The organism is Rahnella inusitata (assembly GCF_965118895.1).
Classification (GTDB): Bacteria; Pseudomonadota; Gammaproteobacteria; order Enterobacterales; family Enterobacteriaceae; genus Rahnella; species Rahnella inusitata_A.
Genome location: NZ_CBCPJJ010000025.1, coordinates 57,672 through 114,338, shown reverse-complemented (window position 1 = coordinate 114,338; position 56,667 = coordinate 57,672). Strand labels below are relative to the sequence as shown.

Here is a 56,667-nt window from a genome sequence, read left to right as displayed (position 1 = left end):
ACCTGATCGCGAACCCAGCTTTCCAGGAAAGGTTTTGCCGTGGTCCACAAATCCAGTTGCGGATACAGCTGACGCCCCAGACCTTCGACGTACAACAGCGTTTTTTGCAGTAATACCAGCTGAGGCTGGACTTCCATATTAAAGCGGCGCGCAGTATTAAACAGATTTAACAACACGTTACCGAAGGAAATCTCGGCCAGAGGCTTTTCAAAAATCGGTTCGCACACGGTCCGGATAGCAAATTCAAAATCTTCAACATTGGTATCGCGCGGAACCCAACCGGAGTCGACGTGCAGTTCAGCCACTTTACGATAATCGCGGTTGAAGAAAGCGATGAAATTTTCAGCCAGATAGCGCTTATCTTCTTTGTTCAGTGAACCAACTATGCCGCAATCGATGCCTATGTAGCAAGGATCTTCAGGCGTTTCGTAGCTGACGAAAATATTACCGGGGTGCATGTCGGCATGGAAGAAACTGTCGCGGAAAACCTGCGTGAAAAAGACCTGAACACCACGCTCAGCCAGCAGCTTCATGTTGGTGCCCTGCTTTTGCAGCGCTTCAACATCGGAAACCGGGATGCCGTAAATCCGTTCCATCACCATCAGGCGCTCGCTGCAGTAGTCCGGATACACTTCCGGCACATACAGCATCGGGCTGCCTTCAAAATTGCGACGCAACTGGATAGCATTTGCCGCTTCGCGCAGCAAATTCAGCTCATCAAGCAACGTTTTTTCATATTCACGAACCACTTCACGCGGGCGCAGACGGCGGCCATCAGGCAACAAGATCGGCACCCAACCGGCAAGGCGCGACATCAGACGGATATCAGCTTTGATGGTCGGTAAGATGTCAGGGCGGATCACCTTGAGTACTACAGGCTTACCGTTCTCTTTCAGAACCGCCGTATGCACCTGGGCGATAGAGGCGGAAGCCAGCGGCGTCTGGTCGAATTCATCAAACCAGTTTTCCAGCGGGCCACCCAAGGCGGTATCTATTTGCTGACGTGCCAGTGCGCCATCAAAAGGCGGAACGTGATCCTGAAGCAGGGCCAGTTGGTCGGCAATGTGTGGCGGGAAGAGATCGCGGCGCGTAGACATCATCTGCCCGAACTTTATCCATACCGGACCGAGTTCTTCCAGCGCGAGTCGCATGCGCTCACCCAACGGCTTTTCTTTATGACCATGTGGCAACCAGAAAAACAGATAACGGCCCATGCGCAATGGCAGCGTTAAACGGATTTTAGGGATTAGCTCGTCAAGGCCGTAGATAAGAAACATGCGGATAATCAGGTATAAACGTCGCATTTCCCTTGGCGTCACGGTTTGCCCTCCAGTTTTTCGAGGCGTTTATCAAGAGCATCCAGTTCCCGCACCAGTGCGGAGACTTCATCGCTAAACCACACCACCTCCAGCGGACCAGGAGCCATCTTCCACTCTTCGGTCAGCGTTTGCGCCACGTAGTTTTGCTGATGTTTCAGCCCTTTTTGCAAGAAACGGAAACCGCCCTGCACTGCCTGGCTTAACCCTTGGGCTGCGATATCGCCGACATAGGGTGCCAGCAATTCGGCTGGCTCCCACTCGGCCATATCCAGCAGCGCAACCAACTGCTGAACCACAGAAATATCGCCGTCGACCACCAGCTCACCGCTGCGCATGAGCGGTGATAACTTCTGACGATCGCGCAGCTTATGCAGAACGGAGAGTTTTGACGTAACGGTACAATCTGCCACGCCATCCCATTGTCCGAGGACATCAATTTTCTGCTCGCTGAAGACAAACGTCAGCGGAGCGCTCAGTTCCTGCAACTCGACGCGCAGAACTTTACCAGCCAGACGCGTACGCGCCGCCTTCATGCTGCGATCTCTGAAAAGCAGGTAATTAAGCGGCGTCTCGATGGCGGCAGTCAGTAGCGGCGTTAACAACATCGGCATACTCATATCAGAATTTGAAACCCCGATGCAGTGCAACGATGCCACCGGTCAGATTGTGATAAATCACATTCTCAAAACCGGCATCGCCCATCATGCCTTTCAGCGTTTCCTGATCCGGATGCATACGGATGGATTCAGCCAGATAGCGATAGCTTTCAGCATCTTGCGCAACCAGCTCGCCAATACGCGGCAAAATATGGAAGGAATAGGTATCGTACGCTTTGCTGAGCGGTTTCAACTGCGGCTTGGAGAACTCCAGCACCAGCAAACGGCCACCCGGCTTAAGCACACGGTACATAGAGCGCAGCGCTTTTTCTTTTTCAGTAACGTTACGCAGCCCGAAAGAAATAGTGATGCAGTCAAAGTAATTATCCGGGAAAGGCAGCGCTTCGGCGTTGGCCTGAACGTAGCTGACATTACCCACAATGCCGAGGTTCCGCAGTTTTTCACGCCCCATTTTCAGCATGGAGTCGTTGATATCCGCCAGAACGACTTCGCCAGTCTCGCCGACCAGTCTGGAGAATTTTGCGGTCAAATCACCGGTACCGCCAGCCAGATCCAGCACACGCTGACCACGGCGAACACCGCTGCAATCAATGGTGAAACGTTTCCAGATACGATGAATACCGAAAGACATCAGGTCATTCATCAGGTCATATTTTGCCGCCACGGAATGGAAGACATCTGCCACCATCCCCTGTTTGTCATCTTTAGCTACCGTGCGAAAACCAAAATGCGTAGTTTCCTGCGTCTGCTTTTCCATTTTATATGCCTGCTTTTTCAGTCAAACTCTTGGGGAGAAGTGTATCAGAACCCGTTAGAAAGCCCCATCACCGATGCTGATTCAACATGTTGCAAAGATTCATCGGTTGAATCATAAAATCTGTGAAAACAGGGTGCCGCTAGCCTATCGTCATCATTCGTTCGGGTTCAACGTCGGTTCTTCTTCCGCATCAGAGGTGTCGGGTAGAGATGCGGTATATTCAGGTTCGTTTTCCGCTTTTGCCATCTCGGCCAGAGATGGGCTGATCGGCCGTTTAACTTCAACGCCCAGCGCGCGGAAACTTTCTACCTGCCCAATGAGATTACCACGCCCTTGCGAGAGTTTATTCATTGCGGAACGATAACTTCCCTGCGCTTTATCCAGACTTTGACCCATCGACTCCATATCGTCGACGAACAGACGCAGTTTGTCATACAGGCGGGCGGCGCGATCGGCAATACGTTTGGCATTCTGACTCTGATGCTCATAGCGCCACAAGTTGCTGATGGTACGTAATGCGACCAGCAGAGTCGTCGGGCTGACCAGCATAATATTGTGACGGAGCGCTTCGCTGATCAATTCGGGTTCACGGTCGATGGCCAATAGAAAAGCAGGCTCAACGGGAATAAACATCAGCACATAATCGAGGCTGCGAAGACCCGGAAGCTGCTGATAATCTTTGCGCCCCAGCAAGCGAATATGCCCGCGCACCGACGCGATATGTTCGCTGAGCGCCAGCTCACGCTCGCTGTCGTCTTCACTGTTGAAGTAACGTTCGTAGGCCACCAGCGTCATTTTCGCGTCGATCACCACGTCTTTATTCTGCGGCAGACGTACCACCACGTCCGGCTGCATCCGGCTGTTACTGTCCACCTGAACGCTAACCTGCGTCTGGTATTCGTATCCCTCACGCAGACCGGAGGCTTCCAGCACACGGCTCAGCACCACCTCGCCCCAGTTTCCCTGCGTCTTATTATCACCTTTCAGCGCTTTGGTGAGGTTGACGGCTTCACGCGCCATTTCAACATTAAGCTGCTGCAGATTGCGGATCTCGTGCGCCAGCGTATGTCGCTCACGTGCCTCCTGCCCGAAGCTGTCCTGCACCTGACGACGGAAACCATCCAGTTGCTCGCGGAGCGGCAACAATAGTTTATCGAGGCTTTGTTTGTTCTGTTCGTCGGCGCGACGGCCGTTTTGTTCGAAGATCCGGTTCGCGAGATTTTCAAACTGGCTGCTCAGACGCTGTTCGCTGTTGATCAGCAGCCGCTGCTTATCTTCGGCGGCCATACGTGTTTCATCCAGACGGGTCGACACCTCGCGTAACTCGGCTTCCTGTGCGCTGTTGATTTCACGTTGCGCTCGCAGCTCCTGATTAAGCTGTTCACATTCGTTTTGCCAATGCGTCAGCAGTTGCAGTTTTTCCTGGCTGGCCGCCTGCATGCTGTGAAGCTTCCGTAACTCCAGTTCAGCTTCACGGATTTGCTGCAACGAGGCCTGCCGTTCGCCTTTCAGCGCGTCATTTTCGCCCTTCAGCTGCTCAAGAGATTGCTCAAGCAAACGGCGCTGAGTCTCGAACTCAGTCTGCTGTTGCTGCTGCCGTAAACTGGCCACCAGCCAGCCTACTAACAAGCCGATTAACCCCGCGCCAAGGGCCGTCAGAATGCTGATATCCACGCGTTTTCCTTCTTAAAGTCATCTGCGGTCACGGTAATAGCAGGCTGTATGGATGTCCAGTCTATTTTCTGTTGCATTAGGGCTTTGCGGGATGTCTTCCAAAAAGAAATTTCCCTGCGCTTTCCCCCTTGCGGCAGTCATTCACAGAGAGCAGGATTTAAAACCAGCGGCTGAGCCATTGAATGCCAAAGGCGCCGGGCGCCAGAATACCGAAGGCCCAGATCAGCGCGGAAGTGATATTGGCAATCTGGAAGTACTTTTGCGGCATACCACAGATACCCGCGACTAACGGGACGACAGCACGAAGCGGGCCAAAGAAGCGACCAATAAACGCGCCCGGCATGCCCCATTTATCAAAAAAAGCGTGACCACGTACAAGCATTTGCGGATGACGGGAGAACGGCCAGAAGTTGCCGACACGATCCTGATAATGGGAACCGACCCAGTACGACAGCCAGTCGCCCAGGAACGCACCGGCCGCTGCCGCTGCCCAAATGGGCCAGAAAGGGATACCGGTTTCGCCAATCAGCGCGCCGAGCCCGAGCAAAATAAAAGTCGCGGGAAGGAGCAGCGAAAGAAAGGCCAGTGATTCACCGAATGCCAGAAAGAAAACGATGGGCGCAGCCCACACCTGATGTGCGCGAATAAACGTGGTGGTGTAATCCAGAATCTCGTTAACAGTCAAAAATGCAGTTCCTTGTTTCATGGAATCGGAGGCGTAATGAAAGGGATTATTCCAGACTCACTACAAACCTGACCTTAACAGATCCTTTGAAATGGACAAAAAAATGGGCCGCCGGAGGCAGCCCATAGATGTGATGTGTTGTTCTGATTTTGTAAAAATTAAATCAGGCGGCGTGCGGCTTCGACGACAATCTTCACTGCATGGCTTTCGGTCTTTTTCATGGTTTCCGCGTTAGGAATTTCCTGCTGCGTGCGGTTCACAATGACACCGGCAACCATACCTGCACGCAGACCCTGACTTGCGCACATGGTCAGCAAGGTGGCAGATTCCATTTCGTAGTTCATCACGCCCATTTCCTGCCACTCTTTCATCGATTCTTTGAAACGACGAACAACACGGCCGGAGTAAGTATCATAACGCTCCTGACCCGGATAGAAGGTGTCGGAAGAGGCAGTTACGCCGATATGTGTTTGTGCGCCCACGGCTTCTGCCGCAGCGACCAGCGCTGTAGTACAGGCGAAATCGGCCACTGCCGGGAATTCCATCGGTGCAAAGTGCAGGCTAGCCCCGTCAAGGCGCACAGCTGCGGTCGTCACCAAAACGTCGCCAACGCTGATATGCGGCTGGATGGCACCCGTAGTACCAACGCGCAGGAAGGTGCGGATACCGAGCTGTGCCAGCTCCTCGACTGCGATAGACGTTGACGGGCCACCGATACCGGTTGAGCAGACGATCACAGATTTGCCGTCAAGCTCAGCGCGCCATGATGTAAATTCGCGGTGGGAAGCCAGGCGAACCGGGTTTTCCATCAGTTTGGCAATCTTCTCCACGCGCTCAGGGTCGCCGGGAACAATCGCCAGCGTCGCACCGTTTAAATCTTTTTTGGTCAGGCCAAGGTGGAAAACTTCAGGCTGAGACATAACAAACTCCTCTGTGTGTAAGGTCAATTATTGGCAGGAGGAACACCCGGCAACTGTACTGAACATTGTGACGCTATTTCGTGACGGTCGTCACTATGATGTAACAACAAGAACAACGCATACATTTAATTTGTGATTCTCATCACAAATTATGCCGCTAAAGAGGAAATTTTATACGTGATGCCTCCAGTAGAGACATAAAAAAGCAGACATTGCCCCGTGAGGGGCTCTGTCTGCATGGATATTTGCCGTAAATCAGGCGGGAACGGCGTCAGCTGCAGCGCTGCGTGACCAGATCCGGTGCTTCGCCAAATCTTTCAGGAATGCCTTCAGCAGCGCACCTTCGGCTTTTTCGCCTTCGATAATCCCCTCTTCTTTGACATCATCCTTCAGCCCCAGAAGTGATTTAAAGCGGCGCGCGTCTCCGCTCAGGCCGATAACTTTCAGATGTTTATAGGCTTCAAGAACGAAATGACGTGCATCCCCGCTCATCAGCAACGCATCGATATGTCCGTGCGGCACTATCACAGCATCAACGGTGATTGACGGCGAACCGGCAAACGTCGCGTCAATCGGTAACGTCGAGCCATCATCGGCGGTCACCGTCCCCAGATGGCTGGCCAGTAGTTTAGGATGAACGCCCGCAGCCTGAAGCGCCTGCAAGGTTTCCAGAACATCGGCCGCATGAACGCCGTCGCCCAGCAGCAGCGCAACCTGTCGCCCTTTAATCACCCCTTTACCGCTGGCATACAGGCTGAGCGACGGATCGCTGTCCAGACCATTCACCGGTTTTGGGGGTTTAATTTTCAGCGTGTCTGCTGAAAGCGTCACCCCGACGTTTTTCGCCACCTTCTGTGCCAGAGACTGATCGACACGTGCCAGCAAATCCACCACGCGCTCGCGGATATAAGGCCGGGCAACTTTGGATAATTCAAACGAGAACGCCCCGGCAATGTGATCCTGCTCGGTTGGCGTCTGACTCAGCCAGAACAGGCGGGGTTGCGCATAAAACTCAGCAAACGACTCGCTGCGCTGGCGTACTTTTGCCGCATCAATTCGCTCAGGATAACTTTCGAAACCGCCACCCGATGCGGCCGGAGGCGTTTCTCGCGGCCAGTTATTGTTGATAGAATTCGGCTCGTAGTTTGCCGGATTGGTATCTACATCCTGACGGTGCATACCGTCACGCTGGAAGTTATGGTATGGGCAGGTCGGTCGGTTAATCGGGATTTCGTGGAAATTCGGTCCGCCCAGACGGCTTATCTGCGTATCGGTGTAGGAGAAAAGTCGGCCCTGTAACAACGGATCGTTAGTGAAATCGATGCCCGGCACCACGTGCCCCGGATGGAACGCGACCTGTTCGGTTTCCGCAAAGTAGTTATCAGGGTTACGGTTAAGCACCATCTTGCCGATGAGCTGCACCGGCACCAGTTTTTCCGGGATCAGTTTGGTCGGGTCGAGCAAATCGAAATCAAATTTGAATTCGTCCTCTTCGGGGATCAACTGAACGCCCAGTTCATACTCCGGGTAATCGCCAGCTTCGATGGATTCCCACAGGTCACGGCGGTGAAAATCCGCATCTTTCCCGGCCAGTTTCTGCGCTTCATCCCACAACAGCGAGGCTTTACCCGCCAGCGGTTTCCAGTGAAAACGAACGAAGGTGGATTTTCCTTTGGCATTCACAAAGCGAAATGTGTGGATGCCGAAACCTTCCATCGTGCGGTAACTGCGCGGAATGCCACGGTCAGACATCGCCCAGAACACGTTATGCAAGGTTTCAGGTTGCAGGGAAACGTAATCCCAGAAGGAATCGTGCGCGCTGGCGCCCTGCGGAATTTCATTATGCGGTTCAGGTTTTACGGCATGCACAAAATCCGGGAACTTGTGAGCGTCCTGAATAAAGAAGACCGGCGTGTTGTTACCGACCAAATCGTAAATACCTTCATCGGTATAAAACTTGGTCGCCCAGCCGCGAATATCACGGACGGAATCCGCAGAACCTCGCGAACCCTGCACAGTAGAAAAGCGCACAAACACAGGAGTCTGCTTTTTCGGGTCAGAGAGGAAACTGGCTTTGGTGACAGATTTCATGCTGCGGTAAGGCTGAAAATAGCCGTGGGCCGCAGCACCTCGCGCATGAACGATACGTTCGGGAATACGCTCGTGGTCAAAATGGGTGATTTTCTCGCGCAGAATGAAATCTTCCAGCAGAGTCGGGCCACGGCTTCCGGCTTTCAGCGAGTTTTGATCATCAGAGATTTTCGTCCCCTGATTGGTGGTCAGCGGCTGTTTTTCACCATTTTTACGATGTCGCTCAAGCGCATCGAGCTTGGCGTTAGTATTCTGCGGACTTTTGGCACTGCCGGAGGCGGTTGGCTCTTTTCCGGGCGGCGTCGGTTGCGGCGAAGGCTGATAAGCGCGATCGGTGGGAGCTAAGTCTCCCAGGCCAGGTTGGGTGGATTTAATGCCCGTGGCGGGGGCGCGGCTTACCGGTAGTGACTCACTTTTCTTGGTTTTTTTTGAAGGTAATTTCGACATTGCACAAGACTCCTACTTAAGTTTCGGACGTTCCATGGGTCTTCCGTGACAGTTTTCCTGACTAACTTTTAACTATAGAACATCTCTTGCGCCTTGCTGTTGCCGCTTTCCGGCTATAGTTTTAATCCAAAGCGCAAATTTTCTGTATGGAGACTCCAATGAAAAATGATGAAATCCTCCCCCTGAAACAGGCTCCGACCAGCTTTGCACCGGCCGTGACGCCGGTTGCTGAAACGACAATCCACACGGATACCGACGGCCTGCACGCCGGACAGACCACCATCCCTTCGCAGGGAGAAGATCTGCCCGCCTATCTCGCCCGTCCGGAGCAATTCACCGGTAAATTACCTATCGTTCTGGTGGTGCAGGAGATTTTTGGCGTACACGAACACATTCAGGATGTTTGTCGCCGTCTGGCAAAGCAGGGCTATCTGGCGATCGCCCCCGAACTGTATTTCCGTCAAGGAGATCCGCGCGATTACAATGAAATCAGCGAGTTATTTGCTAATCTGGTCAGTAAAGTGCCGGATCAGCAGGTACTTTCCGATCTTGACCACGCGGCCCACTGGGCGTCGCAGCACGGCGGCGATATCTCAAAATTAGGCATTACGGGTTTCTGCTGGGGTGGGCGGATCACCTGGCTTTATGCGGCGCACAACCCGCAGCTGAAAGCCGGTGTGGCGTGGTATGGCAAACTGGTGGGCGATAAAACGCTGACCAGCCCGTCGAATCCAGTAGACCGCGCTGCCGCTCTTGATGCGCCAGTGCTTGGATTGTACGGCGGGCAGGACTCCAGCATTCCGCAGGAAACGATTGAAACCATGCGTCAGGCCATTCGCGCCGCCAATGCTGATGCGGAAATCGTGGTGTATCCCGAGGCCGGGCACGCATTTAACGCCGATTATCGCCCGAGCTATAACGCGGAAGCCGCAGCCGATGGCTGGAAACGGATGCTGGAATTCTTCGCGCACTACGGTGTGAAATAATCGCGTTAGCAGGCATCATTGGCTGAAACAGAAATGGCCCGACAGATTTCCCTGCCGGGCCATTTACCTGAAATACTTTCATCAAAATAAAATGAAGGATTACAGCGACAGCCGCCCGAACGCGCCCTGCCAGTCTTCTTCAAACTTTTCGACCGCAGCCTGAACCGCAGGCGCACTGATAAACTGCTCCGCCACATCCACCGGCAACGTGATCGACTGACATCCGGCCAGCAGGCACGCCAGCGCCTGACGCGGCGTTTTAAAGCTGGCGGCCAGCACTTTTGCGTGCGGGGCATGCAGCGTCAGTAATTGCTGCAACTCAGTGACCATCGCAATACCGTCTCCACCCTGAGCATCCAGCCTGTTCACATAGGGCGCGACATATTCCGCCCCCGCCAGTGCCGAAAGCAGCCCCTGCCCTGCGCCGTACACCGCAGTGCCCAGCGTCGGGATTTTGCGGGTGCGCAGAATTTTCATCGCTGCCAGCCCTTCGGCAGTGACCGGCACTTTGACGACCAGTCCCGGTACGCGGGAATGCAGCAGTTCCGCCTCTTCAACCATCTGATCAGCCTGGTTGGCCAAAACCTGTGCAAACAGTTTTCCTTCGCCGCCCAGCGCATCGCGCAGTGCCGGTAATACTTCCCATAATGAGGTACGTGCTTTCGCCACAATGCTCGGATTAGTGGTTACGCCCTGCAACGGTAAAATCCGCGAAAAACGTTTAACCTCGCCGATATCAGCAGTATCCAGATAGAGTTCCATACCATCTCCTGTCAGAGTTCAAGCTCTTGTTTCAGCAGCGCTTCAATTTGCACCGCCGTAGTTGACTGCATCAACGCATCGCGGAAACTGTCGTGCATAATCCGGCGCGCCAGCTTTGAGAAAATCCGCATGTGCTGGTCACCCGCGGCGTGTTTGTTAAGTGTCAGCATGATGACAAACTGCGCCTCTTCGTCACCCCATTGCACCGGCTCCTGTAACTTCGCCACGCTAATGGTTGATTGTTCGATGTGTTCAGATTTGGTATGTGGAATGGCGAAACCGAAGCCGAGACCGGTGGAAAACACTGCTTCGCGCGCCCAGACGTCCGCCGCGAGTTTGCGCGGATACCGGCAGCGCCCGGCGAGCATTAAGTTATCGACCATGCCTTTGATGACTTCTTCTTTGCTGCGCCAGTCGGTATTGAGCGCCACGCATTCTGCAGTGATCAGCGGCGCGTCGTTCACGTCCATACGGAACTGTGCCAGCAGGTGTTCAACTTCCAGCGACGTGCGGCACTGCATCGCGCGGTTTAGCAAAAGACGACATTCGCGGCTGTCGAGTTTCGACAGCCGCGCTTTGGTGACTGGAATCGACGGTGCGCTCATGCTGATTTCATCCAGCCCCAGCCCAACCAACAGCGGCAGCACCGAGCCCTTCGCACCCAGTTCACCACACAGCCCTATCCATTTACCGTGACGATGCACTTCACGCACGACATGATCGAGGCCGCGCAGGAACGCCGGATTCAGACTGTTGTAATGGCGGGTCACTTTAGCGTTGTCGCGGTCGACCGCCAGCAGATATTGCGTGAGATCGTTACTACCGATGCTAAAGAAATCAATCTCTTCGCAGCACTGATCGATGATGAACATCACCGACGGTACTTCCAGCATGATCCCCAACTGAATTTTTTCATCGAATGGGATCTGCTCGCTGCGCAGGGACTGTTTGGCTTCTGCCAGACGATCTTTGATCCATAAAATCTCTTCTATCGAGGAGATCATCGGGATCATGATTTTCAGTGTTCCGTGCGCCGATGCCCGCAGGATCGAACGCAGCTGAGTGTGGAACAGCGGTAAGAATTCCTGATAAATACGAACAGCGCGATAACCGAGGAAAGGATTATTCTCAGCGGGAATATTCAGATAATGAACTGGCTTATCTCCACCGATATCCATCGTCCGCACGATAATGGTTTTCCCTTTCGCCGCTTCCGTCGCCTGACAATATATGTTGTACAACTCGTCTTCCGAAGGGGCGCTGACGCGATCCATATACAGCATTTCTGTACGGAAGAGGCCGACCGCTTCGGCGCCGTTACTGAAAGCGGCACTGGCTTCGACTGAATGCGCAATGTTCGCCGCCACTTCCATCCGCACGCCGTCAGCGGTATAGCCTGGTTTGTCGAGATAAACACTCTGCTGCTGGCGCAATGCCTGATGGACGGCCTGCTCCTGACGATAATAACGCCGTACCGGCTCTGTCAGCGCGCAGGCTATCAACCCCAGATCACCATCGATCTGCACGTCCTGACGCAGATATACCTGCAAAGGCTGAGGGTCGACACCCACCAGCGTAGGAATATTGAACGATCGCGCGAGAATAACAGTATGGGACGTACTGCCGCCGCTGCCGAGCAGCAGGCCTTTCAGATACTTTTTATCCAGTTCAAGAAACTGGCTTGGGGTCAGTTCATCCGCCAGACAGATGCTGGTTTCAGTGAGGGTTTGCTGGGAAGCAAATCGCGCTTCGCCGTAGATATGCTGCAACAGCTGGAAACTGACATCACGAATATCCAGTTCCCGTTCACGCAGGTAAGCACTGGACGATTGTGCGAGTTGTGCACTGAAATGCGCGGCGGTTTCCACGATGCTCTGCGCACAGCTTTTTCCTTCCATCACATGGCTTAGCAACGCGTCGCGCAGGCTGTTATCGCGCAGCAAAGAACGATGCGCTTCAAGTACAGCGGTAATGGTGCCGCTGCCCTCCATCAGCTGTAATTCAATAGATTTTTCGAGCTGCGCCAGCCCACCGGAAAGCAAACTTTGTTCTTTATCCTTGCCTTGAGACGCAGGCAAATCGGTAAGTGCCGCCAGATTCACGTTGGAGAGATTAACCAGTTTGCCCAGCGCGCAGCCTTCACTGACGGAACGGGCGCGGTATATCACCGGGGAAAGATGCGCCAGGGATTCGGGGAGAGGCTCACGTTCTGCGGTCGCATTGTGTTCAGGAAGGGCTTCATCACAAAGCGGAAATTGATGCTCGATGAAATGTGCAAGCGCTGCCAGCGCAGCCACTTCGTCCGCACCTTCGACCGTCACATGGCATTCATCGCCAGGCAGAATATCTGCGCCAATCAGTGACAACACACTTTTACCGTCGGCAACGCGGTCAGTACGAGCGTTATGCCATTGAAACGTCGATTTAAACCCGTTGCATAACGATTCAATATGGCTCGCCGGACGGGCATGAACCCCATTAACCAGTACGCAGGTGAAGCTCAACTTCTTGGTCATTTCTGAATCCTCATCCCAGATGCCGGTGATAATTACCGACACTTGCAGAATAGGAGCTCCAGGCTCGCGGTGGCTACCAGACAAAAATGACAAACACTGGATAAATGTAATGCATACCGTTTTTTGCGAGACAGCTCACACTGTACAGGAGTCGACAAATCTCCCGTTATCACGGGTTATTTGAAGCTGCTCGCATTTTCGATCGAACATTACAAAAGTCCAGTAAAACACAAATCTGTCCACTATTAGCGCCACGACCCTCAGCCTATTGTTGTCGTCGATACCCTTTCAGTATCTGAGCTTTTTCCCGAAAAGAAGCCCTGATATTTGCGATCGTTACGCCCGACACCGGAAGCTCCAGGAGCTAATCATGAAAGACTTGCTCAATATTCTAAAAAATACCCGCCAGCACCTGATGACTGGCGTCTCACACATGATTCCTTTTGTGGTCGCGGGCGGCATTTTGCTGGCCATCTCTGTCATGCTTTACGGTAAAGGTGCCGTGCCGGATGCGTTAACCGATCCGAATTTGAAAAAGCTGTTTGATATCGGCGTTGCCGGTCTGACCCTGATGGTGCCTTTTTTGGCCGCCTACATCGGTTACTCCATCGCTGACCGCTCGGCGCTGGCCCCTGCGGCCATCGGTGCCTGGGTAGGTGCGTCCTTTGGCGCAGGCTTTTTTGGTGCGATCATCGCTGGTCTGCTCGGCGGCATTATCGTTTTCTATCTCAAAAAGATCCCGGTTCCTAAGATCCTTCGCTCTGTGATGCCGATCTTCGTGATCCCGATCGTCGGCACCTTGCTGACGGCGGGGATCATGATGTGGGGGCTCGGCGAACCCGTCGGGTTGCTGACCACTTCGCTTACCCACTGGCTGCAAGGGATGCAGCAAGGCAGCATTGTGGTACTCGCCATCATTATGGGTCTGATGCTGGCCTTCGACATGGGCGGGCCAGTCAATAAGGTTGCCTACGCATTTATGCTGATCTGCGTCGCGCAGGGCGTGTATACCGTCGTCGCCATTGCCGCCGTTGCCATCGCCACACCGCCGCTCGGTGTCGGTTTCGCCACGCTGATTGGCCGCAAGTTTTACTCCTCAGAAGAACGCGAAGCGGGGAAAGCGGCCATGTTAATGGGCTGCGTTGGCATCACTGAGGGCGCAATCCCTTTCGCCGCCGCTGATCCGCTGCGCGTTATTCCTTCCATCATGATCGGTTCTGCTTGTGCGGCGGTCACCGCCGCGTTGCTCGGCGCAGAATGCTATGCGGGCTGGGGCGGACTGATCGTACTGCCCGTCGTTCAGGGCAAATTTGCTTATATCGGCGCGCTGCTGGTTGGCATGATCGTCACTGCTCTGTGTCTCAATCTGCTGAAATATCTTGCCGCCAAAAAACAATCCACTAAAAACCACCAGGAATCTGATCTGGATTTGGACTTTGAAATTAACTGACACCAGGGAAAACACTATGACCAAGATTATTGCTGTCACCGCCTGCCCGTCCGGCGTTGCTCATACCTACATGGCCGCTGAAGCCATTGAACGTGCGGCCAACGCCAAAGGCTGGGAATGCAAAGTGGAAACACAGGGCTCAATCGGTCTGGAGAACGAGCTGACGGCAGAAGACGTGGCCGCCGCGGACATTGTGATTCTGACCAAAGATATCGGCATTAAATTCGAGGAACGCTTTAAAGGCAAAGTGACGGTGCGGGTTGGCATCAGTGATGCAGTCAAACGTGCCGACGCCATCATGGAAAAGATTGCCGTACACCTCAACAATACTGCAGTCACGGATTGAATTTAAGGAGAACAGGATGACTTCCCGCATCGAACGTCTGAAGGCCGCGCTTTTCGCCACCCCGCGTGAAATTTCGCTGGAACGCGCCCTGCTGTATACCGCAAGCCATCGAAAGACGGAAGGCGAACCGACGCTTCTTCGCCGCGCGAAGGCCACGGCATACATCCTGGATAACGTTGAGATTAGCCTCCGCGAAGACGAACTGATTGCCGGTAATCGCACGGTTAAGCCACGTGCGGGGATCGTCTCTCCTGAAATGGATCCCTACTGGCTGCTGAAAGAGCTGGATGCTTTCTCCACCCGTCCGCAGGATCGTTTCAACATTTCTGCCGAGGATAAACAGATTTACCGCGAGCAACTCTTCCCTTACTGGGAATCGCGTTCAATGAAAGATTTCATCAACAGCCAGATGCCGGAAGAGGTTACCGCCGCCACCAAAACGCAGATTTTCAGCATTAATCAGACCGACAAAGGCCAGGGGCACATTATTATTGATTATCCGCGCCTGCTGTACACTGGTCTTGATGGTCTGGTGGCTGAACTCCAACAGCATATTTTACAGCACCCGGATAATCCGTTTTATCAGGCTGCATTACTCCTCTTGCAGGCGGCACAGCGGCATATTCTTCGCTACGCCGCACTGGTGACGCTGATGGCGGACGAGTGCAAAGACCCGCAAAGAAAGCAGGAACTGGAAAGAATCGCCGGTATTTCGCTGCATATCTCAGCACGTGCGCCACAGGATTTCTATCAGGCCTGCCAGTTGTTCTGGTACATGAACATTATTTTGCAGTACGAATCCAACGCCAGTTCGCTCTCACTCGGGCGCTTCGATCAGTATATGTTGCCGTTCTACCAGTATTCCCTGTCTCACGGGGAATCGCCGGCGTTCCTTAAAGAACTGCTGGAAAGCCTGTGGGTGAAATGCAACGACATCGTTCTGCTGCGCTCTGCCTCCAGCGCCCGCTATTTCGCCGGCTTCCCGACCGGTTATACCATCTTGCTTGGTGGCCTTACCGAAGCCGCGCGCAGCGCCGTAAACGTGCTTTCATTTCTGTGTCTGGATGCCTACCAGAGCATCTGCCTGCCACAGCCCAATCTCGGCGTAAGGGTAAATGAACTCATTGACCGCCCATTCCTGCTGAAAACAGCCGAAACCATCCGTCTCGGCACCGGCATACCGCAAATTTTCAATGATGAAGTGGTGGTACCCGCGTTTCTAAACCGTGGTGTACGGCTGGAAGACGCTCGGGATTATGCCGTTGTCGGCTGTGTGGAACTGTCGATTCCGGGGAAAACTTACGGCCTGCACGATATAGCGATGTTTAACCTCCTGAAAGTCATGGAATTAACACTGCATGAAAACGAAGGTAATACCGCGATCACATACCCGGACCTGGTGGAAAAGATCCGCCAGAAAATCAGCCACTACGTCAAACTGATGGCGCAGGGCAGCAACATCTGCGACATCGGCCACCGCGACTGGGCACCCGTTCCGCTGCTCTCTTCATTTATTGACGGCTGTCTGGAGAGCGGTAATGACATCACCGCAGGCGGTGCACGCTACAACTTCTCCGGCGTTCAGGGAATTGGCATCGCCAACCTCAGCGATTCCCTGCATGCGCTGAAAGGCATGGTGTTCGATCAACAGCGCCTGACATTTGATGAGTTACTGGCATCGCTGAAAGAAAATTTTGCCAGCGAAGAAGGTCGTGCCATTCGTGCCCGCCTGATTAACCGCTTCGAGAAATACGGTAACGATGTCGATGAAGTTGATTTGATCAGCGCCGATTTGCTGCGTTATTACTGCAAAGAGGTCGAACAATACCGTAACCCGCGAGGTGGACAGTTCACGCCGGGCTCGTACACCGTGTCGGCACACGTGCCGTTAGGTGCGGTTGTAGGCGCAACGCCGGATGGTCGCTTTGCCGGTGAACAGCTGGCCGACGGCGGTCTTTCACCAATGCTCGGGCAGGATCACCAAGGACCCACAGCCGTACTGAAATCGGTCAGCAAACTCGATAACACGCTGCTTTCCAATGGTACGCTGCTGAATGTGAAATTCACGCCGTCGACGCTGGAAGGTCAGCAAGGGCTGAACAAACTGGCAGATTTCCTCGGTGCGTTTACCCGTCTGAAATTGCAGCATGTGCAATTCAACGTGGTCAATGCAGAGCAACTGCGCGAAGCGCAAAAGCGTCCGCAGGATTTCGCGGGGCTGGTCGTCAGGGTAGCTGGCTACAGCGCATTCTTCGTCGAGCTGTCAAAGGAGATTCAGGATGACATTATCGGTCGAACCGCGCACCAGCTCTGAGCTGCGCATCCCCGTCGTCGTGAAAACGATCGTTGCAGATAACACCCTGCGTGGACGCATCTTCAACATTCAGCGGTTTTCGCTCAATGATGGCCAGGGTATCCGTACCCTGGTTTTCTTTAAAGGATGCCCGCACCGCTGCCCGTGGTGCGCCAACCCCGAGTCCATGTCGCCGCGCATACAGACCATCAAACGGCAGACGAAATGCCTGAACTGCCGGACATGCCTGCAAGATCCGGATGAATGCCCCAGCGGTGCGATGGAATACATCGGCGAAGACATTACGCTGCCAGAACTGATGAAACGTCTGCTTAAGGACGAAGTGTTTTTCCGCTCCTCTGGCGGTGGCGTCACGCTTTCGGGGGGTGAAGTTCTGATGCAACATGCTTTTGCCAGCGCGTTATTGCAGGAGCTACAGGCTCTGGGCATTCATACGGCTATCGAAACGGCAGGCGATGCCCCGCGGGATCACTTGCTTGCGTTGACAGAACGTTGCGATCAGGTTTTGTATGATTTCAAAATAATGGATCCGTCGCTGGCGCGTTCCATTCTCAACATGAATCAGCCACGTGTGCTGGAGAATTTCAGTGAACTTGCCGGGCGCGGCGTGAAACTGCTGCCCCGTTTACCACTGATCCCCGGTTACACCCTGATGCCCGAAAACATGCAACAGATCCTGGATTTCCTTAAACCCTTCCACTTAAATGAAATCCATCTGTTACCCTTCCACAAGTACGGTGAAGCCAAGTATCCGCTACTGGGGAAAACCTACTCCATGCACAAAACGCCGGTGCCGGATGCACAAACCCTTGCGCCTTATCGTGCGCTGGCGGAAAGCTACGGATATCGGGTCACTCTGGGTGGTTAGCGGGTTAAACATCGGATCAATGATTTCCGACAAAGGGGAATAGCAATGTCATTGAAATTGGTCGCCGTCACGGCGTGCATCAGCGGTGTGGCACATACGTATATGGCGGCAGAGCGTCTGGAAAAACTCAGTGCGCAGGAAAAATGGCAGGTAAAAGTGGAAACGCAGGGGGCTCTGGGTATCGAAAATTCGCTGTCAGAAAGCGATATTGCGCAAGCCGATATTGTCCTGCTAGTCACCGAGATCCAGCTTGAAAACCGCGAGCGCTTTGCCCACAGTCGCTGCGTTCAGACGGGTATGCATACGTTTTTGCGCACGCCGGAAAAAGTCATGGCTGCCGTCAAAAAAATCGCCACCTCGCCGCAGGGCACGCAGATCGTTTTACCCTAGTTATGGCTGTGCTTGTTCCAACTGGCTGCGGTATTGCCGCCGATACTCCGAAGGTGAACGCTCCGTGTTTTTCTTAAACTGCCGGCAAAAGTAGTTGCTGTCGACAAATCCGCAAGCATGAGCGACTTCCTTCACCTTCATGTCGTAGCCTTTTAGCAGATTTTTTGCCTGCTCCAGCCGCACATAATTCAGATATTCGTTTAGCCCGACTCCGCCGCTTTTCTGGAACAGATGTGACAGATAATTTGGTGAGATATAAAACGCTTTGGCGACGGAATCGCGGGTCAGCGGTTCGCGGTAATGTTCTTCGATGTGCTGGCGGATCGCCGTGAACAGCGCCTGACTGCGCGACGCGGTCTGAACCGAAGAGCTGAACAGATCCAACGCATGGCTCAGCAACCCTTTTACCAAAAACTTTGCCGTTTGCTGATCGCTTCGGTGCCACGCCAGTTCATTCAACGCCTGTAACATAAACGCGCCGACGCGAGGTCCACGCCTGCCAATATTGCCCTTTTCGCTCCCATCAAACCCTGTACCATCCCAGTGAAGCAGGCTGAATCCAAGCTGTTGCTTGCCAAACAGAATACTCAACGTGCGCACTGGCTTTTGCCACTGCGGGCTGTTCCAGCCTTTGGCCGGAACGAACAATGCATCGCCCGCCAGCATTCGCGTCGTCTGACTTTTGCCCTGCTCGTCTTCCCATTCCATCATCTGCTCGCCGTCCAGAATCAGCTCCAGACGCGGAAAATCCACCTGATATGCCAGCGAAGGCACCGGATGCTGAGCACCGGCAAAATACACATGGCGGATGCCTGCGAAGTCCTCAAGTATTGGAGACAGAACAGAAAAAAGGGGATGGGTCATGGTTGGCTACCTGTCAGCAGAATCTGGCTATGATAACTAACCTCGGCTGAAGGCAGAAAGGGAACTCGCAGATTTGCGAGGAACGATGGGAAAATGGCTCACCGGCCCGCGCTGATGCCGGGAACGATGAGCCAGAAAGATGTTTATGCCTGCGGAGGCTGGCCGTTAGATGCGCTCAGGCCACCGTCCACCGGCAGATTCACGCCGGTGACAAATCGCGCGTCGTGGCTGGCAAGGAACGCGATGACATCCGCAATTTCTTCCGGCTCTGCGCCGCGACCGAGCGGGATGCGTTCGGAGAATTTATCCAGCAGCGGCTGATTGTCTTTAATCCCCGCCGCCATCTCAGTGAAAGTCAGAGACGGGCAAACCGCATTAACGCGCACGCCGTCTTTGCCGTGATCCATCGCGATTGAGCGGGTAAAGTTGGTCACGCCGCCTTTGGCTGCGTTGTAAAAGCTCATTCCCCAGTCGCCACCCATACCGGATACCGAAGAAATATTGACGATGTTGCCTTTGCTTTTAATCAGCGCTGGCATGAAGAAGCGGGTGCAGTAGAAAACGCCGCTCAGGTCGATCGCCATGATTTTCTGCCAGTCATCGAGGCTAGCTTCAGTGACTTTACCCTGCACCACCACGCCCGCACCATTGACCAGCACATCGACGCGGCCAAATTTATCTTCGATCACTGCCGCCATGCGCTCGACGTCCTGCGCCGAAGATACATCCGCCAGATGAATATAATATTGCGTGCTGCTCAACGTGCTGGCGACCTTCTCGAGCTTTTCTTTGGTTCGCCCGACCAGCACCACAATCGCGCCCTCTTTGGCAAAACGCCGGGCAGACGCTGCGCCCATACCTGAACCCGCGCCGGTAACGACAACCACTTTATCTGTAAATCGGTTCATGTTTTCTCCCTGTCTTAATGAATTACAATTTGTATTAAGCCTAGTGGACAAAACCGGGGTTTGGAGATAACGGCCTGTCAAAACCTCCTCAATCACGCTTCAGCCGCCGTATGCCGCGGGCTGAAAGAGTCGTAACAAAGTACGAATGACCGATAAAAAAAAGAGCTTCGGGTATACAGCCCCGAAGCCCAACGTGTCGGCTATTCACCGGCACACTTCCACCAACGTACTTTTTACTCACTTCCGGTCAGATTTTCTCCGCACGAAGACGCTTAGCCGCTTTCACCATATTTTCCAGAGACTCGCGGGTTTCCGGCCAGCCACGGGTTTTCAGGCCACAGTCCGGGTTCACCCACAGGCGCTCTGCCGGGATACTGTCCGCCGCTTTACGCAGCAGGTTTTCGATCCACGCCACACTTGGCACGTTAGGCGAGTGAATGTCGTAAACGCCGGGTCCGATTTCGTTCGGATAATCGAATTCTTTGAAGGTTTCGATCAGATCCATATCAGAACGCGAAGTTTCGATAGTGATTACATCGGCATCGAGCGCAGCAATCGAATCCATGATGTCGTTGAATTCGCAATAACACATGTGGGTGTGGATCTGAGTGTCATCTTTCGCAATGGCGGCATTCAGTTTGAACGCGTCTACGGCCCAGCGCAGATAAGCATTCCACTCAGACTTGCGCAGCGGCAGGCCTTCACGCAGGGCAGGTTCGTCAATCTGGATGATGCCGATACCGGCTTTTTCCAGATCTTCCACTTCGTCGCGCAGCGCCAGACCAATTTGCTTAGCAATGGTTTCACGGCTGACGTCCTCACGCGGGAAGGACCAGCAAAGGATGGTGATCGGGCCGGTGAGCATGCCTTTGACCGGTTTTTCGGTCAGCGATTGTGCGTACTTCGCCCATTCGACGGTGATCGCTTCCGGACGGCTGACGTCGCCGATGATGACCGGCGGTTTCACGCAGCGGGAACCGTAGCTCTGTACCCAGCCATTTTGCGTGAACACAAAGCCGTCAAGATGCTCGCCGAAGTACTCGACCATGTCGTTACGTTCCGCTTCGCCGTGAACCAGTACGTCAATGCCCAGACGCTCCTGCTCTTTGATGGCTTGCTTGATATGTTCGCTGATGCCGGTGCGGTATTTAGCGTTATCCAGACGGCCTTGTTTGAACTCCAGACGCAGGCCACGGATTTCCGTGGTTTGTGGGAATGACCCTATGGTAGTGGTCGGCCATGCAGGCAGATTGAAACGGGCCCGCTGCGCTTTGGCGCGCTCGGTGTAAACGTTTGGACGCTCGATATCGGTGGCCGTAATAGCCGCAACGCGTTTACCAACGGCGGCATTGTTCACGCGGGTCGATTCACGACGGGCGCGAATTGGCGCGCTATATTCTGCCAGTTTGTGCTGTGCTTCTGCGGTCGGGTTATTCAACGCAGACGTCAGCAGTGCAAGCTCCACACATTTTTGCAGGGCAAATGCGAACCAGCTTTTCACTTCATCATCCAGACGGCTTTCAACGCTTAAGTCGATCGGGCTGTGAAGCAATGAACAGGAGCTGCCGATCCAGACGTTGCGGCCTTCAACCAGCGGCTTCAGACGGTCGAACCAGGTGCTCAGATCTGCACGCCAGACGTTACGGCCGTTGATCACGCCCAGAGAAATCAGCCAGTCTTTTGGCAGTGCGTTGATGACCGTTTGCAGATCATCGTGACCGGCGACCGCATCAATATGCAGGCCTTGTACCGGCAGTTGGCGGACAGTGTCGAGGTTGTGCCCGACGCTGTCGAAATAGGTGGTCAGCAGCAGTTTGGTTTTGCCCTGCAACTGCTCATACGCAGGTTTGTAGGCATCAAGCCATTCCTGCGGCAGTTCAAGTACCAGCGCCGGTTCATCAATCTGCACCCACTCGATGTCGCGTTTTGCCAGTTCGGCCAGTACTTGCTGGTAAACCGGCAAAATATCGTTAATCAGCGAAAGACGGTCGAACTGCTCGCCTTTCACTTTACCGAGCCACAGGTATGTCAGCGGGCCGAGCAGAACCGGTTTCACTTTGTGGCCGAGCGCCAGCGCTTCGTCCACCTCTTCCAGCAGTTGCGCCCAGGTCAGTTTGAACTGCTGACCTTTCACGAACTCTGGCACCATGTAGTGATAGTTGGTGTTAAACCATTTGGTCATTTCCGCAGCGGCAGCCGGTTTACCGGTCGGTGCACGGCCACGGCCAAGTCGAAATAAGGTATCGAGATCCACAGACCCATCGGCATTCTGGTGACGTGCAGGCACGTTACCCAGCAGCAGGCTGGTGGTCAGTACGTGATCGTACCAGGCAAAATCGCCAACAGGCAGCAGATCAACCCCCGCTTCGGCCTGTTGTTTCCAGTGACGGGCGCGCAGTTCGCGGCCGGTTGCCAGCAGTTCTTCCTGAGTGGAATTACCTGCCCAGTAGCTTTCTTGAGCTTTTTTAAGTTCACGACGCAGACCAACGCGTGGAAAACCCAGTGTGTGATTCAGTATCGTCATCTTTTTAATTCCTGTTTAGCCGTCCAGATGTTTACACATCCATAATCCGCAGGTACTGTATATTGCACAAGCGCAAATTATTCATGTCACAGTGAAGGACTCTCATGATCGAACTGAAACACCTGCGAACGTTGCAAGCACTGCGCAACACCGGGTCACTGGCCGCTGCCGCCTCGCAGCTTCATCAGACACAATCGGCCCTGTCTCACCAGTTCAGTGACCTCGAGCAACGGCTGGGTTTCAGATTATTTGTGCGCAAAAGCCAGCCGCTGCGGTTTACGCCGCAGGGCGAAATCATGCTCAATCTGGCAGAGCAGGTGCTGCCACAAATCCAGCAGGCGTTGCAGGCATGTAATGAACCGCATCAGACCTCACTGCGTATCGCCATCGAATGCCACAGTTGTATTCAGTGGCTGACGCCCGCGCTGGACAACTTCCATCAGAACTGGCCGCAGGTGATGATGGATTTCAAATCCGGCGTGACGTTTGACCCGCAACCGGCGCTGCAACAGGGCGAACTGGACCTCGTATTGACGTCCGATATCCTGCCGCGCAGCGGTTTGCACTATTCGCCGATGTTTGATTTCGAAGTCCGTCTGGTGCTGGCCCCGGATCATCCGCTGGCGACCCAGGCCGTCATCACGCCGGAAGATCTGAGCAGTGAAACGCTGATGATTTATCCGGTGCAGCGCCAGCGTCTGGATATCTGGCGGCATTTCCTGCAACCGGCAGGCGTCAGCCCGTCGCTGAAAAGCGTAGATAACACGTTGTTATTGATTCAGATGGTGTCGGCGAGAATGGGAATTGCGGCGCTGCCACACTGGGTGGTGGAGAGTTTTGAGCGCCAGGGTCTGGTGGTGACAAAAACCCTGGGCGATGGCTTATGGAGCCGGCTGTACGCCGCCGTACGTGATGGCGAGCAGCGTCAGCCGGTCACAGAAGCATTTATTCGTTCGGCGCGGCAGCACGCGTGCGATCATCTGCCGTTTGTTCGCGACGCGGCACGACCCAACGCCGGTGCACCCACAGTGAGGACATAATCACCGCCGCGCCCAGAATAAAGCTCGGCCAGTGCGGCTGCTGTTGCCAGATCGCCAGATTCACCAGCAGCCCGGCCGGGACGTGAAAATTGTTCATAATCCCCAGCGTTCCCGCATCCACCTGCGTTGCGCCGTAGTTCCACATGAAGTAGCCCAATCCCGACGCGCCAACGCCTAACCATACCAGAATGCCCCATTGCAGCTCCGTGGTAGGCAATTTTTGCGGATTACCCCACAGGAACCACGCCACTACGGCGCACATTAGCGCACCGATGTAGAACCAGGAAAAGGCCGTGTGCTGCGGCACCGGGCGGGTTTCCATCAGACGTTTGTAGCCCACCTGTCCGATGGCAAAACAAATATTCGCCGCCTGCACCAGCAACAGCCCGATGATGAAATGCTCGCTGATGTGGTCATAACGAATAATCGCCGCACCCGCCACCGCCAGCAGCGCGCTGAGTGCATAGCCAATGCGGATTTTACGGCCGCTGATCAGGTCATAAATCAGCGTCACGTACAGCGGCGTCATCACGGTAAACAGCAGGAATTCCGGCACTGACAGATACAGATAGGCCTCGAAGCTGATGAGATACATGATGCCAAGCTGCATCGCACCGACCGCCATGTACAGCAGGATGGTGGTAAAGGCATAGCCCTTCCAGCGCAGAAACGGCAGGAAAACCAGCGCCGCCAGCCCCAAACGGACCAATACGGCGAAGACGCTGTCGACCTGTCCGGCGAGATAAACGCCGATCAGGCTGAAGGAAAAGGCCCATAAAATGGTGGTGATAATAAGTAAAGGCACGGCAGTTGAGCCCTGTGTGAAAGAGGAAGTTTGAAAGATGGACGATTGTAGCCCAATGAGAAACACCGCGGGATGTGAAGGTGGTTTACATCTGGTTAATTATAGAACAAACGAGAGCCGCGCCACGCTTTGAGGGAAACGTGCCCTCAAATGCCGCGCTGGTGGGTGTGATGGCATACACTTAACGGATGACTGGAAATGGAGAATGAACCGATGAAACGCTTATATGGAATAATCGCCGCACTGCCACTGCTGTTGGCCGTTCACGCTGCCGGTGCCGTCGAGAAAGTGCCGAATCCGAACGACCCGCTGCTGACCAATCCGTCGCAACAGCGCATGCAGCAACAGCAGCAGAACAACCAGCAAATGCAGAAACGTCAGCAGGAGCAGGATCTGCGCAGCAATCAGCAACAACAGCAACTCAAACTGCGTTCGCAAATCCAGAGCAATCAGCAACGGTTGCAGATCCAGCAGAATAACCAGACGCTGAATCAGAAATTGAATCAATAACAGAATTGATGAGTAAGTATCTTAGTTATTCATCAAAATAATAATTCGTTTCCGCAGAGAAAAAACTCCCTGCGGTTTTTTAGTCCCATTATATGACCTGTATCCCGATTTTATTTCTGCCGATCAATGAAAATAATTGACTCCAAAACTCTTAAGGATAGCTTCAGATGTCAAATGGAAGAACGACGACATTCTATAACAACCCCTTCTCTGGTTTCCCAAACTCAGCCACGTCATTCCTACCCTTAGAAATTAATCGGCCCGGCAGTGATTATCGGGAAGTGTTAATTAAAAACGTCAGTGAAAACCTTCATTATATTATGTTTCTTACTCAGGAAGAGGCTTATGCCATTCTGAAAGAATTGGCTCCGGTTGGGAAATATGATGTCTCAGAACGTAACCTTGACAGGTTGGGACTCGGTGCCACTTATGCTGGGAATACGAAAGATGGCATAACCACATCAAAAATCATTTGGAAACTCAAAGGACTCGGTGTTGCAGCTAAAATCTATCGTGCCAGAAATGGTGAACAATCGTTGGGGAAGAGATAGCCAACTTCTTTATAAGAAAATATGAAAAAAAAATCCAATCAAGATATTTACCTGACCACAGAACAAAGACTGAGTTGCCTCTTGGTTTTTGCTCTTGGGATTTGGCTATGCTGCTTATTGCCTTCTATGATCGAAGATCAAATTATTTATAATTTATCGTACCCGAATATTATTTCATTCGACAGGCTTTCGATTTTTATTATAGGAGGAGCAGCGACTTTTCTCATGTTGGCAACTTGTACACCTTACATAATTTTGAAAGGGGTTATGCCATATAATCCAGGAAAACGTATCATTATAGGATCGTGTTACATCAGTATTGCAGGAATAATTATTGCAATAATATTCCAGTATACTTTTATAACCTCTTTAACTACTAAGGGATATGGGCATTGCTTTCCTACAGATCTTCATGGCCCGACACTCTATGTCAAAGATGCCAATGAATGTGTAAAAAGAAACCTGCCGATAATGGTCAGACCGAGAGATCAGCCGAAAGAAGATACGCCAGCGACGGTATACGAAGACCCTTTTCATAAGTGGAATTAAAAACACCAAAACTAAATACATATGGGCGCTGTTACAGCACCCATGTTTGATTATTCAAAATCCGGCCCGATCACATCAATCTTATCCGTACAGATGCAATCCACGCCCCAGCGCAGGAGTTCGCGGGCGCGCTCGGGGTTATTCACCGTGTATACCAGAATATGCAGGCCAGCGGCTTTGATCGCGTTTACACGCGCTTCACTCAGCAGTTTGTGATTGAGGTGCAAAGACACACATTCCAGTTCGTCGGTCAGCGCATTCCAGTTTTCGTGCCATTCGTCGATGAGTAATCCGCGCGGCAGTTCAGGGGCGGCTTTTTTGGCGGCGACCAGCGCGTCGAATTCGAAAGAGGAGAGCAGCGGTGGAACACTCTGATCTTTCCACAGCTCACGGGCAGCGAGCGCGATGTCAGTGCCGGTTTTTTCATTCAGGCCAGTGGTCGGTTTAATTTCAATGTTTACCATCATGTGATGGCGCGCACAGCGTTCGGCGACCTGCGCCAGCAGCGGCAATTTCTCGCCTTTAAACGCGGCGCTGTACCAGTCACCGGCGTCGAGCTGCTGAAGTTTCTCCCAGGGCTGCTCACCCGCCACGCCCCAACCATTACTGGTGCGGTTGAGGGTATCGTCGTGCAGCAGGAATATTTCTCCGCCCTGCGCCAGTTTGGCGTCAAATTCGATCATCGTATGACCGTATTTCGCGCCCACATCGATGGCGGCCAGCGTGTTTTCCGGTGCCAGAGCACCGCCGCCACGGTGCGCCACAATACGAGGGTAAGGCCAGGCTTTCATGTTCATTCCATCCGTAATCCGCTGTGAGTATCGAAAAAGTGTAACGCTTTCGTTGGGAAAACCAAGCGTAACAGCGAACCCGCCGTCGGAAACACTTCATGCGATAAGCGCACCACAACGCCGCTGCCCGCCAGCTTGCCGTGCGCGAGATTGTCCGCGCCCAGTAACTCCAGCGTATTGAGCACCATCGGAATACCGTTTTGCGTATCTTCTGTCAGCTGAATATGTTCAGGGCGGATACCGATTGTCAGTTCACGACCGCCCCATTCCGGGCGCGGGACTGGCAGCGGCAATTCGAATCCGTCTTCCATCACCAGCGACGTGCCGTCAGTGGTCAGTTGGCCGGGCAACAGGTTCATCGCCGGTGAGCCGATAAAGCTGGCAACGAACAGGCTGGCCGGGCGGCGATAGACTTCCGAGGGCGTGCCGATTTGCTCGGCGATGCCTTTGTTCATCACGATCACCCGCTCCGCCAGCGTCATGGCTTCGACCTGATCGTGCGTCACGTACAAGCTGGTGGTGCGCAGGCGGCGGTGCAGTTGTTGCAGCTCAAGGCGCATCTGTACGCGCAACTTAGCATCAAGGTTAGACAGCGGTTCGTCGAACAGGAACACCGCCGGTTCACGCACGATGGCACGCCCCATCGCAACACGCTGACGCTGGCCGCCGGAAAGTTCGCGTGGTTTGCGTTTCAGCAGCGGGCCGAGTTCAAGAATGCGCGCGGCTTCTTCAACGCGGGCAAGGATCTGTGCTTTGCCGAAACCGCGAATTTTCAGGCCATAGGCCATGTTGTCGAACACAGTCATGTGCGGATACAGCGCGTAGTTCTGGAACACCATTGCGATGCCGCGATCTTTCGGTTCCAGCTCAGTGACACGCTGGTCGTTAATGTAGATATCGCCGGATGTCGTGCGCTCCAGACCGGCCACCATACGCAGCAGAGTGGATTTCCCGCAGCCGGAAGGCCCGACCATCACGATGAACTCCCCGTCAGCAACGTCCAGATCGATACTCTGGATAATCTGGTTTTTGCCGTCGTAAGACTTGGTCACTGCCTGTAATTTCAAATTTGCCATTTCGGTTTACTTCTCACTGTCTACCAGACCGCGCACAAACCAGCGCTGCATCAGGAGCACCACCGCCAGCGGTGGCAATAATGTCAGGATCATGGCCGCCATCACCTGATTCCATTGTGTCGAGCCGTCGCCTGAGGAGATCATGCTTTTAATCCCCGCCACCGCCGTGCCCATCGAGGCATCGCTGGTGATCAAAATCGGCCACAGATACTGGTTCCAGCCGTAAATAAAGGTGATAACGAACAGCGCCGCGAGGTTAGTTTTCGACAGCGGCAGTACGATGTCCCAGAAAAAGCGCATCGCGCCCGCGCCGTCGATACGCGCCGCTTCCAGCAGTTCATCCGGCAGGGTCATGAAGAACTGGCGGAACAGAAACGTCGCGGTGGCTGACGCCATCAGCGGCAGCGTCAGGCCGGTGTAGCTGTCGAGCATATGCAGATTAGCGATCACCTGTACTGTCGGGAAAATACGCACTTCCACCGGTAACATCAGCGTCATAAAAATCAGCCAGAAGAACAGGTTACGCAGCGGAAAGCGGAAATAGACGATCGCGAATGCCGAGAGCATTGAGACAGAGATTTTTCCGACGGTGATGACGATTGCCATGATGAAGCTGTTAATCAGCAGGCGTCCGAATGCCGGACTGTTATTGCCGACGCCCTGCGTCCAGATGGCGCTGATGTTTTCCCATAAATGCGTACCGGGAATGAGCGTCATCGGCACTTCAAAAATCTGTTTGTTATCCAGAGACGCTGCGACAAACGCGACGTACAGCGGGAAGAGGATCACCAGCACGCCGAGCAGCAGCATGATGTGGCTGAAAATATCCAGCCCTCTGCGGTTTTCAATCATTGATAACGCACCTTACGCTCGACGAAGCGGAACTGAATGAACGTCAGGCCAATCACCAGCATCATCAAAATGACGGACTGCGCGGCGGAGCTGGAGAGATCCAGACCGGAGAAACCTTCGCGGTACACTTTGTAGATAAGCGTGGTCGTCGCCTGTATCGGGCCACCGCCGGTCGCGGCGTCGATCACCGGGAAGGTATCGAAGAAGGCGTAAACCAGATTCACCACCAGCAGGAAGAAGCTGACCGGCGAAATCAGCGGCAGCACCAGATTGAAGAAGCGTCGCACCGGGCCAGCACCATCAATAGCGGCGGCCTCTACCAGCGATTTAGGAATTGACTGCAACGCGGCGAGGAAGAACAGGAAGTTGTAGCTGACCTGCTTCCAGACCGACGCCAGCACCACCAGGAACATTGCCTGTCCGCTGTTTTGCGCGTGGTTCCAGTTGTAGCCGATCGAAGCCAGGAAATGCGATATCAGGCCGAGGCCGGGGCTGAATAAAAACATCCATAAAACGGCAGCCACTGCCGGTGCAACGGCATACGGCAGGATCATCAGCGTCTGATAAATGCGGCTGCCGCGAATGACGTGATCGACCAGCGCGGCGAAAAACAGCGACACTGCCAGCCCGATAAACGCCACCATAAAGCTGAATTTCAACGTGGTATAAAAGGATTCGAGATAGTACGGATCCGCAAACAGCTGCGTGAAGTTAGCCATGCCGGCAAACTGGCTGGATAACCCGAACGGATCCAGCGTCTGCACCGAATACCACAGCGCCTGACCCGCAGGCCACAGGAAAAATATCGCGGTGATCAGCAGCTGCGGTAAAACCAGTGCGTAAGGCAACCAGCTGCAACCAAAACCGGGACGGTGTGAACTCATGATGGTTTACTCGTTGATACGATTACAAAAGACAGGCTACTCCGGGTGAGGCGTAGCGAGCGAAGCCAGACTGGGTGCGGACAGCGCACAGCTCCCGGAGTGGACACATAGTCCATGAGGAGAGCGAGCACTGCCCAATCCCAGGCTGGCAAAGCGCAGTAGCCGACTTACTTCGTCGAAGCTTCGAAGCGACGTAACAGTAAATCCCCGCGCTGTACCGCAGTATCCAAAGCTTCTTTGGCAGACTTCTTACCGCTCCACACGCTTTCCAGTTCTTCATCCACAATGGTACGAATTTGCGGCATGTTGCCCAGGCGCAGACCTTTGGTGAACGCTAACGGTGGCTTGTTCAGCATCTGGCGGGTCGCGACATCAGAACCTGGGTTCTTCTCGTAGAAGCCTTCTTTTTTGGTCAGCTCATACGCGGCGGTGGTCACAGGCAGATAGCCGGTTTTCTGGTGCCATTCGGCGGCGATTTCCGGTGTGGTCAGGTATTGCAGGAATTCGGCGACGCCTTTGTAAGTGTCTTTGTCTTTACCGTTCATCACCCACAGGCTCGCGCCGCCGATGATGGCATTTTGTGGCGCGCCCTTCACATCCGCGTCATAAGGCATCATGCCTACGCCGTAGTTGAATTTGGAGTACTGACGGATATCCGCCAGTGAGCCGGAAGACGCGGTGGTCATGGCGCAATCACCGTTATAGAACTTGGCGGTGGACTCGTCTTTACGACCAAAATAGGTGAAGTCACCTTTTTTGTTCATGTCTTCGAGCATCTGAATATGTTTGATTTGTTCTGGTTTGTTGAATTCCAGAACCGCATCGGTGCCGTCAAAACCGTTGTTTTTAGAGGCGATCGGCAAACCATGCCAGGCGCTGAAGTTCTCAATCTGGATCCAACCCTGCCAGCCGCTGGCGTAACCGCACTTCATGCCCGCTTCACGCAGTTTCTCGGTGTAAGCAGCCATGTCCTGCCAGGTTTTTGGTGGCTGATCCGGATTCAGACCGGCTTTCTTGAAGGCATCTTTGTTGTAATACAGCACCGGCGTGGAGCTGTTGAAAGGCTGGGACAGCAGACGGCCTTTGGAATCGGAGTAATAACCGGACACTGTCGGCACGAACTGCGACACGTCCTGCTTAAGGCCGGCGTCGCTGAACACTTCATACACCGGCTTGATGGCTTTACTCGCCATCATGGTCGCGGTGCCTACTTCATAAACCTGCAAGATGGCAGGTGCGTTACCGGTGCGGTATGCGGCGATACCGGCGGCCAGGCTTTCATCGTATTTGCCTTTGTAGACCGGCACGATTTTGACATCAGGGTGCGCCTGGTTAAAACGGTCGGCCAGCGAGTTCACTTCTTTACCGAGTTCGCCATCCATAGAATGCCAGAACGGAATTTCTGTAACCGCCATCGCCTGGGTGCTGAACGCGAATGCCAGTGCGATGCAAAGTGTCGTTTTTGTAACAGCGTGCTTAAGCATGCTTGTCTCCTGAAGAGGGCTGGTGTGATGTCAGTTGGTGTAAGGATTTTCTGATTCGGGAGCTAACATGACACGGCTAAATGACAGAAAAATAACCGTTAAATGACATTGATGTGACAGGAGCGTTAACTGGAAGTGACGGATAGATGGCAAAAAAAAAGCGCACCGGATATGCGGTGCGCCTGAGAGACGAGAATGCGGGGGATTACAGCGCGCGTTTCAGGCGGGCAACGGCCTCGTGCATTTGCTCTTCGGTTGCTGTGGCGAACGACAGACGGAAGGTGGAGTGATCAGGGTTGTCGGCATAGAAGAATTCGCCCGGCACAAACACAACGCCCTGCTCCAGCGTCTTTTTCATCCACTCGGCACAGTTACGCGGCTCGCGGAATCGCGCCCAGAGGAACATCCCGCCTTTCGGATATTCAAAGGTCAGCACGTCGCCCAGTTCACGTTCCAACAATTCAGCCATGACTTCACATTTCTTTTTGTACGCAGCGCGGATGGTTTCAATTTGCGCAGGCAGCCGCCCCAGGCCGAGATAGCATTCGGCAATCGACTGCGACAGCGCACTGGCGTGCAAATCCGCCGCCTGTTTGATGATCGCCACTTTGTGCAGCAGCCAGTCAGGCATGATCACCCAGCCCAGACGCAGGCCCGGAGCCAGAATCTTGGAGAACGTTGAGGTATAGATGATGTTTTCAGCGTGGCCGTATAGCGCTTTGGACAGTGCAAACAGCGTCGGCTGGCGTTCGTCGGTGAAACGCAGTTCACCGTACGGATCATCTTCCACAATCAGAAATTCATGTTTTTTCGCCAGTTGTACCAGCTGTTCGCGACGCGCACGGCTGAGGGTCACGCCGCTCGGGTTGCCAAACGTCGGCACCAGATACACGCCTTTGATTTTTCGGGTTTTCAGCAATTCAGCCAGTTCATCGACAATCATGCCGTCGCCGTCAGAACCCACAGAAAGAATTTGCGCTTCGGCCAGTTCCAGCGTTTGCAACGCCGCCAGATAAGTCGGGCGTTCCACCACGAAAATATCATCGGGATTTACGACCGCGCGCATCACCAGATCCAGCGCCTGCTGAGAACCGGCGGTAACCACGATATCGTCCGCACTGGCCACCACACCGCGCTCGGCGCAAAGCTCAGCAATACGCTCACGCAGCGTATGACTGCCTTCCGTCAGGCCGTACTGGAACGCGTGCTCAGGCTGTTCAGTGATTGCCATCTGCGTCGCTTCACGCAGGCCATCGAAATCGAAGAGCGCTGAAGAAGGAATACCACCCGCCAGTGAAATAACGCCTTCCATTTTGCTGTGTTTCAGCAGTTCCCGGATGGCCGAACTTTTAAGCCTGACCATACGGGCGGCGAGTAAACCTTCTGTGTTCATGAAATGTTCCTGATGATGTGCCAAGTTATAAGAATGTAAGAGTTGTTAATTTATCGACAAAATAAAAACCGCAAAGCGCCAGCCGTGCGGTTTTGAGATATTACAGCAAATATTTACGATTTCAGCCGCCGTTACGCGCCGAGATACGCCGCACGCACGGCTTCGTTGGCCAGCAGCGCCGCGCCGGTGTCTTCCAGCACCACATGACCGTTCTCCAGCACATAACCGCGATCGGCGAGTTTCAGCGCCTGATTGGCGTTTTGCTCAACCAGGAAGATGGTCATCCCCTCTTCGCGCAACTGCTGGATGGTGTCGAAAATCTGCTGGATGATGATCGGCGCAAGCCCGAGCGAAGGTTCATCGAGCAGCAGCAGACGCGGCTGGCTCATCAGCGCACGGCCAATCGCCAGCATCTGTTGTTCGCCGCCGGACATGGTGCCCGAACGCTGTACCCGACGCTCTTTCAGGCGCGGGAACAGCTCGAACACGCGCTCCAGACGCGAGTGGAACTGATCGCGGGTGGCGAAGAAGCCGCCCATCGCCAGATTTTCTTCCACCGTCATGCGCGAGAACACACGACGGCCTTCCGGCACAATCGCAATATCGCCGCGCATAATTTTGGCAGTCTGCCACTGCGTGATGTCCTGTCCTTCGAAAATAATCGAGCCGTGCGACGCGCGTGGTTCGCCACATAAACTGCCGAGCAGCGTGGTTTTCCCCGCGCCGTTCGCACCGATCAGCGTGACGATTTCGCCTTTATTAATGCTCAGGCTGACTTCATGCAGCGCCTGAATTTTGCCGTAATGGGCGGATACCTGATTGAATGACAACATCGTGTTCTGCCCCTTACCCTTCGCCAAGATACGCACGGATCACATCCGGATTGTTACGAATTTCAGCCGGCGTGCCCTGCGCCAGCGGCGTTCCCTGATTCACCACGTAGATGCGGTCGGAAATGCCCATCACCAGTTTCATATCATGCTCAATCAGCAACACCGACACGCTGTGCTGGTTACGCAGTTCGGCGATAAGCTGGTTCAGCTCTTCGGTTTCGCGCGGATTCAGACCCGCAGCAGGCTCATCGAGCATCAGAATTTCCGGACGCGTCACCATGCAGCGAACGATCTCCAGACGACGCTGCTGACCGTACGCCAGATTGCCCGCCTGACGGTTCGCCAGCTCAAGTAAACCGACGCGCTCCAGCCAGTCGGCGGCGCGATCCAGTGCGTCAGCTTCGGCACGGCGAAAGCCCGGCGTCTTGAACAGACCCGCCAGCACGCCGCTTTTCAGGTGTTGATGCTGGGCGACCAGCAGGTTTTCGATCACCGTCATTTCGCGGAACAGCCGCACATGCTGGAACGTTCTGACGACGCCCATACGGGCAATTTTCTGCCCCGGTAATCCTTCAAGATGCTGTTCGCGCAGCTTGATGGTCCCGCCGCTCGGTTTGTAAAAACCGGTCAGGCAGTTGAACACCGTGGTTTTACCCGCACCGTTCGGGCCGATAAGTGACACAATTTCGCCCTGATTAAGGTTCAGCGCGACGTTATTGACCGCCAGCAGGCCGCCAAAACGCATCGTCAGACCTTCAACGGCTAACAGAGGTTGCGTGCTCATGCCTGTTCCCCCTGATCGGCGATTTGTTTTTTAGACAGCTTCAGTTTGAGCTGCGGGCGCTTCATCGGCAGTAAACCTTGCGGACGCCAGATCATCATCAGCACCATTAAGGCACCGAGCAATAACATGCTGTATTCGTTGAGATCGCGCATCAGCTCCCGGGACACCACCAGCAGGATCGCCGCCAGGATGACCGCAAACTGTGAGCCCATCCCGCCGAGCACCACGATAGCCAGCACGAAAGCGGACTCCGCAAAGGTGAAGGATTCCGGGCTGACGAAGCCCTGACGCGCAGCGAACAACGTACCGGCGAAACCGGCAAACGCGGCACTGATGGTGAACGCGGTCAGTTTGATGCGCGTCGGATTCAGGCCAAGAGAGCGGCAGGCGATTTCATCTTCACGCAGCGCTTCCCATGCACGCCCGAGCGGCATCCGCAGCAAACGGTTGATGATGAACAGCGTGGCGACCACCAGCAGCAGTGCGACCATGTACAGGAAGATAATGCGGTCACTCGGGTCATAGGCGACGCCGAAGAAGTTGCTGAAGGTATCCCAGCCGCCGTCGCGCGGTGTCCGGCTGAACTCCAGCCCGAACAGCGTCGGTTTGGGGATCTGGCTGATTCCGTTCGGCCCGCCGGTCAGCTCGGTATTATTGAGCAGCAAAATACGCACGATTTCACCGAAGCCGAGCGTCACGATTGCCAGATAATCACCCCGTAATCGCAGCACCGGGAATCCAAGCAGGAATCCAAACGCCGCCGAAACCAGACCGGCCAGCGGTAACGCCTCCCAGAAACCAATGCCGTAATAGTGATTGAGCAACGCGTAGGTGTAGGCGCCGATGGCGTAAAAGCCGCCGTAACCGAGCACCAGCAGACCGGACAAGCCCACGACGACGTTCAGACCGAGGCCCAGCATGATGTAGATGAGCGTCAGCGTGGCGATGTCCACCGTGCCGCGTGAGACGATAAACGGCCACGCGACGGCGGCGATGATCAATACCAGCGCCAGCAGTTTTTGTTTCGGCGTCGAGCCGTCAAAACTCGGCAGAACCCAGCCAGGCCCGGAAACTTTCTTCAGACCACTGCTCACCATCGGGCGGAACAGCTGGAAAACAAAGACAATCGCACAACCGATGGCGATCCACGTCCAGCGCACTTCACCCGCGCCGTTCACTACCAGTTTGGTGCCATCAAGACTAAGTTGCAGCCCCATGATGAACGCCGCCAGAATCAGCAGGACAAACGCGGAGACCAGCGCATTTAAGAGATTCAGGCGCTTCATACTTTCTCCACCTCCGGACGGCCCAGAATACCGGTCGGCAGCACCAACAACACGACGATCAGCAGTGCAAAGGAAACGACGTCTTTGTATTCAGTACTCAGATAGGCGGAGGTCAGCGCTTCGGCCACGCCCAGAATCAGGCCGCCGATCATTGCGCCCGGAATGCTGCCGATGCCACCAAGCACCGCCGCGGTGAAGGCCTTCATCCCGGCCATAAAGCCGATGTACGGGTTAATCACACCATAGAACTGACCAAGCAGCACGCCCGCCACCGCCGCCATCAGAGCGCCAATAACAAACGTCAGGGAGATCACGCGGTCGGTGCTGATACCCAGCAGACTGGCCATTTTGAGGTCTTCTGCACAGGCGCGGCAGGCACGCCCCATGCGCGAATAGCGAATGAACAGCGTCAGTGCCAGCATGGCGATAAAGGTCACAACCCAGATGATCAGCTGCATGGTGCTGATGGTCGCCGCGAAGCCGTTGGTTTCGCCGATCGTCCACTGGCCGGTGACCAGGCTCGGTAAAGCGAGATCGCGCGAGCCCTGCGTCAGGCTGACGTAGTTTTGTAAGAAGATGGACATCCCGATGGCGGAAATCAGTGCAATAAGACGTTTGGAGTTACGCACCGGCTTGTAGGCCACGCGTTCAATGCTCCAGCCGTAGGCACTGGAAATCACAATCGCCGCGATAAATCCGGCACCGATCAGCAACCAGCTGGCATCGATACCCATCATCATCAGGGCGGCAATCACGATAAAGGAGACATAGCTGCCGATCATATACACCTCGCCGTGGGCGAAGTTGATCATGCCGATAATGCCGTAAACCATGGTGTAACCGATGGCGATCAGCGCATAAGTACTGCCCAACGTTACGCCGTTGAACATCTGCTGAGTGAAATAGAGGAACTGCTCTGACATACCCTATCCTTATAAATCAAGGGTTTGATAACTTGTGCTACTCCTCCCCCCTGCGAAGGGGGAGGTTGGGAGGGGGTTTGGCAAACAACACAGTTGCCATTAATACCCCACCCCAGCCCTCCCCTTCGCAGGGGAGGGAGCGGAAGACCACTTTGGTGCAGTTTTATTTGATAGGGGTAGACGTGCCGTCTTTATGCCATTCGAAAATACCGAATTCGAATCCTTTCAGATCGCCCTTTTCATCCCAGCTCAGCGGACCCATAACGGTATCGACAGAAGCTGATTTGAGGTTTTTAGCAATGTCTGCCGGTTCCATGCTGCCACTGCGTTCCATACCGGTGGTCAGCGCCTGCAATGCGGCGTAGGTCGTCCAGACGAACGGACCGGTTGGATCCAGTTTCTTGGCTTTCAGGGAATCAACGATTGGCTGGTTGGCCGGCACCTGGTCATAACGTTTTGGCAGGGTAACGAACATCCCTTCAGACGCATCACCGGCGATGTTAGACAGTGAGGAGTTGCCCACGCCTTCCGGCCCCATGAATTTGGCGTTCAGACCGGCCTGTTTAGACTGGCGCAGGATCTGTCCCATTTCCGGGTAGTAGCCGCCAAAATACACGAAGTCGACGTTGTCTTTCTTCAGACGCGCTACCAGCGTAGAGAAATCTTTATCGCCTGCGGTCACACCTTCAAACAGCACGACATTACCGCCGCCTTTCTTCAGCGCGTCCTGTACGGAGCGTGCCAGACCTTCGCCGTACTGTTGTTTATCATGCACAACGGCAATACGTTTTGGCTTAATGGTGTCGAGGATATATTTCGCCGCCGTCGGGCCCTGATCGGAATCCAGACCGGTGGTACGCATCACCATTTTGTAACCACGGGTGGTCAAATCTGCGTTGGTCGCGGCTGGTGTAATCATCAGCACGCCTTCATCTTCATAGATATCGGAAGCGGGCTGAGTGGAAGAAGAACACAGATGGCCGATCACGTAACGGATACCGTCGTTGATCACTTTGTTAGCCACGGCGACAGCTTGTTTCGGGTCACACGCATCGTCGTATTCGACGCCAACCAGTTTGTCGCCTTTCACGCCGCCTTTGGCGTTGATGTCGGCGATCGCTTGTTTCGCGCCAGTAAATTCCATATCGCCATACTGGGCAACCGGCCCTGACATCGCACCGACGATGGCCACTTTAATGTCTTTTGCAAACGCAGCCTGGCTCATTGCCAATGCAATACACCCTGCCAGCCAGATCTTACCCTTTGTTACTTTCATCCGATTACCCCGTTGATGTGTGTTGTGGTTTGCTCTTTCTTTGCCTGTTCAAAACATCATCACTTAAGAAATTTAGTATAAGTAATAACGAGTTACCGGCTTATTTCGTCTCATTTTCAAATAAGACTTTATAATTCATATCATTAAACAGGAATTTTCTTCTGCAAATCAAATAGCACAATCAGAAATATGAGGTGTAAACAGAATTTTATCTGGGCGAATACGCGGTTCCTTTTCAAACAATCAGTGGTTAACGCTGGCATTATTGATTAAAGCCAACATTTATCGCTTATACAGGGATCTCAAAAAAAGTTTTCGACTTGATACTGTACAAAAAAAGTTACGCACCGTTTTTAGTGGATTCCGCTACACTGGCTTTCCCATTTTCTGACCTGTCCGCCTCATGAAATTAACGATCCAAAGACTCACTTCACTCAGCGCACAAGACCTGATCGATCTGGCCAAAATCTGGCCTGAGCAAACCGAAAGCGACTGGCAAACCTGCCTGAAGCCGGACCGTGCACTATTCGCCGCCGTCTTCAACGAACGTATTCTGGGCGCAGTGAAAATCCGGTTAAACGGCACACACGCCGAACTCAGTGACCTGCTTGTGCGTGAAGTGACACGCCGTCGCGGAGTTGGGTTGTATTTGATAGAAGATTTGCAGGCACAGCTGCAGCAGGTGAAATGCTGGGAGATGCAGGCGGAACCGGAAAAAGTACTGGATGCGTTTATGCGGGCGTGCGGGTTTGTGCGCCAAGGGAATGTCTGGAAGAAATAACGTCTGGATTTCAGGTACAAAAAAAGCGACCCGAAGGTCGCTTTTTTTAAATCTGAAACGCACTTATCAGGCTTCGATCGCCACGCGCAATTTCTTCATCGCGTTCTTTTCCAGCTGACGAACACGTTCTGCGGAAACGCCGTACTTGTCGGCCAGCTCCTGCAGAGTGGACTTGTTATCGTCATCCAGCCAGCGAGCACGAATGATATCCTGACTACGTTCGTCCAGACCTTCCATCGCGGAAGAGAGTTTGTCTGTCGCGTCACGATCCCAGTTATCTTCTTCGATGCTTTCTGCGAAGTCAGAACTCTTATCTTGCAGATACAGCATCGGCGCCATCGCCGCGCCGTCGCGTGGTTCGTCATCCGGTGTTGGATCGAACGTCATGTCCTGTGCGGCCATGCGCGATTCCATTTCCAGCACATCTTTGCTGGTCACACCCAGTTCGCGGGCAACGTGCTCCACTTCGTCGTGGCTGAACCAGCCCAGACGCTGTTTGTTTTTACGCAGGTTAAAGAACAACTTACGTTGTGCTTTGGTTGTCGCAACTTTCACGATACGCCAGTTACGCAGCACGTATTCGTGAATTTCTGCTTTGATCCAGTGCACCGCAAAGGACACCAAACGCACACCGACTTCCGGATTAAAACGGCGAACCGCTTTCATCAGGCCGATGTTACCTTCCTGGATAAGGTCTGCCTGTGGCAAACCATAACCTGAATAGTTGCGGGCAATGTGAGCAACAAAGCGCAGGTGAGACAGGATCAGGTGTTTAGCCGCTTCCAGGTCACCGTCGTAATGCAGCCGTTCAGCCAGTGCCCGTTCTTCCTCTGCGGTGAGCATAGGATAGGCATTGGCCGCCCGAACATAGGCTTCCAGGCTACCTTGGGGTACTAATGCTAAAGTGCGCATTTCTTTGGTCATTCAAGCCTCTCATGTATGACGTAATGCAGGTTTTATACCACGTTGCTGCGGGATGATACCGCCTCGTTGCCGGTCTGCTTTTAACGAACAGTGACCACAACAAAACAACGCCGAGCCCTTCATATTCGCTGCTCTTCGACCACGAATTTTACATAAAGTTCAGGGACAGATTCAACAGTCTGACGACTTTAAGTGACAGACTGACTATCGGATAGTGAATTTGTGCCATTGCGGGGAAAGTAGGAAAAAGACGGCATGGAATGTATAAAGCGGCTCTCCCCCTGCGACACGATCCTTGAGCAGCAGGGGAAGATTATAGCAAATAATTACTACTGTGGTGTAAATCGCCGTAAATGTTGCACCGTCGCCAGCCAGGCGGCGATCCAGCCGATCATCGCGGAAACCAGCAACAGCAGCAGGCTTTCGTCCCAGCCCAGACCGTGCAGGTCAAAGGTCGTACCGAAGACCTGCGCGACCTGCGTCACCACGCTCTCAAGGCGCAGCACCAGTACTTCGGAGAGTACCAGCGACAGCAATGCACCGGTGAACCCGAGCATCGCGCCTCCATTGAGGAATGGCCGCAAAATGAAACCGTCGGTCGCGCCTATCAGCTTCATGACGTTGATGGTGTCGCGGCGGCTGAAAATGCTCAGACGTACACTGTTACCAATGACAAGGAACACAGCGATCACCATCAGGATGCCGATCATCGCAGCTATCTGCCCCACCAGACCGGTTAGCGCCGCAAGACGGGCAAACCAACTGTCGTCCATACGCACTTCATCCACGCCCTGCACAGCCGCCACACGGTCACGCAGGGTGTTCAGTGTGGCGGAGTCCTGGAAATTCATTTTCGGCGTGATGATGGCCACCGCAGGCAACGGATTTTGCTCAAGCATATCCATCGCGCCGCCAAAGCCAGACCAGTTGCGGAACTCGCCCATCGCTTCCTCGCGGGAGAGGTAGTTGACTTTATCCACGCCCGCTTCGGTTTTAAGGGTTTTCACCACATTTTCGGCCGCGTTGTCATCCAGTGCTTTGTCGAGATATACCGTCAGCTGTGGCGTCGGATACCATTGTTCGGCCGCCGTACTGACGTTTTTCCATACCAGATAACACACGCTCGGCAAGGTCAGGGAAATCGCAATCACCATCACCGTGAGCAGCGTCGCCAGCGGCTGTCGCAGCATATCCGCCAGCGCGTTCATCCACGCATAGCGCCATTGTTCACGCCAGCCACCCTGCAACGCTTTACTCTTCGCTGCGCGGGCGCTTTTTGCGGTTTTCGTCGGGTTTGGACTGTTCGCCATTAGTACACTCCTCCCGACATCCGACCCTGACTCAACGTCAGCGTACGGTAATTACGACGGGCAATCAGACCCACGTCATGCGTCGCCATCAGCACGGTGACGCCAACCCGGTTAAATTCTTCGAACAGACGCAAGATGCCTTCTGACAGTTCACCGTCGAGGTTACCGGTCGGTTCATCCGCCAGCAGTACCGCAGGCTTGTTCACCACCGCGCGGGCGATGCCTACACGTTGTTGCTCACCACCGGACAGCTGGATCGGCAGGTTTTTGGCTTTATCCAATAACCCGACTTTATCCAGCGCGGCCGATACGCGGCGACGAATATCTTCAGTACTGGCACCGGCGATAATCAGTGGCATCGCCACGTTGTCGTAGACGGTGCGATCCATCAGCAGATGGTGATCCTGGAAGATCATACCTATCTGCCGGCGCAGGAACGGCACTTCACTGGATTTCAGGCGGCTGATGTCGTGGCCGCCAAACAAAATCTGCCCGGCGCTCGGACGCTCAATGCCGCAAATCAGCTTCAGCAGGGTACTTTTACCCGCACCAGAGTGACCGGTCAGAAACGCCATTTCTGCTTGCTGGATGTGAAAATTGACGCCCTGAAGCGCCTGTCGTCCGCCCAGATAAGCTTTACTGACCTGTTCAAAGCGAATCATCCGTATTAATCCTCTCGGGCAAAAAGTGCCTCAATAAAATCGTCTGCCTTAAACGGCCTTAAATCTTCGATACCTTCGCCGACCCCGATATAACGAATCGGAATGCTGAACTGATCGGCGATGGCGAATATCACGCCGCCTTTTGCGGTGCCGTCCAGTTTAGTCAACGTAATGCCGGTTAGCCCGACCGCTTCGTTAAACAATTTGGCCTGACTGACCGCATTCTGGCCTGTGCTGGCGTCAAGCGTCAGCATAACCTCATGCGGCGCGTCTTCGTCGAGTTTCTTCATCACGCGGACGATCTTCTTCAACTCTTCCATCAAATGCGCTTTGTTTTGCAGACGTCCCGCTGTATCGGCGATTAACACGTCGATGTTGCGGGCTTTGGCCGCCTGAATCGCATCGAAAATCACGGAAGCTGAATCCGCGCCGGTATGCTGTGCAATCACCGGGATCTTGTTGCGCTGACCCCAGACCTGCAATTGTTCCACCGCCGCCGCACGGAACGTATCGCCCGCCGCCAGCATCACCGATTTGCCCTGCGCTTCAAACTGACGCGCCATTTTACCGATGGTGGTGGTTTTACCGACGCCGTTCACGCCTACCATCAGGATGACATACGGGGTTTTTCCGCTGACATCCAGTGGCTGGTCGACTTTTGACAGAATTTCGGACATTTCTTCCTTCAGTTTGCCGTAAAGCGCATCGGCGTCTTTCAGCTGCTTGCGGGAAGCGTGTTCAGTAAGGGAAGTGATGATTTTGCGCGTGGTTTCGACACCAACGTCGGCGATCAGTAGCTGTTCTTCTAACTCTTCGAACAGATCGTCGTCGATTTTCTTACCACGGAACAGGCCGACAAAACCCGAGCCAAGATTCTGCCTGGTTTTCACCAGGCTGCGTTTCAGACGGGCAAAGAAACCTTCTTTGGTCGGGCGTTCCTGCTCGGTTTCCCCGGCAGGCAGCACAACGATAGGATCCAGCGAGACCGGCAGCGGCTCATCTTCAACGACGACATTATCATCGACCGCTTCAAGGGAATCTTCGCGGGCGTCTTCGGCAATTTCAGCCGCTGACTCAACGAATTCGTCTTCAACGATCTGCTCTTCCAAAACGACCGGTTCATCAACGACCGGCGCATCAACAATGATGGGTTCTTCGATTTCTGCTTCGATGACGACAGGTTCTGCAACCGCAGACTCTTCAATTACCTGCTGCGCAGCCACCTGTTCGGTGATGTGCACAATTTCTTCTGCCAGTTCCTCAGCGGCCTCTAAACGTGCAGGCTCCTCAACATCAGGTTCCGGTTCTTTCAGAGGTTCAGGCTCGATAACCGGCTCAGGTTCGGTGACCGGTTCCGCCTCTACAGGAACGCCGGGTTCTTCGATAACCGGCACTTCTTCGCGCGTTTCTTCTTTCTGCTGCTCTTCTTCCTGACGGCCACGGCCGAACCAGGAGAAGAAACCGCGTTTTTTATCTTTTGCCATTTTACAACTTCACTCCTCGCCGCTAATGATTGGCGAACGGATTATTAATAGGGTTATAGTCGGGCAGTCTATCACTTTCCCCTTCCGGCAACACGCCCGCGTGTTGAATTCCGCTGGTTTTTCAATCGCCCATGTGAAACATTTGCCCATTGCCCGCACACCGGTAGAATAGCCCTCCAAACGATATGCAACGAAGCCCGATGGCTTCGGATTACACAAGCGAACTATGGCAAAGAAACCCAACACTCCCGCCGCAGGCCAAATCCGAATTATTGGCGGACTCTGGCGCGGACGCAAACTTCCGGTTCCACACAGTCCGGGGCTGCGCCCGACTACCGATCGCGTGCGCGAAACGCTGTTTAACTGGCTTGCGCCGGTGTTACAGGGCGCCCATTGTCTGGACTGTTTTGCAGGCAGCGGCGCGCTGGGTCTGGAAGCATTGTCACGCTATGCCGCCAGCGCTACCCTGCTGGAGTTTGAACGCCCGGTTGCGCAACAGCTAGAGAAAAACCTGGCGCTGCTAAACGCCAAAGATGCGAAAGTATTCAACGTTAATACATTGAACTGGCTGGCAAAAGCCGGAACTGCCTTTGACGTGGTTTTCCTCGATCCGCCTTTTCGCAAAGGTATTCTGCAAGATACACTGAATTTGCTGGAGCAAAATCAGTGGCTGGCCGATGAGGCCTGGATTTACGTCGAAACAGAAGCCGAACACGACACGCTTGACGTGCCCGCCAGCTGGCGGTTACACCGTGAGAAAGTCGCCGGACAAGTTGCTTATCGTCTTTACCATCGCGATGTGACGCCTGAAACCGGCTCACCTGAACAGGAGCAGTAAGATGTTGATCAATATTGGTCGGTTGTTGATGTTGTGTATTTGGGGGTTTCTGGCGTTTAACCTGATTCACCCATTCCCGAAACCGATCAAATATTTTCTGGATGTGGCGATTGTGTTCATGTTCTTCATGCACGGTTTGCAGGTTATGTTGCTTAAAGCCACCCAGGGAAAAGAAAAAGATACGATTGGCCCGTGGCTGCAAACGCGCATTTTTCTGTTTGGCGTGTTTGAACTGATGGCATGGCAGAAGAAACAACCCCCACTGCCCACCAAAAAGTAATCTCTGTTTTTACGGCGCGTCCTGCGCCGTAAAAGCCACAAAACGGCTGCCCTTCACGCTCAATGCCCCCTTCTGGCCTTTCGCCAGTTGGTGATACGCCGCTTCATCCAGCACGAGTTTCAGCTCCGCACCGCCGTTTTGCGGTTTGAAATAGCCTTCATATTTTTTATCTTCGACCGGGATCTGCTCCCGCTGGCGCGAACGCCGGTTGGGCGACAGATACTCACGCTTGGCCGTCACTTCCACCTGCACTGTGCGAAGTGGCGCGGCATCGTTATCGGCGTTGGTTCGCCGCTGCTGGAAATACTGGCGGGTGGCGAAAATCGCGATGACCACGATAAACGCAATAAAAATCATCGGAGGTTTAGTCATTGTTTGTCTGTGTTCGCAGAAGATGAAGGCGATAATGAATCAGCCTAATTTAGCATGTGGGAATTCGCCACACAGCCTGAAACAGGGATTTCTGATTGTCGAAGGCAGCGCCAGTCTCCTACACTGGGATCAAATACAGGAAAACAGGATGCGTTTTCCTGCACGCAGATACTGGTATGGGTTTGATGTTCTGTTTTGAAATATAAAAGGATAAACAATGAGTTGGCCATTCCTCGCAGTATTTTTCTCTGGCTGGTTGTTCGTTGATGCCAGCTACCGCGGCCTGCGCTGGCAGCGCTGGGTCTTCAAACCTGTCACCTTATTACTGCTGCTCTTACTCGCCTGGCAGGCACCGACGCTCAATGTGTACAGCTATCTGATCCTGTTGGGTCTGGCGGCGACACTGGTGGCCGATGGCCTTCTGCTGTTGCCGGAAGAGCGGTTTATGTACGCCCTTGGCGCGTTCTTCCTTTCGCATCTGCTGTATACGCTCAGTTTCGCCAGCCAGATGACGATCACCTTTTTCTGGCCGCTACCGCTGGCGTTACTGGTCATTGGCGCACTGCTGCTGGCGGTTATTTGGTCAAGGCTGGCCGAGCTTAAATGGGCAGTAACCACTTACATCGCGATGACACTGCTGATGGTCTGGCTGGCGGGAGAACAGTATTTTGCGCGCAGCACCGACATGGCCTTTTCGCTGTTCTGCGGTACCGTGCTGCTTCTGCTGGGCAATATTTTCTGGTTGCTCAGCCGCTACCGATTCAAGTTCCGCGTCGCCGATGCGCTGGTGGCTGCCTGCTATTTCGGCGGCCATTTCCTGATTGTGCGATCACTCTATTTGTAATCTGTATTGAAATCCCTGCGGCGGAACCGTCCGGTTCCGCCCTCTCAAATATCGCTTGACCCTGGAGTCTACTCCAACGTTTAAACTGCCTGTAATCTCATTCGGTTTCATCCCGGAGGCAGTATGATTCAATGTCAAAAAAACACCGCCTGTCAGTGCGGTTGTCAGGGTAAACGTGCGCCCGGACTTCACATCAATAAAATCAGCGCCGTTGCGCCAGCAGCTGCGCATCCTGCCAGCTGTTGCAGCGACAATGCCCCCCGGGCTGCCGTCGCCGAAAGCTGCTGCGCACCAAAAACAAGTGAACACTCACACACTGCAGCCGACGGTACAGCGGAAGGCTCGCCGGGTGAAGATGATCCCAGCGCGCCGCTTTCCGGCAACCAGCAATACAGCTGGCGTGTCGAGGGAATGGATTGCCCGGCTTGCGCCCGTAAAATCGAAAATGCCGTATCAGGCCTGAACGGCGTCAGTCGCGCCAAAGTGCTGTTCGCCACCGAAAAACTGGTGATTGACGCCAGTTATGATATTTCGCAAAACGTTCTGCGTGCCGTCACCGGCGCAGGTTTTACCCTGCAATCTCTCGATAAAACTCAGAACGCCCCCGCGCAGGAAGCGTCCCGGCTCAAAGAGTATATGCCGCTGATCGCCCTTTCCACGCTGATGTTACTGAGCTGGATCCTCGATATTTTCAATCCGCAGGCCGGTGAAATGGCGTTTATCGCCACCACGCTGGTCGGCCTGTGGCCAGTGTTGCGTCAGGCGATCCGCCAGACACGTTCCGGTTCGCCTTTTGCCATCGAAACGCTGATGAGCATCGCCGCGCTGGGTGCGCTGTTTATCGGCGCCACCGCTGAAGCTGCGATGGTATTGCTGCTGTTTATGATCGGTGAACGCCTCGAATCCTTTGCCGCCAGTCGCGCGCGCAGCGGGGTGAAAGCACTGATGGCGCTGATTCCGGACACCGCCGTACGGGTCATTGATGGCAAAACCGAATCCGTGCCGGTCGCCAGTCTGCGTCCCGGCGATATTATTGAAATCGCCGCCGGAGGGCGTCTGCCTGCCGATGCGATTTTGCACAGCGCCGCCAGTTTTGATGAAAGCGCGCTGACCGGAGAATCGGTGCCCGTTGAGCGCCAGCCTGGCGAAAAAGTCCCTGCGGGCAGCCTGTGCGTCGATCGTCTGGCTCGTCTGGAAGTCGCCTCCGCACCCGGCAACAGCGCTATTGACCGTATTCTGCAACTGATCGAAGAAGCCGACGAGCGCCGCGCGCCGATCGAGCGTTTCCTCGATACCTTCAGCCGTTACTACACCCCGATTATCATGCTGCTTTCGCTGCTGGTCATTATCATTCCGCCGCTGGCGATGGGGCTTTCGTGGGAAACATGGATTTATCGTGGCCTGACGTTACTGCTGATCGGCTGCCCGTGTGCGCTGGTGATTTCGACGCCTGCGGCGATTACGTCCGGACTGGCGGCAGCCACGCGTCAGGGTGCGTTAATCAAAGGCGGTGCAGCGCTGGAACAGCTGGCGCTGATCGAAACTGTGGCGCTGGATAAAACCGGCACGCTCACCGAAGGTAAACCGGAGGTCACCGACGTGTTGGTGCTGAACGGCGCCAGCGAAGGCGAAGTGCTAAGCCTCGCCGCTGCGGTCGAAGAAGGTTCACATCACCCGCTGGCTCAGGCGATTTTAGCCCGCGCGAAAGCCCATAATCCGCTGCCAATTACCGCACAGGATCGCCGGGCACTGGCGGGTTCCGGCGTGGAAGGGATTGTCTCTGGCAGAAAGATTCAGGTGCTGGCACCGAAACACGTGGAAGAAAGCGCGCTGAGTGCGGACGCCACAACGCAAATCGCCGGGTGGGAATCCGCCGGTAAAACTGTGGTCGTGGTGATGCAGGACGCGCAGGCTATCGGTCTGGTCGCGATGCAGGATCGCCTGCGCGATGATGCCATCGACGCGTTGCGCAGTCTGAAAGCGCTCGGCGTATCGGCAGTGATGCTGACCGGCGATAATCCGCGTGCGGCCAAAACTATTGCTGACCGGCTGGGCATCGATTTTCGTGCCGGTTTATTGCCTGCCGATAAAGTCTCTGCGGTCACTGAGCTGAACGCTGTGAAACCGGTGGCGATGGTCGGCGACGGCATCAACGATGCGCCGGCGATGAAAGCCGCAACAATCGGAATTGCGATGGGCAGCGGCACCGACGTGGCGCTGGAAACCGCCGATGCTGCGCTGACGCACAACCGCCTGAGCGGACTGGCGCAGATGATCAGCCTGTCGCGCGCCACGCGGGCGAACATCCGTCAGAACATCACCATCGCGCTGGGGCTGAAGGCAATTTTTCTGGTCACCACCATTATGGGGCTGACCGGCCTGTGGCTGGCGGTGCTGGCAGATTCGGGCGCAACGGCACTCGTCACTGCCAACGCCCTGAGACTGTTGCGCAATAAATCGCGCTGAGGATTACGGGCGGGTCTCGCTGATCCGCCCTTTGCACAGCAGATAACGGTAAGGCAGGCTGTCGGTATCAGACGCTAACAACGTGTGTTCCATAAAGCGGCAGAAGCCAGGAATATCGCGGGTGGTTGCCGGATCATCGGCGACGATCAGCAATGTTTCACCGTCTTTCATGGTGCGTACTGCTTTACGAACCATCATTACAGGTTCCGGGCAACGCAGGCCCAGTGCATCAAGCTGATGGTCCGGGTTGATAAAGGGATCGGTCATTTCGTTTCTCAACATTTTCAGCGGCAATGCGCGATTGTACGGTAATGGGCCACAGTTTAACCCGCTAGTTTTCTCACGCAACCTGCGCAAACCGTTGCGCTATAATTAACCACCGGATCTGTTGCGCAAACGGTGCGCAACAGATACTATGCGCGCCGCACCAGAAATACCGGTGTGAAAGAAAAGACACTCTTGGGTTCCCTCACCCCAATTCACTAAAAAGGTCACATCATGTATTCCTTTACTGCTCAACAGCGGTTTTCCGCGTTGATATGGCTATCGCTTTTTCACATCGCCATCATTACCTCCAGTAACTATCTGGTTCAGTTACCCGTCTCCATTTTTGGTTTCCACACCACCTGGGGCGCATTCACATTTCCGTTTATTTTTCTGGCCACCGATCTGACCGTGCGAATTTTCGGCGCACCGCTGGCGCGACGGATTATTCTTTCCGTGATGGTACCTGCACTGGCTATTTCCTACGTGATTTCCGCCCTGTTCTTTGAAGCGAAGTGGCAGGGCGTCGGCGCACTCGGCAGCCTGAACATCATGGTGGCACGCATCGCGACCGCAAGCTTCATGGCGTATGTGCTGGGGCAAATTCTCGACGTTCACGTCTTCAACCGCCTGCGCCAGAACCGCCGCTGGTGGATAGCACCGGTCGCCTCGATGTTCCTGGGAAATATCAGCGATACGCTGTCGTTCTTCTTCATCGCGTTCTACAAAAGCACCGATGCTTTTATGGCCGAACACTGGGTGGAAATCGCGCTGGTGGATTACACGTTCAAAGTGCTGATCTGTCTGGTGTTCTTCCTGCCGATGTACGGCGTGCTGCTGAACATGCTGCTTAAGCGTCTGTCCGCTCAGGGAAATCACACTCCGTCGGCCATGCGTGCGCACTAGCGGCTAACAAGGGGCTTTCGCCCCTTTTCAGATCCGCCTTCCCCAAAACAAAAATCGCGCCATAATCTGACTTGCATTTGCGGCGTGAATAGGTTGCCATAAGACCGTTAAGTCAACATCTAAGCCTGATAAACAGGCCACTTAAGGAAGACCGATGCGTAACTTCGCTAAAATGATGGGAATGGCAGTACTGGTCGCCGGTCTGGCGGCGTGTGACGGTAAAACTACTGACGCTCCGGCAGCGGATAAAGCAGCAGCCGCGGCGACAACCACCGCGCCAGTCAGCCTGCTGGATGGAAAAGTCACCTTCTCCCTGCCGCAGGGAATGAGCGACCAGAGCGGTAAGCTGGGCACTCAGGCAAACAATATGCACGTGTACGCCGACAGCACAGGTCAGAAAGCGGTGATTGTGATCCTCGGAGATAACACTACCGAATCACTGGAAACGCTGACTGCCCGTTTGCAGGATCAGCAAAAAGCCCGCGATACCAACCTGCAAGTCGTGACGAACAAATCGATTCAGGTTAACGGCCAGACGATGCAACAGTACGACAGCGTGATCACCTCTGCCGGTCAGAAAGCTTATTCGTCTATCGTGCTGGGCAAAGTAGACAGCCATCTGCTGACGCTGCAAATTACCCTGCCGGCTGACAATCAGCAACAGGCGCAGGCGGATGCTGAAGCTATTATTAATACCCTGAAAGTTCAGTAATTTTTGCTTTCAGCGGCACTCTCAGGCGGAGCTTTGGCTCCGCTTTTTTGTTGCTGATCTGCCAGGTTTGGCACCTCAACGCGTTGCCCACACCGTTAAAATGGGTTTTTTCGCTCACATTCGAAGGGAAACGCGCGCGATCACGTTAACGGCCGGGATACCCATCAAAAATGTGATTCAACCACAGATTCCGCCCTTCTGACGTTTCATTTTGTTACTCAATATCGCAAAATCCGCCTCCTTAGTCATAAAACTGTAACAATTCTGTCATCTATCACAGTTCATAGGCGCTCTGCCCGTTAGCATGATGTTCGTTTTGGAACATAACGGCACTGCCCTTTGTCAGTGGCTCATGATGAGTCAGACCTGATTTATGCCATTGGAGGCATGTATGCTCAGTATCTTCAAACCCGCGCCACACAAAGCGCCCGTGGATGAAAGCCACGTCGATCCGCTCTACCGCCGTCTCCGCTGGCAAATCTTCATGGGGATTTTCTTCGGTTACGCGGCTTACTATCTGGTGCGCAAAAACTTCGCACTGGCCATGCCTTATCTCATCGACCAGGGCTTTTCGCGCGGCGATCTGGGTTTTGCGCTTTCCGGGATTTCCATCGCTTACGGTATCTCGAAATTCATTATGGGCTCGGTCTCTGACCGCTCTAATCCCCGCGTCTTCCTGCCTGCGGGCCTGATCCTCGCCGCCGCTGTCATGTTGTTTATGGGCTTTGTGCCATGGGCAACCTCCAGCATCGCCATCATGTTCGTGCTGTTGTTCCTGTGCGGATGGTTTCAGGGCATGGGCTGGCCGCCGTGCGGACGCACCATGGTTCACTGGTGGTCACAGAAGGAGCGCGGCGGAATTGTCTCGGTGTGGAACTGCGCGCATAACGTCGGCGGCGGCATTCCTCCGTTGCTGTTCCTGCTGGGGATGGCGTGGTTTAACGACTGGCATGCGGCGCTGTATATGCCCGCTTTCGGCGCGATCCTGCTGGCGGTGTTTGCCTTCATGACCATGCGCGATACTCCGCAGTCCTGCGGTCTGCCGCCTATCGAAGAATACAAAAACGATTATCCGCCGGATTACGTGAAAGAATCCGCCGAGCAGGAGCTGACGGCGAAGCAGATCTTCATGCAATACATTTTGCCGAACAAACTGCTGTGGTACATCGCGCTGGCGAACGTGTTTGTTTACCTGCTGCGCTACGGCATTCTCGACTGGTCGCCTACCTACCTGAAAGAAGTGAAGCACTTCGCGCTGGATAAATCCTCGTGGGCGTATTTCCTGTATGAATATGCGGGTATACCGGGGACGCTGCTGTGCGGCTGGATGTCTGACAAAGTGTTCAAAGGCAACCGCGGCGCGACCGGCGTGTTCTTCATGGTGCTGGTGACCATCGCGACTGTTGTTTACTGGCTGAACCCGGTCGGCAATCCGGGCATTGATATGGCCTGTATGATCACTATTGGCTTCCTGATATACGGCCCGGTAATGCTGATTGGCTTACATGCTCTGGAACTGGCACCGAAGAAAGCGGCGGGTACGGCGGCGGGCTTTACCGGATTGTTTGGTTATCTGGGCGGCTCGGTTGCGGCAAGTGCCATCGTTGGTTACACCGTGGATTACTTCGGCTGGGATGGCGGCTTTATCGTGATGATTGCCGGATGTGTGCTGGCGGTTCTGCTGCTGGTATTAACCATGCTCAGTGAGAATAAGCACAAAGCGCAACTGGCGAAAAATGCCTGATTCCTACTGATATGACACATAGCAAAAAGGCACCAACGGTGCCTTTTTCATTTACTGATCAACGTACTTCACAGTCTGAATTATTCCGACAGATACATTTTGCGCAGATAATGCGGCACCGCATCGTCGGCGTTAGAACCGATGATTTCCGCATCCGGCATCGCTGCTTTCAGGCGCGGCAGGGAGCCGCTCATCAGACAGCCTTTTCCGGCCATGCTCAGCATCTCAAGGTCATTGAGACCATCGCCAAAGGCGATACAATCTTTCAGCGTGTAACCCATCAGTTTCGACACGTATTCCAGCGCATGTCCTTTCGATACGCCGCCCGCCATGACTTCCAGACAGACCGGCAGCGAGAAGCTGACGTTTACACGATCGCCCCAGCGTGCGTTGATCGCTTCTTCCAGTGGCAGCAGTTTCTCGTGATCTTCGCAGGTGAAATAGACTTTGCAGATGCCGTCGGTTTCCAGCAGACCCGGCTCGTACAGCTTGTATTTGAACACGGATTCGCGGAAGAAATCGTCCTGATCGGCGCGGTCACGGTTCATATACCAGTCGTCGTTACGGTAAACGTTGGTCAAAATATCCGGATTATTGTGCATGATGCCGAACAGATCGCGGGCAATATCTTCGTCCAGATTGTGGGAGAAAATCAGCTCACCGTCGGTGTTATGCACGCGCGCACCGTTCGAGGTGATCATATAAGCGCTGATTTCCAGATTGTCACGCATCTGCGCGACATCGATATGGTGACGCCCGGTGGCGAACACAAAATGCACATCGCGCTGCGTGAGCAGCTTGAGCGTCTCTTTCGCGAACGGGCTCAGGGTATGGTCAGGTGATAGCAGTGTGCCATCTAAATCGGAAGCAACAACATGGTACATAGCGTAGGTTCTAACCTCTGATGGAGTTGTGCGCGGCGTACCGCGGATTAATGCTGTCGCGCAAAAAAGCGCATGATAGCGTCCAGCGCCTGTGCCCGAAGGTCGTCCCGCTCGAACAGGATCTCATGGCGCGCGCCTTCAATGACCAGCGGTTTATCCCCTTCACAAGGGTGACCCGCAACGGCCATGGCCTGACAAAAAGCAAGATGAGACCGGTTATCGACTACACGGTCTTCGCTTGCCTGCAATAAAAGGACGGGCGTAGTGATTTTCTCGGCTTCTTTCAGGATATGCATCCCGGCGTCGATACCTTCACGCACCCAGTGATACGTTGGTCCGCCGACCTGCAGCTCCGGATAATCGGCGTAGTAGCGCAGATTACGGCGATAACGTTCGCGACTGTGGGTCAGACGATTGACCACAAACGGCAAAGGCCGCCAGTGACCGGTGCCGAGCGCATAACCGTCGCGACGTACCGGACGGTTTTCCGCCCAGTTAAGGATCCGGCGGGATATCCAGCCCGGCATCGGCAGATAAATGCCGGTCATCGGGGCCAGCAATGCCGCCGCGTCAAAACTTTGCGGATTTTTGGCCAGATACAGTGCCAGGATCGCACCGCCCATCGAGTGTGCCAGCGCGAACTTTTTCGCGTACTGACGGGGCGCAATCTCCAGCTGATAAAAGCGCTCGAAATCTTCAACGTAATCATCGAAGTGCTGTACGTGACCGCAGTGCGGATCGTCAAGCATCCTGCCGGAACGTCCCTGCCCGCGATGATCGACAATCATCACATCATAACCACAGTGGAATAAATCGTAGGCTACTTCGGGGTATTTTACGTAACTTTCGATACGGCCCGGTGACACCATGATGACTTTATCATGATCGGGGGAACAGAACCGGACGTAGCGGATCGGTACATCGTCTACACCGTTAAACTCACCTTCCTCACGCGTACGCCAGAAATCGAGCAGCGGCCCGGTCGCAAAGGCGGAAAACTCCTTTTCACGTGTTAACCACCTTGCGTAATTCGCAGACATTCAATTGATCCAAAATTGTTAGGCGCAGAGGAGAAAAGTGTTATTTGTGAGCTATAGCACAACTATAAACAATGGCGTATTGTGCCATAAAACAACATAAAACGTATTCAGGGAGTCTCGCAATGACACTGGACTGGTGGTTAACCTACCTGCTCACTACTTCTATCTTAAGTCTGTCCCCGGGTTCTGGCGCAATTAATACGATGAGCACCGGCATCAGTCACGGCTATCGCGGCGCGGTGGCATCGATTGCCGGGCTCCAGCTGGGATTGTCGATCCACATCGTGCTGGTGGGTATCGGTCTTGGCGCGCTGATTTCGCAATCGCTGCTGGCGTTTGAGATGCTGAAATGGCTGGGCGCGGCGTATCTAATCTGGCTGGGTATCTGCCAGTGGCGCTCTGCCGGGGCGATTGACCTGAACGCGCTGGCCAGCAGCATGCCGCGCCGTCGCCTGTTCAAACGCGCCATTCTGGTGAACCTCACCAATCCCAAAAGCATCGTCTTTCTGGCCGCGCTGTTCCCGCAGTTTATCATTCCTCACCAGCCGCAGGCTGCACAATACGTGGTGTTGGGCGTGACGACCGTGGTGGTCGATATCATCGTGATGATCGGTTACGCCACGCTGGCAACACGCATCGCGGGCTGGGTAAAAGCCCCGAAACAAATGCAGCTGCTGAACCGGATTTTCGGCTCGCTGTTTATGCTGGTAGGGGTATTGCTGGCGAGTGCGCGGAAGGTTTAATTTCTCAGAATGCAAAAAGGGTCCGCTATTTAGCCGGACCCTTTTTTATGCGCGCAATGTTCTGATCAGCGATTCACAATTAACGCGATACCGAATCCGGCAAATACCACGCCCGCTACGCCATCGATCCATTTGGCTAAACGCTGATAGCCGCGACGCATCTTCGGCAGCGCAAAGACCATGGCGACTAAAGAGAACCAGGCCAGGGTTTCAATCACGATTAACAGGAATATGGCTGAACGCTCGCCACCGCTGACGCTGTCGCCCACGAACATCGAGAACACGCTGCCGAAGTAGACGACGGCTTTCGGGTTGGACAGATTGGTCAGCAGCCCGCGCATAAAGGTGCGACCACGGGCAGGTAATGCGACGGACATGTCGGCTTCAGTGCCACCGTCCTGCTTTTTAGAACGTGCGGATTTCAGCAACTGCCAGCCCATCCAGCACAGATACAGGCCACCGCCGACGGTAATAATCTGATGCAGCCATGCCATTTTTTGCAGGATCAGATGCAGCCCCATCAGCGCCACGGCGGCCCACACGGCAACACCCAGCGTAATGCCAATAACACCCATCATCGCTTCTTTGCGCGAGCGGCTGGCCGCCGTCTGCGAGACAAAGAAGAAGTCCGGACCAGGACTCGCCAGTGCGATCATATGTACCATCGCAATCATCAGAAACAGCGTCAGCATGATTAACTCTCTGTGTTATGTGTAGGTAGTAGAATCTGTTAGTCGTCGCCGTTATCAATATGATCGCGGATCATCGCCATAAACGGTCGCCCGAATTTCTCCAGCTTACGCTGGCCGACGCCGGTGATATCCAGCAAATCGCTTGGGCTTATCGGCAGATGTTCGGCCATTTCCAGCAGCGTTGTGTCGTTAAATACCACGTACGGTGGCACATTGTTGTCATCGGCCAGCGACTTACGCAGCTTGCGCAGTTTGGCAAACAGCTTGTGATCGTAATTACCGCCGTAAGTTTTCTGGCGGGACGGGCTTTTAATCTTCAGCGTCTGAATACGTGGTACCGCCAGCTGCAAAGGGATTTCCCCGCGCAGTACCGGACGCGCCGCTTCGGTCAGCTGTAATGCCGAATGCATGGCGATATTTTGCATAATCAGCCCGAGGTGGATCAGCTGGCGTACCACGCTGGTCCAGTATTCGTTGCTGTGTTCTTTACCGATGCCGTAGACGGTCAGTTTGTCATGCCCGTATTCGCGTATACGCTGATTATTCGAACCGCGCAGCACGTCGACCACGTAACCTAATCCAAAACGTTGTCCCACGCGCGCAACCACTGACAACGCTTTTTGCGCGTCCAGCAGGCCATCGTAGCGTTTTGGCGGATCAAGACAAACGTCGCAGTTACCGCAGGCGTTCTGTTTGCCTTCGCCGAAGTAGTTCAGCAGCACCAGACGGCGGCAGGTTTGCGCTTCCGCGAAAGCGTTCATCGCATTCAGTTTGTGACGCTCAACGTCCTGCTGCGCACCAGCGGGCTTCTCTTCCAGACAGCGGCGTAACCACGCCATATCGGCCGGATCGTAGAGCAGCACCGCTTCGGCAGGCAGGCCATCACGCCCGGCGCGACCCGTTTCCTGATAGTAGGACTCGATGGTGCGCGGAATATCAAAGTGAACCACAAAACGCACGTTGGGCTTGTTAATGCCCATTCCGAACGCCACGGTGGCGACTACAATTTGCAAATCATCGCGCTGGAAACCTTCCTGCACGCGGGCGCGGGTGTCGTTGTCCAGACCGGCGTGATAAGCCCCGACGCTCAGACCACGGCTTTGCAGGCGCGCGGCGGTGTCTTCGACTTTCGCACGGCTGTTGCAGTAAATAATGCCACTTTTACCGCGCTGGTCTTGCACGAAACGAATCAGCTGATCGAGCGGTTTAAACTTCTCCACCAGCGTGTAACGGATATTGGGACGATCAAAACTGCTGACCTGAATCAGCGGATCGTTAAGCTCCAGCAGACGGACGATGTCGTTGCGGGTGGCTTCATCGGCGGTGGCCGTCAGCGCGATCACCGGCAGTTGCGGATAACGCAGTTTGAGCTGGCCGAGCGCACGGTATTCCGGGCGGAAATCGTGGCCCCATTGGGAAATACAGTGAGCTTCATCGACGGCAAGCATTGCCGGATTCCACTGTTGTAGCTGCTCGAGGAAATCGCCCAGCATCAGGCGTTCCGGCGCGATATACAGCATTTTGATGCGGCCGCTAAGGCAGCCCGCCATCACTTCCTGTTGTTGCTCACGGGTCTGGGTCGAGTTCAGGCAACCGGCTTCAACACCCGCCGCCATCAGTTGGTCGACCTGATCTTTCATCAGGGAGATAAGCGGTGAAACCACCAGCGTCAGGCCGTCCATCACCAGCGCAGGGATTTGATAGCACAGCGACTTACCGCCGCCGGTCGGCATCACCACCAGACAATCCCGGCCAGAAATGGCGGTATTGATGATCGTTTGCTGACCCGGTCTGAATTGCTGATAGCCGAAGGTATCGCGTAATACCTGATGAGCCAGCTCTTCTTTATTTATCACTGCCGCCGTAGACACTCAATTCCCCAACTGTTCAAACCACCCGGCTAAGCCCTAAAGCCACCGGGGCTGTACTGCTACACTATTCTATTATATACCCTCAATAATTCGGGCTGCAGGACGGCGGCAAGTGAGGGCATCCCGATGAACTTACCTGAGTAAGTGATCCGGGGGACCCGGCGCAGCCAACGCATCTGCAACCTGAAGTATGACGGGTATTACATCATATCGTTAAGCATGATACCCACACCCACGCGAGTTTGCTTGTGGTTGTAGTCAATCAATGACTCACCGTAACCACTGAACACCTGCGTGTAGAAGCGTACGTGCTTGGAAATCGGGTAGCTCCAGCCAGTGGTCGCGCCGCCGTAGCCGGTGTTCCAGTTGTAACGA

The 56,667-nt window shown here is 54.2% G+C and carries 54 protein-coding genes (2 of these 54 running past the window's edge); 19 read left to right on the top strand and 35 right to left on the bottom strand.

What is annotated here, in order from left to right; all coding sequences use genetic code 11:
- From ubiB to katE, 7 genes are all read right to left on the bottom strand, one after another.
- On the bottom strand, positions 1-1,319 hold the 5' portion of the coding sequence (gene ubiB / locus ACMHLI_RS20885) for a ubiquinone biosynthesis regulatory protein kinase UbiB (protein ID WP_413531135.1). It extends 313 nt beyond the left edge of the window; 1,319 of the gene's 1,632 nt are visible here — the first part of the coding sequence; its start codon is at positions 1,317-1,319; the stop codon falls past the left edge of the window.
- The gene (gene ubiJ, locus ACMHLI_RS20880; protein ID WP_413531150.1) at positions 1,316-1,924 is read right to left on the bottom strand and encodes a ubiquinone biosynthesis protein UbiJ; all 609 of its coding nucleotides are present in this window, start codon (positions 1,922-1,924) and stop codon (positions 1,316-1,318) included. The genes ubiB and ubiJ overlap by 4 nt, the downstream gene beginning before the upstream one ends.
- Before the next feature lie 13 nt (positions 1,925-1,937).
- Positions 1,938-2,693 carry a bifunctional demethylmenaquinone methyltransferase/2-methoxy-6-polyprenyl-1,4-benzoquinol methylase UbiE gene (gene ubiE / locus ACMHLI_RS20875; protein WP_112168235.1) on the bottom strand — a complete coding sequence of 252 codons (756 nt, stop codon included), beginning with the start codon at positions 2,691-2,693 and terminating at the stop codon, positions 1,938-1,940.
- 153 nt (positions 2,694-2,846) lie between these two features.
- Positions 2,847-4,367 (bottom strand): DNA recombination protein RmuC, encoded by a 1,521-nt coding sequence (gene rmuC / locus ACMHLI_RS20870; protein ID WP_413531134.1) that lies wholly within the window; start codon positions 4,365-4,367, stop codon positions 2,847-2,849.
- Positions 4,368-4,524: 157 nt separating this feature from the next.
- Complete coding sequence (locus ACMHLI_RS20865) at positions 4,525-5,073, bottom strand: DedA family protein (protein ID WP_413531133.1); 549 nt, start codon at positions 5,071-5,073, stop codon at positions 4,525-4,527.
- A gap of 137 nt (positions 5,074-5,210) precedes the next feature.
- The gene (gene udp / locus ACMHLI_RS20860) at positions 5,211-5,972 is read right to left on the bottom strand and encodes a uridine phosphorylase (protein WP_112165624.1); all 762 of its coding nucleotides are present in this window, start codon (positions 5,970-5,972) and stop codon (positions 5,211-5,213) included.
- 255 nt (positions 5,973-6,227) lie between these two features.
- A complete protein-coding gene (katE, locus tag ACMHLI_RS20855) occupies positions 6,228-8,510 on the bottom strand; it encodes a catalase HPII (RefSeq protein ID WP_413531132.1) in 2,283 nt (760 codons plus the stop codon).
- A gap of 158 nt (positions 8,511-8,668) precedes the next feature.
- Between katE and ACMHLI_RS20850 the strand changes: the two genes are divergently transcribed.
- Positions 8,669-9,496: a dienelactone hydrolase family protein gene (locus tag ACMHLI_RS20850; protein ID WP_413531131.1), complete on the top strand. Its 828-nt coding sequence runs from the start codon at positions 8,669-8,671 to the stop codon at positions 9,494-9,496.
- Between the two features lie 99 nt (positions 9,497-9,595).
- On the opposite strand, the gene fsa is transcribed toward ACMHLI_RS20850, so the two are convergent.
- Both fsa and ptsP read right to left on the bottom strand, forming a co-directional pair.
- Entirely contained in the window at positions 9,596-10,258 is a 663-nt protein-coding gene (fsa, locus tag ACMHLI_RS20845) for a fructose-6-phosphate aldolase (protein WP_413531130.1), read from the bottom strand.
- Positions 10,259-10,269: 11 nt separating this feature from the next.
- On the bottom strand, positions 10,270-12,774 hold the full coding sequence (ptsP, locus tag ACMHLI_RS20840) for a phosphoenolpyruvate--protein phosphotransferase (protein ID WP_413531129.1): 2,505 nt from the start codon (positions 12,772-12,774) through the stop codon (positions 10,270-10,272).
- A 370-nt stretch (positions 12,775-13,144) separates the two neighbouring features.
- Here ptsP and ACMHLI_RS20835 point away from each other — a divergent pair, with 370 nt between their 5' ends.
- Genes ACMHLI_RS20835 through ACMHLI_RS20815 form a run of 5 tightly spaced genes read left to right on the top strand, consistent with a single transcriptional unit; the run spans position 13,145 to position 18,142 of the window.
- Positions 13,145-14,224 carry a PTS fructose transporter subunit EIIC gene (locus ACMHLI_RS20835; protein ID WP_413531128.1) on the top strand — a complete coding sequence of 360 codons (1,080 nt, stop codon included), beginning with the start codon at positions 13,145-13,147 and terminating at the stop codon, positions 14,222-14,224.
- Positions 14,225-14,240: 16 nt separating this feature from the next.
- Positions 14,241-14,570, top strand: a complete 330-nt coding sequence (locus tag ACMHLI_RS20830) for a PTS fructose-like transporter subunit IIB (protein WP_413531127.1) — start codon at positions 14,241-14,243, stop codon at positions 14,568-14,570.
- Between the two features lie 16 nt (positions 14,571-14,586).
- Positions 14,587-16,884: a formate C-acetyltransferase gene (locus tag ACMHLI_RS20825; protein WP_413531126.1), complete on the top strand. Its 2,298-nt coding sequence runs from the start codon at positions 14,587-14,589 to the stop codon at positions 16,882-16,884.
- Positions 16,850-17,752, top strand: coding sequence for a [formate-C-acetyltransferase]-activating enzyme (locus ACMHLI_RS20820; protein ID WP_413531125.1), 903 nt, complete (start codon positions 16,850-16,852; stop codon positions 17,750-17,752). Before ACMHLI_RS20825 ends, ACMHLI_RS20820 begins: the two co-directional genes overlap by 35 nt.
- A gap of 45 nt (positions 17,753-17,797) precedes the next feature.
- A complete protein-coding gene (locus tag ACMHLI_RS20815; protein WP_112165609.1) occupies positions 17,798-18,142 on the top strand; it encodes a PTS fructose-like transporter subunit IIB in 345 nt (114 codons plus the stop codon).
- Here ACMHLI_RS20815 and ACMHLI_RS20810 read toward each other — a convergent pair whose 3' ends face one another.
- The 3 genes from ACMHLI_RS20810 to metE all read right to left on the bottom strand — a co-directional run bounded on the left by ACMHLI_RS20810 (position 18,143) and on the right by metE (position 22,438).
- Positions 18,143-19,006 (bottom strand): helix-turn-helix transcriptional regulator, encoded by an 864-nt coding sequence (locus tag ACMHLI_RS20810; protein WP_413531124.1) that lies wholly within the window; start codon positions 19,004-19,006, stop codon positions 18,143-18,145.
- 143 nt (positions 19,007-19,149) lie between these two features.
- Positions 19,150-19,914 carry an SDR family NAD(P)-dependent oxidoreductase gene (locus ACMHLI_RS20805; protein WP_413531123.1) on the bottom strand — a complete coding sequence of 255 codons (765 nt, stop codon included), beginning with the start codon at positions 19,912-19,914 and terminating at the stop codon, positions 19,150-19,152.
- A 247-nt stretch (positions 19,915-20,161) separates the two neighbouring features.
- On the bottom strand, positions 20,162-22,438 hold the full coding sequence (gene metE, locus ACMHLI_RS20800) for a 5-methyltetrahydropteroyltriglutamate--homocysteine S-methyltransferase (protein WP_413531122.1): 2,277 nt from the start codon (positions 22,436-22,438) through the stop codon (positions 20,162-20,164).
- Positions 22,439-22,542: 104 nt separating this feature from the next.
- On the opposite strand from metE, the gene metR reads away from it, so the two are divergent.
- Positions 22,543-23,478 carry an HTH-type transcriptional regulator MetR gene (gene metR, locus ACMHLI_RS20795; protein WP_112165602.1) on the top strand — a complete coding sequence of 312 codons (936 nt, stop codon included), beginning with the start codon at positions 22,543-22,545 and terminating at the stop codon, positions 23,476-23,478.
- Here the strand turns inward: metR and ACMHLI_RS20790 are convergent.
- Entirely contained in the window at positions 23,384-24,283 is a 900-nt protein-coding gene (locus ACMHLI_RS20790; RefSeq protein WP_413531121.1) for a carboxylate/amino acid/amine transporter, read from the bottom strand. The two genes, metR and ACMHLI_RS20790, sit on opposite strands and share 95 nt — an antisense overlap.
- 213 nt (positions 24,284-24,496) lie before the next feature.
- On the opposite strand from ACMHLI_RS20790, the gene ACMHLI_RS20785 reads away from it, so the two are divergent.
- From ACMHLI_RS20785 to ACMHLI_RS20775, 3 genes are all read left to right on the top strand, one after another.
- Positions 24,497-24,793, top strand: coding sequence for a DUF2756 domain-containing protein (locus ACMHLI_RS20785; RefSeq protein WP_413531120.1), 297 nt, complete (start codon positions 24,497-24,499; stop codon positions 24,791-24,793).
- 167 nt (positions 24,794-24,960) lie between these two features.
- The gene (locus ACMHLI_RS20780) at positions 24,961-25,344 is read left to right on the top strand and encodes a hypothetical protein (RefSeq protein ID WP_413531119.1); all 384 of its coding nucleotides are present in this window, start codon (positions 24,961-24,963) and stop codon (positions 25,342-25,344) included.
- Between the two features lie 21 nt (positions 25,345-25,365).
- A complete protein-coding gene (locus ACMHLI_RS20775) occupies positions 25,366-25,893 on the top strand; it encodes a hypothetical protein (protein ID WP_413531118.1) in 528 nt (175 codons plus the stop codon).
- A gap of 50 nt (positions 25,894-25,943) precedes the next feature.
- Here ACMHLI_RS20775 and ugpQ read toward each other — a convergent pair whose 3' ends face one another.
- From ugpQ to ACMHLI_RS20720, 11 genes are all read right to left on the bottom strand, one after another.
- Complete coding sequence (gene ugpQ / locus ACMHLI_RS20770; RefSeq protein ID WP_213051575.1) at positions 25,944-26,684, bottom strand: glycerophosphodiester phosphodiesterase; 741 nt, start codon at positions 26,682-26,684, stop codon at positions 25,944-25,946.
- 2 nt (positions 26,685-26,686) lie between these two features.
- On the bottom strand, positions 26,687-27,760 hold the full coding sequence (locus ACMHLI_RS20765) for a sn-glycerol-3-phosphate import ATP-binding protein UgpC (protein ID WP_413531117.1): 1,074 nt from the start codon (positions 27,758-27,760) through the stop codon (positions 26,687-26,689).
- Between the two features lie 6 nt (positions 27,761-27,766).
- The gene (gene ugpE, locus ACMHLI_RS20760) at positions 27,767-28,612 is read right to left on the bottom strand and encodes a sn-glycerol-3-phosphate ABC transporter permease UgpE (protein ID WP_413531116.1); all 846 of its coding nucleotides are present in this window, start codon (positions 28,610-28,612) and stop codon (positions 27,767-27,769) included.
- The gene (gene ugpA / locus ACMHLI_RS20755; protein WP_413531115.1) at positions 28,609-29,496 is read right to left on the bottom strand and encodes a sn-glycerol-3-phosphate ABC transporter permease UgpA; all 888 of its coding nucleotides are present in this window, start codon (positions 29,494-29,496) and stop codon (positions 28,609-28,611) included. Before ugpA ends, ugpE begins: the two co-directional genes overlap by 4 nt.
- A gap of 167 nt (positions 29,497-29,663) precedes the next feature.
- A complete protein-coding gene (ugpB, locus tag ACMHLI_RS20750) occupies positions 29,664-30,980 on the bottom strand; it encodes a sn-glycerol-3-phosphate ABC transporter substrate-binding protein UgpB (protein WP_413531114.1) in 1,317 nt (438 codons plus the stop codon).
- A gap of 205 nt (positions 30,981-31,185) precedes the next feature.
- Positions 31,186-32,373, bottom strand: coding sequence for a PLP-dependent aminotransferase family protein (locus ACMHLI_RS20745; protein WP_413531113.1), 1,188 nt, complete (start codon positions 32,371-32,373; stop codon positions 31,186-31,188).
- 131 nt (positions 32,374-32,504) lie between these two features.
- Positions 32,505-33,206, bottom strand: coding sequence for a high-affinity branched-chain amino acid ABC transporter ATP-binding protein LivF (livF, locus tag ACMHLI_RS20740; RefSeq protein ID WP_413531112.1), 702 nt, complete (start codon positions 33,204-33,206; stop codon positions 32,505-32,507).
- A 13-nt stretch (positions 33,207-33,219) separates the two neighbouring features.
- On the bottom strand, positions 33,220-33,990 hold the full coding sequence (livG, locus tag ACMHLI_RS20735; RefSeq protein ID WP_112165584.1) for a high-affinity branched-chain amino acid ABC transporter ATP-binding protein LivG: 771 nt from the start codon (positions 33,988-33,990) through the stop codon (positions 33,220-33,222).
- Positions 33,987-35,276 carry a high-affinity branched-chain amino acid ABC transporter permease LivM gene (locus tag ACMHLI_RS20730; protein WP_413531111.1) on the bottom strand — a complete coding sequence of 430 codons (1,290 nt, stop codon included), beginning with the start codon at positions 35,274-35,276 and terminating at the stop codon, positions 33,987-33,989. Before ACMHLI_RS20730 ends, livG begins: the two co-directional genes overlap by 4 nt.
- The gene (gene livH, locus ACMHLI_RS20725) at positions 35,273-36,199 is read right to left on the bottom strand and encodes a high-affinity branched-chain amino acid ABC transporter permease LivH (RefSeq protein ID WP_112165580.1); all 927 of its coding nucleotides are present in this window, start codon (positions 36,197-36,199) and stop codon (positions 35,273-35,275) included. Before livH ends, ACMHLI_RS20730 begins: the two co-directional genes overlap by 4 nt.
- A gap of 163 nt (positions 36,200-36,362) precedes the next feature.
- Positions 36,363-37,475, bottom strand: a complete 1,113-nt coding sequence (locus tag ACMHLI_RS20720) for a branched-chain amino acid ABC transporter substrate-binding protein (RefSeq protein ID WP_112165578.1) — start codon at positions 37,473-37,475, stop codon at positions 36,363-36,365.
- A gap of 403 nt (positions 37,476-37,878) precedes the next feature.
- Here ACMHLI_RS20720 and panM point away from each other — a divergent pair, with 403 nt between their 5' ends.
- On the top strand, positions 37,879-38,256 hold the full coding sequence (panM, locus tag ACMHLI_RS20715) for an aspartate 1-decarboxylase autocleavage activator PanM (RefSeq protein WP_413531110.1): 378 nt from the start codon (positions 37,879-37,881) through the stop codon (positions 38,254-38,256).
- A gap of 66 nt (positions 38,257-38,322) precedes the next feature.
- Here panM and rpoH read toward each other — a convergent pair whose 3' ends face one another.
- The 4 genes from rpoH to ftsY form a co-directional block, all read right to left on the bottom strand.
- Complete coding sequence (rpoH, locus tag ACMHLI_RS20710) at positions 38,323-39,180, bottom strand: RNA polymerase sigma factor RpoH (RefSeq protein ID WP_413531109.1); 858 nt, start codon at positions 39,178-39,180, stop codon at positions 38,323-38,325.
- A 329-nt stretch (positions 39,181-39,509) separates the two neighbouring features.
- Entirely contained in the window at positions 39,510-40,490 is a 981-nt protein-coding gene (gene ftsX / locus ACMHLI_RS20705; protein WP_112165572.1) for a permease-like cell division protein FtsX, read from the bottom strand.
- Entirely contained in the window at positions 40,490-41,152 is a 663-nt protein-coding gene (gene ftsE, locus ACMHLI_RS20700; RefSeq protein ID WP_112165570.1) for a cell division ATP-binding protein FtsE, read from the bottom strand. The genes ftsX and ftsE overlap by 1 nt, the downstream gene beginning before the upstream one ends.
- A gap of 5 nt (positions 41,153-41,157) precedes the next feature.
- On the bottom strand, positions 41,158-42,636 hold the full coding sequence (gene ftsY / locus ACMHLI_RS20695; RefSeq protein WP_413531108.1) for a signal recognition particle-docking protein FtsY: 1,479 nt from the start codon (positions 42,634-42,636) through the stop codon (positions 41,158-41,160).
- A gap of 226 nt (positions 42,637-42,862) precedes the next feature.
- Here ftsY and rsmD point away from each other — a divergent pair, with 226 nt between their 5' ends.
- Together rsmD and ACMHLI_RS20685 are read left to right on the top strand one after the other, a co-directional pair.
- Positions 42,863-43,474, top strand: a complete 612-nt coding sequence (gene rsmD, locus ACMHLI_RS20690) for a 16S rRNA (guanine(966)-N(2))-methyltransferase (protein ID WP_413531107.1) — start codon at positions 42,863-42,865, stop codon at positions 43,472-43,474.
- A 1-nt stretch (position 43,475) separates the two neighbouring features.
- Positions 43,476-43,754, top strand: coding sequence for a DUF1145 family protein (locus ACMHLI_RS20685; protein ID WP_112165564.1), 279 nt, complete (start codon positions 43,476-43,478; stop codon positions 43,752-43,754).
- A gap of 9 nt (positions 43,755-43,763) precedes the next feature.
- Here the strand turns inward: ACMHLI_RS20685 and ACMHLI_RS20680 are convergent, their stop codons facing one another.
- Entirely contained in the window at positions 43,764-44,126 is a 363-nt protein-coding gene (locus tag ACMHLI_RS20680; RefSeq protein WP_413531106.1) for a DUF2500 domain-containing protein, read from the bottom strand.
- Between the two features lie 217 nt (positions 44,127-44,343).
- Here ACMHLI_RS20680 and ACMHLI_RS20675 point away from each other — a divergent pair, with 217 nt between their 5' ends.
- Together ACMHLI_RS20675 and ACMHLI_RS20670 are read left to right on the top strand one after the other, a co-directional pair.
- Positions 44,344-44,970 (top strand): lysoplasmalogenase, encoded by a 627-nt coding sequence (locus ACMHLI_RS20675; RefSeq protein ID WP_413531105.1) that lies wholly within the window; start codon positions 44,344-44,346, stop codon positions 44,968-44,970.
- 123 nt (positions 44,971-45,093) lie between these two features.
- Positions 45,094-47,436, top strand: coding sequence for a zinc/cadmium/mercury/lead-transporting ATPase (locus ACMHLI_RS20670; protein ID WP_413531104.1), 2,343 nt, complete (start codon positions 45,094-45,096; stop codon positions 47,434-47,436).
- Positions 47,437-47,439: 3 nt separating this feature from the next.
- Here ACMHLI_RS20670 and tusA read toward each other — a convergent pair whose 3' ends face one another.
- Entirely contained in the window at positions 47,440-47,703 is a 264-nt protein-coding gene (gene tusA, locus ACMHLI_RS20665) for a sulfurtransferase TusA (RefSeq protein WP_413531103.1), read from the bottom strand.
- A 231-nt stretch (positions 47,704-47,934) separates the two neighbouring features.
- Between tusA and ACMHLI_RS20660 the strand changes: the two genes are divergently transcribed.
- From ACMHLI_RS20660 to glpT, 3 genes are all read left to right on the top strand, one after another.
- The gene (locus ACMHLI_RS20660) at positions 47,935-48,606 is read left to right on the top strand and encodes a 7-cyano-7-deazaguanine/7-aminomethyl-7-deazaguanine transporter (RefSeq protein ID WP_413531102.1); all 672 of its coding nucleotides are present in this window, start codon (positions 47,935-47,937) and stop codon (positions 48,604-48,606) included.
- Positions 48,607-48,760: 154 nt separating this feature from the next.
- A complete protein-coding gene (locus tag ACMHLI_RS20655; protein WP_413531101.1) occupies positions 48,761-49,318 on the top strand; it encodes a DcrB family lipoprotein in 558 nt (185 codons plus the stop codon).
- Positions 49,319-49,709: 391 nt separating this feature from the next.
- The gene (glpT, locus tag ACMHLI_RS20650; RefSeq protein ID WP_413531100.1) at positions 49,710-51,062 is read left to right on the top strand and encodes a glycerol-3-phosphate transporter; all 1,353 of its coding nucleotides are present in this window, start codon (positions 49,710-49,712) and stop codon (positions 51,060-51,062) included.
- An 80-nt stretch (positions 51,063-51,142) separates the two neighbouring features.
- Here the strand turns inward: glpT and yigL are convergent, their stop codons facing one another.
- A complete protein-coding gene (yigL, locus tag ACMHLI_RS20645; RefSeq protein ID WP_413531099.1) occupies positions 51,143-51,946 on the bottom strand; it encodes a sugar/pyridoxal phosphate phosphatase YigL in 804 nt (267 codons plus the stop codon).
- A gap of 47 nt (positions 51,947-51,993) precedes the next feature.
- Positions 51,994-52,986, bottom strand: a complete 993-nt coding sequence (gene pldB / locus ACMHLI_RS20640; protein ID WP_413531098.1) for a lysophospholipase L2 — start codon at positions 52,984-52,986, stop codon at positions 51,994-51,996.
- 122 nt (positions 52,987-53,108) lie between these two features.
- On the opposite strand from pldB, the gene rhtB reads away from it, so the two are divergent.
- The gene (gene rhtB, locus ACMHLI_RS20635; protein WP_112165547.1) at positions 53,109-53,729 is read left to right on the top strand and encodes a homoserine/homoserine lactone efflux protein; all 621 of its coding nucleotides are present in this window, start codon (positions 53,109-53,111) and stop codon (positions 53,727-53,729) included.
- 65 nt (positions 53,730-53,794) lie between these two features.
- Here the strand turns inward: rhtB and rhtC are convergent, their stop codons facing one another.
- The 3 genes from rhtC to pldA form a co-directional block, all read right to left on the bottom strand.
- Positions 53,795-54,421, bottom strand: a complete 627-nt coding sequence (gene rhtC / locus ACMHLI_RS20630; protein WP_413531097.1) for a threonine export protein RhtC — start codon at positions 54,419-54,421, stop codon at positions 53,795-53,797.
- Between the two features lie 38 nt (positions 54,422-54,459).
- Positions 54,460-56,292, bottom strand: a complete 1,833-nt coding sequence (gene recQ / locus ACMHLI_RS20625) for an ATP-dependent DNA helicase RecQ (RefSeq protein WP_413531096.1) — start codon at positions 56,290-56,292, stop codon at positions 54,460-54,462.
- A gap of 200 nt (positions 56,293-56,492) precedes the next feature.
- A protein-coding gene (pldA, locus tag ACMHLI_RS20620; RefSeq protein ID WP_413531095.1) for a phospholipase A crosses the window boundary here: on the bottom strand, positions 56,493-56,667 show its final stretch. Its footprint extends 704 nt past the window's final position; 175 of the gene's 879 nt are visible here — the last part of the coding sequence; the start codon falls outside the window, past its right edge; its stop codon occupies positions 56,493-56,495.

Excerpts from the sequence above, each read along its gene's own strand:
- ubiE (WP_112168235.1), bottom strand. The coding sequence starts at position 2,693 with ATGGAAAAGCAGACGCAGGAAACTACGCATTTTGGTTTTCGCACGGTA.
- ugpQ (WP_213051575.1), bottom strand. The coding sequence starts at position 26,684 with ATGAAAGCCTGGCCTTACCCTCGTATTGTGGCGCACCGTGGCGGCGGT.
- panM (WP_413531110.1), top strand. The coding sequence starts at position 37,879 with ATGAAATTAACGATCCAAAGACTCACTTCACTCAGCGCACAAGACCTG.
- ACMHLI_RS20675 (WP_413531105.1), top strand. The coding sequence starts at position 44,344 with ATGAGTTGGCCATTCCTCGCAGTATTTTTCTCTGGCTGGTTGTTCGTT.
- pldB (WP_413531098.1), bottom strand. The coding sequence starts at position 52,986 with ATGTCTGCGAATTACGCAAGGTGGTTAACACGTGAAAAGGAGTTTTCC.
- fsa (WP_413531130.1), bottom strand. The coding sequence starts at position 10,258 with ATGGAACTCTATCTGGATACTGCTGATATCGGCGAGGTTAAACGTTTT.
- ACMHLI_RS20680 (WP_413531106.1), bottom strand. The coding sequence starts at position 44,126 with ATGACTAAACCTCCGATGATTTTTATTGCGTTTATCGTGGTCATCGCG.
- rhtC (WP_413531097.1), bottom strand. The coding sequence starts at position 54,421 with ATGCTGACGCTGTTTCTGATGATTGCGATGGTACATATGATCGCACTG.
- ACMHLI_RS20850 (WP_413531131.1), top strand. The coding sequence starts at position 8,669 with ATGAAAAATGATGAAATCCTCCCCCTGAAACAGGCTCCGACCAGCTTT.
- livH (WP_112165580.1), bottom strand. The coding sequence starts at position 36,199 with ATGTCAGAGCAGTTCCTCTATTTCACTCAGCAGATGTTCAACGGCGTA.
- rsmD (WP_413531107.1), top strand. The coding sequence starts at position 42,863 with ATGGCAAAGAAACCCAACACTCCCGCCGCAGGCCAAATCCGAATTATT.
- ACMHLI_RS20685 (WP_112165564.1), top strand. The coding sequence starts at position 43,476 with ATGTTGATCAATATTGGTCGGTTGTTGATGTTGTGTATTTGGGGGTTT.
- yigL (WP_413531099.1), bottom strand. The coding sequence starts at position 51,946 with ATGTACCATGTTGTTGCTTCCGATTTAGATGGCACACTGCTATCACCT.
- rpoH (WP_413531109.1), bottom strand. The coding sequence starts at position 39,180 with ATGACCAAAGAAATGCGCACTTTAGCATTAGTACCCCAAGGTAGCCTG.
- ACMHLI_RS20810 (WP_413531124.1), bottom strand. The coding sequence starts at position 19,006 with ATGACCCATCCCCTTTTTTCTGTTCTGTCTCCAATACTTGAGGACTTC.
- ptsP (WP_413531129.1), bottom strand. The coding sequence starts at position 12,774 with ATGACCAAGAAGTTGAGCTTCACCTGCGTACTGGTTAATGGGGTTCAT.
- ACMHLI_RS20720 (WP_112165578.1), bottom strand. The coding sequence starts at position 37,475 with ATGAAAGTAACAAAGGGTAAGATCTGGCTGGCAGGGTGTATTGCATTG.
- katE (WP_413531132.1), bottom strand. The coding sequence starts at position 8,510 with ATGTCGAAATTACCTTCAAAAAAAACCAAGAAAAGTGAGTCACTACCG.
- ACMHLI_RS20825 (WP_413531126.1), top strand. The coding sequence starts at position 14,587 with ATGACTTCCCGCATCGAACGTCTGAAGGCCGCGCTTTTCGCCACCCCG.
- ACMHLI_RS20780 (WP_413531119.1), top strand. The coding sequence starts at position 24,961 with ATGTCAAATGGAAGAACGACGACATTCTATAACAACCCCTTCTCTGGT.
- ACMHLI_RS20830 (WP_413531127.1), top strand. The coding sequence starts at position 14,241 with ATGACCAAGATTATTGCTGTCACCGCCTGCCCGTCCGGCGTTGCTCAT.
- ACMHLI_RS20805 (WP_413531123.1), bottom strand. The coding sequence starts at position 19,914 with ATGAACCGATTTACAGATAAAGTGGTTGTCGTTACCGGCGCGGGTTCA.
- livF (WP_413531112.1), bottom strand. The coding sequence starts at position 33,206 with ATGTTGTCATTCAATCAGGTATCCGCCCATTACGGCAAAATTCAGGCG.
- ACMHLI_RS20835 (WP_413531128.1), top strand. The coding sequence starts at position 13,145 with ATGAAAGACTTGCTCAATATTCTAAAAAATACCCGCCAGCACCTGATG.
- glpT (WP_413531100.1), top strand. The coding sequence starts at position 49,710 with ATGCTCAGTATCTTCAAACCCGCGCCACACAAAGCGCCCGTGGATGAA.
- ACMHLI_RS20730 (WP_413531111.1), bottom strand. The coding sequence starts at position 35,276 with ATGAAGCGCCTGAATCTCTTAAATGCGCTGGTCTCCGCGTTTGTCCTG.
- ftsE (WP_112165570.1), bottom strand. The coding sequence starts at position 41,152 with ATGATTCGCTTTGAACAGGTCAGTAAAGCTTATCTGGGCGGACGACAG.
- tusA (WP_413531103.1), bottom strand. The coding sequence starts at position 47,703 with ATGACCGATCCCTTTATCAACCCGGACCATCAGCTTGATGCACTGGGC.
- ACMHLI_RS20745 (WP_413531113.1), bottom strand. The coding sequence starts at position 32,373 with ATGAACACAGAAGGTTTACTCGCCGCCCGTATGGTCAGGCTTAAAAGT.
- ACMHLI_RS20660 (WP_413531102.1), top strand. The coding sequence starts at position 47,935 with ATGTATTCCTTTACTGCTCAACAGCGGTTTTCCGCGTTGATATGGCTA.
- udp (WP_112165624.1), bottom strand. The coding sequence starts at position 5,972 with ATGTCTCAGCCTGAAGTTTTCCACCTTGGCCTGACCAAAAAAGATTTA.
- ugpE (WP_413531116.1), bottom strand. The coding sequence starts at position 28,612 with ATGATTGAAAACCGCAGAGGGCTGGATATTTTCAGCCACATCATGCTG.
- ACMHLI_RS20815 (WP_112165609.1), top strand. The coding sequence starts at position 17,798 with ATGTCATTGAAATTGGTCGCCGTCACGGCGTGCATCAGCGGTGTGGCA.
- ACMHLI_RS20820 (WP_413531125.1), top strand. The coding sequence starts at position 16,850 with ATGACATTATCGGTCGAACCGCGCACCAGCTCTGAGCTGCGCATCCCC.
- livG (WP_112165584.1), bottom strand. The coding sequence starts at position 33,990 with ATGAGCACGCAACCTCTGTTAGCCGTTGAAGGTCTGACGATGCGTTTT.
- ACMHLI_RS20865 (WP_413531133.1), bottom strand. The coding sequence starts at position 5,073 with ATGAAACAAGGAACTGCATTTTTGACTGTTAACGAGATTCTGGATTAC.
- ACMHLI_RS20655 (WP_413531101.1), top strand. The coding sequence starts at position 48,761 with ATGCGTAACTTCGCTAAAATGATGGGAATGGCAGTACTGGTCGCCGGT.
- ugpB (WP_413531114.1), bottom strand. The coding sequence starts at position 30,980 with ATGCTTAAGCACGCTGTTACAAAAACGACACTTTGCATCGCACTGGCA.
- ACMHLI_RS20670 (WP_413531104.1), top strand. The coding sequence starts at position 45,094 with ATGATTCAATGTCAAAAAAACACCGCCTGTCAGTGCGGTTGTCAGGGT.
- ACMHLI_RS20765 (WP_413531117.1), bottom strand. The coding sequence starts at position 27,760 with ATGGCAAATTTGAAATTACAGGCAGTGACCAAGTCTTACGACGGCAAA.
- ftsX (WP_112165572.1), bottom strand. The coding sequence starts at position 40,490 with ATGGCGAACAGTCCAAACCCGACGAAAACCGCAAAAAGCGCCCGCGCA.
- ACMHLI_RS20785 (WP_413531120.1), top strand. The coding sequence starts at position 24,497 with ATGAAACGCTTATATGGAATAATCGCCGCACTGCCACTGCTGTTGGCC.
- ACMHLI_RS20775 (WP_413531118.1), top strand. The coding sequence starts at position 25,366 with ATGAAAAAAAAATCCAATCAAGATATTTACCTGACCACAGAACAAAGA.
- ugpA (WP_413531115.1), bottom strand. The coding sequence starts at position 29,496 with ATGAGTTCACACCGTCCCGGTTTTGGTTGCAGCTGGTTGCCTTACGCA.
- metR (WP_112165602.1), top strand. The coding sequence starts at position 22,543 with ATGATCGAACTGAAACACCTGCGAACGTTGCAAGCACTGCGCAACACC.
- metE (WP_413531122.1), bottom strand. The coding sequence starts at position 22,438 with ATGACGATACTGAATCACACACTGGGTTTTCCACGCGTTGGTCTGCGT.
- ftsY (WP_413531108.1), bottom strand. The coding sequence starts at position 42,636 with ATGGCAAAAGATAAAAAACGCGGTTTCTTCTCCTGGTTCGGCCGTGGC.
- ubiJ (WP_413531150.1), bottom strand. The coding sequence starts at position 1,924 with ATGTTGTTAACGCCGCTACTGACTGCCGCCATCGAGACGCCGCTTAAT.
- rhtB (WP_112165547.1), top strand. The coding sequence starts at position 53,109 with ATGACACTGGACTGGTGGTTAACCTACCTGCTCACTACTTCTATCTTA.